The 57,671-nt window shown below is 36.0% G+C and carries 54 protein-coding genes (1 of these 54 running past the window's edge); 20 read left to right on the top strand and 34 right to left on the bottom strand.

Going from position 1 to position 57,671, the window contains the following annotated elements; all coding sequences use genetic code 11:
- Positions 1-58, top strand: the final stretch of a protein-coding gene (gene nadD, locus HMPREF2660_RS02855) for a nicotinate (nicotinamide) nucleotide adenylyltransferase (RefSeq protein ID WP_013598023.1). The gene continues 509 nt to the left of window position 1, outside the view; only the last 58 of its 567 coding nucleotides appear in the window; its start codon lies off the left edge, out of view; it ends in the stop codon at positions 56-58.
- 3 nt (positions 59-61) lie between these two features.
- Here nadD and HMPREF2660_RS02850 read toward each other — a convergent pair whose 3' ends face one another.
- Genes HMPREF2660_RS02850 through pth form a run of 3 tightly spaced genes read right to left on the bottom strand, consistent with a single transcriptional unit; the run spans position 62 to position 1,343 of the window.
- Positions 62-364, bottom strand: a complete 303-nt coding sequence (locus HMPREF2660_RS02850; protein ID WP_317039357.1) for a DUF3820 family protein — start codon at positions 362-364, stop codon at positions 62-64.
- A gap of 12 nt (positions 365-376) precedes the next feature.
- Positions 377-775 carry a rhodanese-like domain-containing protein gene (locus HMPREF2660_RS02845; RefSeq protein WP_070485568.1) on the bottom strand — a complete coding sequence of 133 codons (399 nt, stop codon included), beginning with the start codon at positions 773-775 and terminating at the stop codon, positions 377-379.
- A 1-nt stretch (position 776) separates the two neighbouring features.
- Complete coding sequence (gene pth / locus HMPREF2660_RS02840) at positions 777-1,343, bottom strand: aminoacyl-tRNA hydrolase (RefSeq protein WP_070485567.1); 567 nt, start codon at positions 1,341-1,343, stop codon at positions 777-779.
- 88 nt (positions 1,344-1,431) lie between these two features.
- Between pth and HMPREF2660_RS02835 the strand changes: the two genes are divergently transcribed.
- The 3 genes from HMPREF2660_RS02835 to HMPREF2660_RS02825 all read left to right on the top strand — a co-directional run bounded on the left by HMPREF2660_RS02835 (position 1,432) and on the right by HMPREF2660_RS02825 (position 5,205).
- The gene (locus HMPREF2660_RS02835) at positions 1,432-1,947 is read left to right on the top strand and encodes a TlpA family protein disulfide reductase (protein ID WP_070485566.1); all 516 of its coding nucleotides are present in this window, start codon (positions 1,432-1,434) and stop codon (positions 1,945-1,947) included.
- Positions 1,948-2,221: 274 nt separating this feature from the next.
- Positions 2,222-3,205 carry an ATP-grasp domain-containing protein gene (locus tag HMPREF2660_RS02830; protein WP_041942277.1) on the top strand — a complete coding sequence of 328 codons (984 nt, stop codon included), beginning with the start codon at positions 2,222-2,224 and terminating at the stop codon, positions 3,203-3,205.
- The gene (locus HMPREF2660_RS02825; RefSeq protein WP_070485565.1) at positions 3,202-5,205 is read left to right on the top strand and encodes a flavohemoglobin expression-modulating QEGLA motif protein; all 2,004 of its coding nucleotides are present in this window, start codon (positions 3,202-3,204) and stop codon (positions 5,203-5,205) included. The genes HMPREF2660_RS02830 and HMPREF2660_RS02825 overlap by 4 nt, the downstream gene beginning before the upstream one ends.
- A gap of 58 nt (positions 5,206-5,263) precedes the next feature.
- On the opposite strand, the gene HMPREF2660_RS02820 is transcribed toward HMPREF2660_RS02825, so the two are convergent.
- From HMPREF2660_RS02820 to HMPREF2660_RS02810, 3 genes are read right to left on the bottom strand one after another with little or no spacing between them, the layout of a single operon-like run.
- Positions 5,264-6,745, bottom strand: coding sequence for a T9SS type A sorting domain-containing protein (locus tag HMPREF2660_RS02820; protein ID WP_070485564.1), 1,482 nt, complete (start codon positions 6,743-6,745; stop codon positions 5,264-5,266).
- Between the two features lie 26 nt (positions 6,746-6,771).
- A complete protein-coding gene (locus tag HMPREF2660_RS02815; RefSeq protein WP_070485563.1) occupies positions 6,772-7,287 on the bottom strand; it encodes an acyl-CoA thioesterase in 516 nt (171 codons plus the stop codon).
- Between the two features lie 59 nt (positions 7,288-7,346).
- A complete protein-coding gene (locus HMPREF2660_RS02810) occupies positions 7,347-8,294 on the bottom strand; it encodes an HU domain-containing protein (RefSeq protein WP_070485562.1) in 948 nt (315 codons plus the stop codon).
- A gap of 81 nt (positions 8,295-8,375) precedes the next feature.
- Here HMPREF2660_RS02810 and dprA point away from each other — a divergent pair, with 81 nt between their 5' ends.
- From dprA to recO, 3 genes are read left to right on the top strand one after another with little or no spacing between them, the layout of a single operon-like run.
- Positions 8,376-9,470, top strand: a complete 1,095-nt coding sequence (gene dprA / locus HMPREF2660_RS02805) for a DNA-processing protein DprA (RefSeq protein ID WP_013598013.1) — start codon at positions 8,376-8,378, stop codon at positions 9,468-9,470.
- Between the two features lie 51 nt (positions 9,471-9,521).
- The gene (locus HMPREF2660_RS02800; RefSeq protein ID WP_083299045.1) at positions 9,522-11,822 is read left to right on the top strand and encodes a type IX secretion system anionic LPS delivery protein PorZ; all 2,301 of its coding nucleotides are present in this window, start codon (positions 9,522-9,524) and stop codon (positions 11,820-11,822) included.
- Between the two features lie 18 nt (positions 11,823-11,840).
- The gene (recO, locus tag HMPREF2660_RS02795; protein WP_070485560.1) at positions 11,841-12,554 is read left to right on the top strand and encodes a DNA repair protein RecO; all 714 of its coding nucleotides are present in this window, start codon (positions 11,841-11,843) and stop codon (positions 12,552-12,554) included.
- Positions 12,555-12,556: 2 nt separating this feature from the next.
- Here recO and HMPREF2660_RS02790 read toward each other — a convergent pair whose 3' ends face one another.
- The 3 genes from HMPREF2660_RS02790 to HMPREF2660_RS02780 all read right to left on the bottom strand — a co-directional run bounded on the left by HMPREF2660_RS02790 (position 12,557) and on the right by HMPREF2660_RS02780 (position 14,720).
- Positions 12,557-13,150 (bottom strand): hypothetical protein, encoded by a 594-nt coding sequence (locus HMPREF2660_RS02790; protein ID WP_141743535.1) that lies wholly within the window; start codon positions 13,148-13,150, stop codon positions 12,557-12,559.
- Positions 13,151-13,316: 166 nt separating this feature from the next.
- Positions 13,317-13,538: a hypothetical protein gene (locus HMPREF2660_RS02785; RefSeq protein ID WP_070485558.1), complete on the bottom strand. Its 222-nt coding sequence runs from the start codon at positions 13,536-13,538 to the stop codon at positions 13,317-13,319.
- Between the two features lie 408 nt (positions 13,539-13,946).
- Positions 13,947-14,720, bottom strand: coding sequence for a TrmH family RNA methyltransferase (locus HMPREF2660_RS02780; RefSeq protein WP_013598007.1), 774 nt, complete (start codon positions 14,718-14,720; stop codon positions 13,947-13,949).
- A 239-nt stretch (positions 14,721-14,959) separates the two neighbouring features.
- Between HMPREF2660_RS02780 and HMPREF2660_RS02775 the strand changes: the two genes are divergently transcribed.
- The 3 genes from HMPREF2660_RS02775 (at position 14,960) to HMPREF2660_RS02760 (ending at position 17,437) form a co-directional block, all read left to right on the top strand.
- A complete protein-coding gene (locus HMPREF2660_RS02775; protein WP_013598006.1) occupies positions 14,960-16,252 on the top strand; it encodes a peptidase U32 family protein in 1,293 nt (430 codons plus the stop codon).
- Positions 16,253-16,269: 17 nt separating this feature from the next.
- Complete coding sequence (locus HMPREF2660_RS02770) at positions 16,270-16,500, top strand: ferredoxin (protein WP_013598005.1); 231 nt, start codon at positions 16,270-16,272, stop codon at positions 16,498-16,500.
- Positions 16,501-16,846: 346 nt separating this feature from the next.
- A complete protein-coding gene (locus HMPREF2660_RS02760; protein ID WP_013598004.1) occupies positions 16,847-17,437 on the top strand; it encodes a 5-formyltetrahydrofolate cyclo-ligase in 591 nt (196 codons plus the stop codon).
- Here HMPREF2660_RS02760 and HMPREF2660_RS02755 read toward each other — a convergent pair.
- The 17 genes from HMPREF2660_RS02755 to HMPREF2660_RS02670 form a co-directional block, all read right to left on the bottom strand.
- A complete protein-coding gene (locus HMPREF2660_RS02755; RefSeq protein WP_070485556.1) occupies positions 17,350-17,979 on the bottom strand; it encodes a hypothetical protein in 630 nt (209 codons plus the stop codon). The genes HMPREF2660_RS02760 and HMPREF2660_RS02755 overlap by 88 nt on opposite strands.
- Positions 17,960-19,060: a hypothetical protein gene (locus HMPREF2660_RS02750; RefSeq protein WP_070485555.1), complete on the bottom strand. Its 1,101-nt coding sequence runs from the start codon at positions 19,058-19,060 to the stop codon at positions 17,960-17,962. Before HMPREF2660_RS02750 ends, HMPREF2660_RS02755 begins: the two co-directional genes overlap by 20 nt.
- Positions 19,061-19,674: 614 nt before the next feature.
- Positions 19,675-20,796 (bottom strand): GNAT family N-acetyltransferase, encoded by a 1,122-nt coding sequence (locus HMPREF2660_RS02740; RefSeq protein WP_070485554.1) that lies wholly within the window; start codon positions 20,794-20,796, stop codon positions 19,675-19,677.
- A gap of 46 nt (positions 20,797-20,842) precedes the next feature.
- Positions 20,843-21,493, bottom strand: coding sequence for a VTT domain-containing protein (locus HMPREF2660_RS02735; protein ID WP_013598000.1), 651 nt, complete (start codon positions 21,491-21,493; stop codon positions 20,843-20,845).
- Positions 21,494-21,556: 63 nt separating this feature from the next.
- The gene (locus HMPREF2660_RS02730; protein WP_013597999.1) at positions 21,557-22,210 is read right to left on the bottom strand and encodes a DedA family protein; all 654 of its coding nucleotides are present in this window, start codon (positions 22,208-22,210) and stop codon (positions 21,557-21,559) included.
- A 9-nt stretch (positions 22,211-22,219) separates the two neighbouring features.
- The gene (locus HMPREF2660_RS02725) at positions 22,220-22,585 is read right to left on the bottom strand and encodes a YraN family protein (RefSeq protein ID WP_013597998.1); all 366 of its coding nucleotides are present in this window, start codon (positions 22,583-22,585) and stop codon (positions 22,220-22,222) included.
- Entirely contained in the window at positions 22,585-23,220 is a 636-nt protein-coding gene (gene upp / locus HMPREF2660_RS02720) for a uracil phosphoribosyltransferase (RefSeq protein WP_070485553.1), read from the bottom strand. The genes HMPREF2660_RS02725 and upp overlap by 1 nt, the downstream gene beginning before the upstream one ends.
- Before the next feature lie 8 nt (positions 23,221-23,228).
- The gene (locus HMPREF2660_RS02715) at positions 23,229-24,161 is read right to left on the bottom strand and encodes a S66 peptidase family protein (RefSeq protein ID WP_070485552.1); all 933 of its coding nucleotides are present in this window, start codon (positions 24,159-24,161) and stop codon (positions 23,229-23,231) included.
- A 78-nt stretch (positions 24,162-24,239) separates the two neighbouring features.
- Positions 24,240-26,699, bottom strand: a complete 2,460-nt coding sequence (locus tag HMPREF2660_RS02710; RefSeq protein ID WP_255356405.1) for a TonB-dependent receptor — start codon at positions 26,697-26,699, stop codon at positions 24,240-24,242.
- A 225-nt stretch (positions 26,700-26,924) separates the two neighbouring features.
- Complete coding sequence (gene nadC / locus HMPREF2660_RS02705; RefSeq protein WP_070485550.1) at positions 26,925-27,791, bottom strand: carboxylating nicotinate-nucleotide diphosphorylase; 867 nt, start codon at positions 27,789-27,791, stop codon at positions 26,925-26,927.
- Positions 27,788-28,651 carry a hypothetical protein gene (locus HMPREF2660_RS02700; RefSeq protein WP_070485549.1) on the bottom strand — a complete coding sequence of 288 codons (864 nt, stop codon included), beginning with the start codon at positions 28,649-28,651 and terminating at the stop codon, positions 27,788-27,790. Before HMPREF2660_RS02700 ends, nadC begins: the two co-directional genes overlap by 4 nt.
- Positions 28,648-30,093 (bottom strand): L-aspartate oxidase, encoded by a 1,446-nt coding sequence (gene nadB, locus HMPREF2660_RS02695; RefSeq protein ID WP_317039361.1) that lies wholly within the window; start codon positions 30,091-30,093, stop codon positions 28,648-28,650. Before nadB ends, HMPREF2660_RS02700 begins: the two co-directional genes overlap by 4 nt.
- A gap of 91 nt (positions 30,094-30,184) precedes the next feature.
- A complete protein-coding gene (gene nadA / locus HMPREF2660_RS02690) occupies positions 30,185-31,189 on the bottom strand; it encodes a quinolinate synthase NadA (RefSeq protein ID WP_070485548.1) in 1,005 nt (334 codons plus the stop codon).
- A gap of 100 nt (positions 31,190-31,289) precedes the next feature.
- Positions 31,290-33,653, bottom strand: a complete 2,364-nt coding sequence (locus tag HMPREF2660_RS02685; RefSeq protein ID WP_070485547.1) for a transglycosylase domain-containing protein — start codon at positions 33,651-33,653, stop codon at positions 31,290-31,292.
- Entirely contained in the window at positions 33,653-34,129 is a 477-nt protein-coding gene (locus tag HMPREF2660_RS02680) for a gliding motility lipoprotein GldH (protein ID WP_070485546.1), read from the bottom strand. The genes HMPREF2660_RS02685 and HMPREF2660_RS02680 overlap by 1 nt, the downstream gene beginning before the upstream one ends.
- Positions 34,101-35,564, bottom strand: a complete 1,464-nt coding sequence (locus HMPREF2660_RS02675) for a PSP1 domain-containing protein (RefSeq protein WP_070485545.1) — start codon at positions 35,562-35,564, stop codon at positions 34,101-34,103. Before HMPREF2660_RS02675 ends, HMPREF2660_RS02680 begins: the two co-directional genes overlap by 29 nt.
- 87 nt (positions 35,565-35,651) lie before the next feature.
- Positions 35,652-36,515 (bottom strand): MBL fold metallo-hydrolase, encoded by an 864-nt coding sequence (locus HMPREF2660_RS02670; protein WP_070485544.1) that lies wholly within the window; start codon positions 36,513-36,515, stop codon positions 35,652-35,654.
- 115 nt (positions 36,516-36,630) lie between these two features.
- Between HMPREF2660_RS02670 and gltX the strand changes: the two genes are divergently transcribed.
- The gene (gene gltX / locus HMPREF2660_RS02665; protein ID WP_013597986.1) at positions 36,631-38,139 is read left to right on the top strand and encodes a glutamate--tRNA ligase; all 1,509 of its coding nucleotides are present in this window, start codon (positions 36,631-36,633) and stop codon (positions 38,137-38,139) included.
- A gap of 138 nt (positions 38,140-38,277) precedes the next feature.
- Here gltX and HMPREF2660_RS02660 read toward each other — a convergent pair whose 3' ends face one another.
- Entirely contained in the window at positions 38,278-39,588 is a 1,311-nt protein-coding gene (locus HMPREF2660_RS02660) for an OmpA family protein (protein ID WP_070485543.1), read from the bottom strand.
- 215 nt (positions 39,589-39,803) lie between these two features.
- Here HMPREF2660_RS02660 and HMPREF2660_RS02655 point away from each other — a divergent pair, with 215 nt between their 5' ends.
- Positions 39,804-40,739, top strand: coding sequence for a ribose-phosphate pyrophosphokinase (locus tag HMPREF2660_RS02655; RefSeq protein ID WP_013597984.1), 936 nt, complete (start codon positions 39,804-39,806; stop codon positions 40,737-40,739).
- Between the two features lie 39 nt (positions 40,740-40,778).
- Positions 40,779-41,399 carry a 50S ribosomal protein L25/general stress protein Ctc gene (locus HMPREF2660_RS02650; RefSeq protein ID WP_013597983.1) on the top strand — a complete coding sequence of 207 codons (621 nt, stop codon included), beginning with the start codon at positions 40,779-40,781 and terminating at the stop codon, positions 41,397-41,399.
- 215 nt (positions 41,400-41,614) lie between these two features.
- On the opposite strand, the gene HMPREF2660_RS02645 is transcribed toward HMPREF2660_RS02650, so the two are convergent.
- Positions 41,615-41,908, bottom strand: a complete 294-nt coding sequence (locus HMPREF2660_RS02645; protein WP_013597982.1) for a F0F1 ATP synthase subunit delta/epsilon — start codon at positions 41,906-41,908, stop codon at positions 41,615-41,617.
- Between the two features lie 78 nt (positions 41,909-41,986).
- Positions 41,987-43,495 (bottom strand): F0F1 ATP synthase subunit beta, encoded by a 1,509-nt coding sequence (atpD, locus tag HMPREF2660_RS02640; RefSeq protein ID WP_013597981.1) that lies wholly within the window; start codon positions 43,493-43,495, stop codon positions 41,987-41,989.
- Between the two features lie 506 nt (positions 43,496-44,001).
- Here atpD and HMPREF2660_RS02635 point away from each other — a divergent pair.
- Positions 44,002-44,928, top strand: a complete 927-nt coding sequence (locus HMPREF2660_RS02635) for a bifunctional riboflavin kinase/FAD synthetase (RefSeq protein WP_013597980.1) — start codon at positions 44,002-44,004, stop codon at positions 44,926-44,928.
- Between the two features lie 64 nt (positions 44,929-44,992).
- On the opposite strand, the gene HMPREF2660_RS02630 is transcribed toward HMPREF2660_RS02635, so the two are convergent.
- The gene (locus HMPREF2660_RS02630) at positions 44,993-45,367 is read right to left on the bottom strand and encodes a hypothetical protein (protein WP_070485542.1); all 375 of its coding nucleotides are present in this window, start codon (positions 45,365-45,367) and stop codon (positions 44,993-44,995) included.
- 11 nt (positions 45,368-45,378) lie between these two features.
- Positions 45,379-45,591 (bottom strand): hypothetical protein, encoded by a 213-nt coding sequence (locus tag HMPREF2660_RS02625; RefSeq protein WP_013597978.1) that lies wholly within the window; start codon positions 45,589-45,591, stop codon positions 45,379-45,381.
- Between the two features lie 771 nt (positions 45,592-46,362).
- On the opposite strand from HMPREF2660_RS02625, the gene HMPREF2660_RS02615 reads away from it, so the two are divergent.
- The gene (locus tag HMPREF2660_RS02615) at positions 46,363-47,370 is read left to right on the top strand and encodes a TQO small subunit DoxD (RefSeq protein ID WP_013597976.1); all 1,008 of its coding nucleotides are present in this window, start codon (positions 46,363-46,365) and stop codon (positions 47,368-47,370) included.
- A gap of 107 nt (positions 47,371-47,477) precedes the next feature.
- On the opposite strand, the gene HMPREF2660_RS02610 is transcribed toward HMPREF2660_RS02615, so the two are convergent.
- On the bottom strand, positions 47,478-48,950 hold the full coding sequence (locus tag HMPREF2660_RS02610; protein WP_070485541.1) for a potassium/proton antiporter: 1,473 nt from the start codon (positions 48,948-48,950) through the stop codon (positions 47,478-47,480).
- 136 nt (positions 48,951-49,086) lie between these two features.
- Here HMPREF2660_RS02610 and HMPREF2660_RS02605 point away from each other — a divergent pair, with 136 nt between their 5' ends.
- Positions 49,087-49,293 carry a hypothetical protein gene (locus HMPREF2660_RS02605; RefSeq protein WP_126414869.1) on the top strand — a complete coding sequence of 69 codons (207 nt, stop codon included), beginning with the start codon at positions 49,087-49,089 and terminating at the stop codon, positions 49,291-49,293.
- Between the two features lie 67 nt (positions 49,294-49,360).
- Here the strand turns inward: HMPREF2660_RS02605 and HMPREF2660_RS02600 are convergent, their stop codons facing one another.
- Positions 49,361-49,915: a hypothetical protein gene (locus HMPREF2660_RS02600; protein WP_013597974.1), complete on the bottom strand. Its 555-nt coding sequence runs from the start codon at positions 49,913-49,915 to the stop codon at positions 49,361-49,363.
- 89 nt (positions 49,916-50,004) lie between these two features.
- Positions 50,005-50,277, bottom strand: a complete 273-nt coding sequence (locus HMPREF2660_RS02595) for a hypothetical protein (RefSeq protein WP_070485540.1) — start codon at positions 50,275-50,277, stop codon at positions 50,005-50,007.
- 405 nt (positions 50,278-50,682) lie between these two features.
- Between HMPREF2660_RS02595 and HMPREF2660_RS02590 the strand changes: the two genes are divergently transcribed.
- The 4 genes from HMPREF2660_RS02590 to HMPREF2660_RS02575 form a co-directional block, all read left to right on the top strand.
- Positions 50,683-51,591: a PQQ-binding-like beta-propeller repeat protein gene (locus HMPREF2660_RS02590; protein WP_070485539.1), complete on the top strand. Its 909-nt coding sequence runs from the start codon at positions 50,683-50,685 to the stop codon at positions 51,589-51,591.
- On the top strand, positions 51,527-52,219 hold the full coding sequence (locus HMPREF2660_RS02585) for a T9SS type A sorting domain-containing protein (protein WP_070485538.1): 693 nt from the start codon (positions 51,527-51,529) through the stop codon (positions 52,217-52,219). Before HMPREF2660_RS02590 ends, HMPREF2660_RS02585 begins: the two co-directional genes overlap by 65 nt.
- Before the next feature lie 3 nt (positions 52,220-52,222).
- Positions 52,223-55,486 (top strand): hypothetical protein, encoded by a 3,264-nt coding sequence (locus HMPREF2660_RS02580; RefSeq protein WP_070485537.1) that lies wholly within the window; start codon positions 52,223-52,225, stop codon positions 55,484-55,486.
- Between the two features lie 12 nt (positions 55,487-55,498).
- Positions 55,499-57,671, top strand: a 2,173-nt coding sequence (locus HMPREF2660_RS02575) for a DUF6443 domain-containing protein (RefSeq protein ID WP_168160782.1), incomplete at its 3' end; no start/stop codon positions are given.

Here is a 57,671-nt window from a genome sequence, read left to right as displayed (position 1 = left end):
ACCAATGCTTCCTCCTAAAGTATGGGAATACCTAGACGGAAGTAATCTCTATAAATAAACTTTATTTTTTAGGATACATTTGTTTCAATTGTTGTATTATTTGTTCTAATCCATTAACTTTTATTTCATAAACTGTCGCCAAGATTTCACCCAGTTTTCCTTTGGGGAATCCGCCATGGCTAGCAAACCATTCGAGATAAGAAATGGGTAAATCGCATAATAACCTTCCTTGGTATCGACCAAAAGGCATTGTCTGTGAGACCATTGCTTGTAATATTTCGGGCCGAAAACCACTTTCCATCAGCTTATTATTATTTTTTCTTACGTTTTTGAAATAAAGTTTCTTTTTTTGCCTGATTTTCATCCAAACCTCCTTTCAGCAATTGCCCTTCGTAATCGGTAATTCCGTTACGGAAAGGATATGATTTTTTATATTTGCTACATCCATGGCGTCTTTTGCAATCCGAGCTCTAGCACCAGATCGGCAATAAATATAATAGGTTTTCTTGGGGTCTAATCGTACAATATCTTGTGCAAAATCTTCTGCTTGCAAATCGATATTGATCGCACCTTTTATATGACCCTGTGCAAACTCTTCGGGAGTACGAACATCGAGAAGAATAATATCTGGGTGATCAAAGTTTATCTTATCTGTAGTATTAATGTCTTTCGTATAAAGAGTTGCTTCTATATGGTCTAATTTTTTTAGGGTTTGTTGATGACCACAACTTCCTAAGGTGAAAACCAATAAGATAAGTCCGAAAAAAAAGTTCATTTTATTTACCATTGTATAGATTCATTGCGTTTGCTAATCCATGAAAGACAAAAGCCAAAGCAGCTTCGGCTGCCATATCGAGTCGGTCTTGTAAGATTTTGTTTTCTTCTATTGTCCAATCTCCCAAAACATAATCGACTTGTTGTCCTTTTAAAAAATCATTTCCGACCCCAAAGCGTAAACGTGGATAATTGGTGTTTTGTAATTTATTTTGTATGTCTTTCAACCCATTATGTCCGCCGTCGCTTCCTTTTCCACGCATGCGCAAGGTCCCGAAATCCAAATTCAGATCATCGGTAACGATGAGTAGTTGAGGTAGATCGATATTTTCTTTCTGCATCCAAAAGCGTACAGCATCTCCACTAAGATTCATATAGGTGTTGGGTTTGAGTAAAGTTACAGGACGTCCTTTGTATTTAAATTGTGCAATCTCACCAAAATTAGACGAGGAAAATTTAGTATCGTTACGTTTGGCAATTTCCTCTACTACCTTGAAACCTATATTATGACGAGTATTCTCGTATTTGTCGCCTATATTCCCAAGGCCCACAATTAAAAATTTCTGCATACCACAAAAATAATGTATTCTATTTATTTTCTAGTCGAACGAAAGTTAATTTTGATAAATTGGTGTAGTTTTTGACAATTTACATATCATGAATAAACTAATTTCTTTTTACTTTTTCATGCTCTTTATTTGGAGCGGAATTATGTTTGGACAGAAAATACCGCAGACCGATAAAAAGATTTTTACCGAAGATGTTCTTCACCAAACCGTGAAAAATAGAGCCTTAGATGATGTCTCTTTGCAATCTATTCTCCAAGAACAGCGAGGCGAAGTTGTGGTTTTGTATTTTTGGGCAAGTTGGTGCAAGGATTGTTTGGTCGGATTTCCGAAACTCAAAACCTTACAACAAAAAAATCCGAAAGTGAAATTTATTTTCTTTTCCTTGGATAAAACCCAAAAAGCTTGGGAAAAAGCAATAGATAAATATGCTTTGCAAGGAGATCATTATTGGTTTAGCAGTGGTTGGGAAAATCCGTTCAATAACTATATCGACCTCAACTGGGTGCCACGTTATTTGTTGCTCAATCGAGAAGGAAATATTGCAAAATATTACACCATTCAGGCCGACGATCAAGAATTGCAACAGGCAATGAACCAATTGTAACGCAGATAAGATGGTACGTAAGAAAAGGATTAGATTTCCTTTATACTTATTCTATCATTGTATTTCTAGCTTAAAAATTATTTCTAGAAATAAGATTTTGCGTTAATTGTCGATATAAAAGCACACTCCGTTTCTTGTTTATAGATCTTGCATTATCTACTTGATGAGGATAGATTTAGGGATAGAATTTGTAATTTTTTTTCTTAATAAAAATAGATTTTTTTATCGAATTGTTTTCTATAAATTGCAAGCACTTAAAACTATTAATGGATATATGAAAATTTGCTTCGTGATGTATCCTTGGGATAAAATTGTTCCAGGAAAAGATACCACAATTCGACTGATAAAAGAGTGCATAGAGTGCGGTTATGAAGTGTCCTTGGTTACCAAATCGGGAGTGACTTTACAAAAAGGAAAAGTATTGGGGCAATGCCAAAAACTTATACCGCAAGTAGTAGGTGAAGATTGTGTTGCATTCTACGATCAGATGCAGTTTGAGTATTCTACACAAGAGCTCAAAACATTTGATATCATCTTCATGCGTGCCGATCCGCCTGTAGACAATATGTTGCTCAATATCTTAGAACTAATAGAAGACGAGGTTTTTTTTGTTAATCGAATTTCTGGTTTACGCAAAGCTAATAACAAAATCTATGCTGCATTTTTCGACGACGGAACAGATGAAATTGTGCCGCAAACCTTGATTACATCAGAAGTTCCCCTGATAAAAAAATTCATAGAAGAGAACGATTTTCAGAAATTTATCATCAAACCATTAGATGGAATGGGCGGTAAGGGTGTGATACTTCTAGAGCGCAGTCAACTGAACAATGTGTCGGCAATTGCAGATTTCTACATCAATGCAGAAGGCAAAAAGAAACCAATTATTGTTCAAAATTATATCGAAGGAGCAGAAAAAGGCGATATTCGTGCTATCGTGGTCAATGGTGAACCTATTGGTGCGATAAAAAGAATTCCGGCCGAAGGAGATCACCGCTCTAATATCAGTGCAGGAGGAGATTCCGTGAAACATGAGTTGACCGAAACCGAGCTAAAACTTTGCCGTAAACTCGGGAAACAATTAGTGAAAGATGGCTTGTATATTTGCGGTATTGATATTATCAATAATAAAATGGTCGAACTCAATGTAATGAGTCCGGGAGGCGTTTATCCGCACAATAAAGCCAATAACAATACCGAAATACAGAAACAAATCATCGGGATGATTGTTGATAAATATGAAGAGTTGAAGAGATGAAAAAATTAAGTGTCGATAAAATAATCGAAAAAATTCGGGCGGAAGAAGTTTTCGACGTCATGGCCGAAGATGATTCTTTTCGTTTGAAGATAGACGAATATATACCGTATGTCTGTGCGGCAATCCATAACGGACATTTGATGCGTCTCGAGTTACTTGAGAAAACATCGCTAAGTGATTACGAGCGTTGGTACGAAGAAGATCCCCATACAGCAGAGTTTATTGCCCAATTCCCGATTGTGATTCAAGGAAATGACTCGCGTTTCGAATATGATTTGAACCGCGATCCCAATACAGCAGTGTATGAAGAAGCTTGGGGTAAACAATGCTGGAAAGTTCCTTTAACCGAAGAAGAAAAACAAAGAAGCCTAGACAAGCATCATAATTTTTACCGCGTTGTTCATGCCTTGATCGAAAAGTTAGAAAAGAAATTCAATGCGTGTTTGGTGTACGATATTCATTCGTACAATTGGAAAAGATGGAATCGAAAAGTTCCGGTTTTTAACATTGGATCAGAATTGATAAACCATCAAAAATATGATGTTTATGTTGATTCTTGGGCCAGAGAGTTGAGTGAAATTCAATTGGGAGAAATCGAAAATGATACGGCTATAAATGATGTATTTTATGGTCGTGGCTATCTATTAAAATATCTTACAGAAAACTTCGACAACACGTTGGTCTTAGCCACCGAAGTTTCTAAAATATATTGCGACGAATTGACAGGAGAATCCTTTCCAGAAATTATATTCTTAATTAGAGAAGGCTTCAAAAATGCAATTGTAAACCATGCATTTTCTTTCGTTAAAAAAGAAACTACCTATAAAATTTCTAAACAATTCAATATTCTACATAATGAATTAGAATCGGATTTGATAAAAGTAGATAAAAAACTATTCAGTTTGGTGAATAATTTCGAGTTGCTTTCAGTAATCAATCCAATGAATTTAGAGTTCGAAAAAATGAAATTTTTTGCTTCTAAATATAATTATGAGCCCCAGTTCAAATACCATCCAATCAATCTGAATCCTTTAGAATTTAAACGTAAATTAACCTCGATTAATGTAGAGCGAATAGACGATAGTAGCATCCAAAAAATGTATATCGATACCATTAGTGCATATATGGATAAGGTAGATATGTTAGCCAACATCGGATCAGAAAAGTTTCTATACAATTCTTTACGCTATTTCGGTGAACCCAATCAGAAAGATATAGACAATGCGAATTTCATACTGTATTGTCCAGATTTCAGGCCCGATAAAGTAGACGATTATACAGAAAAAGAAGTGGTTCAGTTATTTGAGAATGCTACCAAAGAATATGGTTTCGATTTCACAATAGAAGTGTCCGATCACATTGCATCGAAAGCTTTAGTTATCAATAGCCAGAAAAAAGTAATCATCAAAAAAGGAGTCCGATTCAATAAACGCTTCACCAAAGGCTTGATCGAACATGAAATTGGTGTACACATGGTAACAACGATGAATGCAGCCGATCAACCACTGAAAATTTTCAGTATTGGATTACCTGTCAATACATTAACTCAGGAAGGATTGGCTATTTTATCCGAGTATTATTCGAACAGTATGAATATCGATCGTTTGCGAGAGTTGGGTTTACGCGTTTTGGCTGTGAAATATATGACCTCTGGAAATACATTCTCAGAGACCTTTCAGTTAATGGTAGAAAAATATAAAATGGAGCCTCATAATGCCTATTATCTTACGGCACGTGTCTATCGCGGAGGAGGTTTTACCAAAGATGCTTTATATCTAAAAGGTCTTAAAACAATTTTAAGTTTTATGGACTCGGGTCGTCCTATCAATAATCTATTAATCGGGAAAACATCGGTAGAATATATCGATACGATTGATGAGTTGATTGCGCGAAACATGATAAATCCTCCGAAATATTATACCAAAATCTTCAAGCATCACGAAGAAAATCCTTCCATTAATCCATTGTTACAATATATTTTTAAAGGATTGAAAGATTAAACAAAAAAACGCTTTATCAAATAAAGCGTTTTTTTGTTTTATGCAGTAAACAATTACTTTACTTTTTGATTATTTTCTTACGGGTAATTTCTCCATTTTGGGTTGTGAATTGAACGATATAAACACCCTTGCTTAAGTGTTTCATATAAATTGCAGTTTTTTGGGGTGAAAGCTGCATTTGCTTTTCTCCATTTATCGAAAAGACTTCTACTTTTTGGATCAGGTGATTCGATTGCCAAAAAAGGAAATCCTCTACTGGGTTCGGATAAATAGAAACTATCGCTTGTTCTTGATCATTTACACTCATCGTACATGCAGGGTTGCTATAATCTACAAGCCCCAAAGATGGATTATCTACTCGATGAAAAATTACGTTTTCTATCGCCGACAAATCGGTTGTCGAAGGAGCTATCCAGCAATTTCCTTGTGCAATAACTTCGTTGGGAGAATTGTTGTACAAAGCAAAAGTTTCTCCGTTGTTTCCGTTTTCGTAGAAAAAATTATTTCCAGGAGTGGTAGCATCGCCCATAAAAATATTCGTAGCTTCACCGATAAGCGTAATGCCCCATAAATTATTCTCGATATGGTTATCGAGTATTCTGATTTTATCCCCCAAAACATTACCAGGTTGTGTGATAGAGATACCACTTCCGCCTTGCATAGGTAAGTTTTCTGAGTTGTTGTTGATGAGTTGATTATTCAGAATATCACCACCCGACTTTGGACCAACTAGTGTGATTCCGTATCGGTTATCTTTCACAATATTCCCATCGATAATTGCAAAGCTATCGAGCCCAACCAAACTTGCTACAGCAATTCCGCCAACTCTGGTATTGTCTCGGTTACCAATTATTGTGTTGTTTTTAATAATAATTTGTTGATTTTCTCCACTCGGACCCATATTTATTTGTGGACGGTTGGTATTTTTGGTATTGTTGTTTTCTAGATAATTATTCTCGAAAATCAAGCCGACTTTTGAGTTAGCAGCAGAGCCAACAGCAGGTGTTTCGTTATGAAGAAATTGACTGTTGATAACTTTCGGGGTACCGCGCGAGAAAGATATTGCTCCTCCTGTAGAAATACCTTTGTCGTGCATATAAGAAAATGAACAATTTTCGGCCAAAAAATGTCCGCTTAGTGCACGAATACCACCACCATAACTGAATGAAATGTTTTTGAATGTTGCGGTGGAAAATTCATCCAACCGTATACCTTGATAGGATTCTGTTTCAGGATTTTGTACTGTGAAATTTGCACGGTTGGGGGCAATGGCTTCTATTGTTCCTTCGATGTTGAGTAAAACTTCGTCTGAGATATACACCCAATAATCCTTATCGATCACCAACTTATCGTTGGCAGAAATCGTAATGTTTTTATGAATATAATAGGTGTTTGGGTTATCATTATCTACAGAAATTGTCGTATTATCCGCATTGGCAATGTCTTGTAGGTGCAAAACAACTCCAGAATTTGGTGAAGTATATTGTGCAAAAACAATAAAAGGAGATGCGAATAGAGCAAGTTGTAAAAGTATTTTCATTTTAATGTGTTTTTCCTTACAAAAGTTTATGAGAAAAGAGCTTTTAGCTCATGAGCCTCTTCTGGTTTCATTCTTCCGCCCAATACCAAACTCAATTGTTTCCTACGCAAAGCAGCTTCGTAACGTTCGATTTCTTGTTCGGTTTCTGGAATTAATTCGGGTACACGTGTCGGTTTGTTGTTTTCGTCTACCGCAACGAAAGTGTAAATTCCGTTATTGGTTTTCTCATAACAAGAGTTTTTATAATCGTACAAATACACATCGACATAGACCTCCATAGAAGTAGAAAAAGAACGTGTAACTTTTGCTTCTAAACGAACCGTGCTCCCGAGCGGAATTGGTCTATCGAAAGAAACGTGGTTCACACTAGCGGTTACTACTTGGTAGCTGCCTGCATGTGTTCTTGCAGCGATAGAAGAAATCCTATCCATACGCGCGAGTAGTTCGCCTCCAAACATATTGTTGAGAGCGTTAATTTCACTTGGAAGAACCAAATTAGTCATGATTGCTAATGATTCTTTGGCTGTTTTAGATTTTAACATAAAAAAAGACCTTTGTTATAGGTTAACAAAGGTCTTAAATTTTTATGAAAAATGAAGGTTTAGTTTTTTCTAATCCATGCATCTTTATTCTGTTCATGAATCCAGTTAAGGTATGCTCTTGCTCCTTGTTCGGTTTCGAAAGTCATGTAGTTTACATAAAAGAAACTACCTTTTTTGTACACCATGCCAGCTTTGTCGAATCCTTTTTTATGCAGTTTCTCAATTGCTTCTTGTGCTTCATCTAGCCTTTTATAAGAGCCAGCGACTACTTGGTATTTCCCGGTTGTTTCTTTGGTTTTCACCACAACTGTTTCGTTGTTTTTTGTCGTATTACTTGCCACAAGGGTCGTTTCTTCTGCCATGATATTTGGCAAATGATGAATGCTTTTTTCGGTAGGATGAATTACTTTGTGGTTAACTTTTTCTTTACCGAACATTGGCAAAACAATTCCACTCCATTGTTCATCCACAAATGCTTTGACAGGCTGAGGCGTATTGAAGTATAAAAAACCTCCTATCAGAATAGGTAGAAAAGAAGCAGCAGCCAACAAACCAGCATAACGATTCGGTTTTTCTTTTTCTATTTCGGTTTGTAGAACATACGGAGCATGAACGGCAGGTAACCCAAAACTACTTAATAAGAAATTAGTGTCTTCGGGGGTGAAAACCAAATTACCTTCGACATTTTGTTGTAGTTTTCCCAAACGAATAAGCGAAAGCTCTTTACCTGCTTGCAAATGTTCTTGCCAAAAACGCACCTGATTCTGAATTGTTTCTAGAGCTTTTTCTTGCGACATGCTTTGTTCTCTCATCAAGGCGTTGATAAGTAACCCATCTTGCTTTTGTAGAGAAGCATTAAATGAAACTGTCTTACTTGGCGGGAGAAAGTTTTGGGCTTCCTTATCTTTCTTTGCCGAATAAGTCTGTGTAATAAAAGCCCCGAAATCAGGAACAATTACACAATTGTGTTCGTATAATAATTCATGTATAAGTTGTTCTATTTTCATATGATGATCATCTTAATGACGCATTTTTTAGTATAAAAAAATATTCACAAAAATAAGAAGATTTTCCTTATCTTTAAAATTATGATAAATGATTTGAAATACCAAATTGCGCTAAGTTTTTGTAAAGGCTTAGGACCCAAGTACACCAAGCAATTGCTGCACAGCTTTGGGCTTGCAAAAATGGTATGGCAAGAAAAGTTATCTACTCTACAAGAGAAAACCAAAATACCTCTAACCAATCTGATGGATATTGGGCGCGATGAAATCTTAACGATGGCCGAAAACGAGATACTTTTTTGCGAACAAAATCAAATCAAAATCCTTTCTTTTTTTGATGATGCTTATCCCTTTTATCTGAAACAATGTATCGATGCTCCCTTAATTCTGTATTATAAGGGTAATATAAACTTCAAAAGTGAGCTGAATATTTCTATCGTTGGATCAAGGAAAATGACTGCATATGGTGCCAAGTTTATACAAGAACTCGTCGCAGATTTACGCGATTATCCGATTTGTATTGTGAGTGGTTTGGCCTACGGCTGCGATATTCAGGCGCATCGTGCTGCACTGAGTTTGGGTCTACCGACGTGGGGTGTTTTGGCGCATCATCTGAACAAAGTATATCCAGCAAAACATAAAAAAGAAGCACAAGAAATGCTAGAAAATGGTGGGTTGATTAGCGAATATTCTTCTCAGCATGCATTGATTCCTGAATGTTTTTTGCAGAGAAATCGGATCATTGCTGGACTTTCTCCGACGACAATTATCGTAGAATCTAGCTATTCTGGCGGAGCATTGGTAACAGCAAAGTTTGCCAATGAATATAATCGAGATGTTTTTGCTTTGCCCGGACGAAATTCGGATAAAATGAGTCGAGGGAACAACCATTTGATCAAAACACATCAGGCGTATCTCATAGAAAATACACAAGATTTACTGTATCATTTGAATATCCAATCCAAAGATAATAAAACAAAGCAAGTCGAAATGTTTGTGGATTTAACCGAAAATGAACAAAAAATCGTTCAATTATTACAGAAAAATCAAAAACTACATATCGATCAGTTGGCCGATTTATCCAACCAATATACTTATCAATTATTACCAATACTGCTCGACTTAGAACTGAAACAGCTCGTGAAACCTTTACCTGGTAAATTTTTCGAACTTATTTAATAATTCTTTTCCAATTCTTTCGTTATCGAGAATAACAAGTACATTTGTTATATGATGATGAAAATTTTCAGTTTTTTACTATTAACTCCATTTTGTTTATCCGCTCAAACAATGCAAACGCGTTGGATAGATTTATTTTCATACAGAAAAGTTGTCGATATCAAACAAATAGATAATTTGTTGTATTGCGCTTCAGAGAACGGCATTTTTGTTGTCGATCCTGAAGATACATCGAAAGTAGAGAAGTTTAGCAAAGCCAATCTACTGAGTGATGTGGGGATATCGAGTATAGAATATGATCAAGTTTCTCATGTACTTTTGATTGGATATGAATCGGGTTCACTCGATATATTACGAGAAGGAAAGCCGAAGTTTATTCTCGATATTCCTTGGAATTCTTTTCAGGGTTCTAAGGCGGTAAAAGATATTTTTATTTACGACGATAAAGCAATGATAACCGGAGATTTCGGTATAGCTAGCTTTTCATTGAACCGCGAAGAGTTTATAGAAACTACATTCTTCAATAAGTTGAACGTTAATGAGTTTGCTCGTAGCTCGGCGGTGTTGGGCGAAGATTTGTATGTAGCGACTTCCGAGGGGCTTTATCACTCAAAACTGGTTAATGGAGTAAATTATCCGAATGTGTTGGATGCACGTTGGAAAAAAATTGTAAGCGGACCAAATTTTCATAAAATGGTGGTGTACCAAAATGAGGTGTATGTGAGCGATGATAAATATCTAAAAAAAATAGAAGGAAATCAATTAACAGCAGCAATTGATACAATGAAAGGAACAATCCTCGATTTCGAAAGTAACCAAGATGTTTTATCGATTACGCATAAGGATGGAGTAGAATTTTATCAGGATGGAGCCTTTACAAGCACTTTTTCGCTAGAAAATGACACCTACTTGTCGGGTATTTTTCATAATGATAAATATTATGGGGGCTCTCATAAAAATGGTTTGATTGATTTTAGTTCTAATCAGAAGGTTCCTGAAGATGAAAAGATCGGAATTTATCCCGATGGACCCTACACCAATCGCTCTTGGTCTGTAACAGCACTCAATACCAAAGTATGGGTTTCGCCCGGCGGAATGGAATCCTACAATACGCCCTTGAAAAATCAAGAAGGGATGTCGTATTTTAATGGTGAAAACTGGATTCATTTTGATGCGAGTAAGGATTTGTATGGAGCCATGGATATTGTTCATGTGGCAGTAAACCCAGAAAATGATCAAAACTTCTTTATTTCTTCTTGGCACGATGTATCCAACGATTTTGTTACGCCATTAGGAGGTCTAGAAGTAGAAATTGTTGATAGTAAGAATAATATTGTAGATCTTACAAACAACTTCGAGTCACTCACTAGAATAGGTGGTGCTACCTACGATGAAGAAGAGAATTTGTATGTTACAAGCTCGTTTGTGGGTAAAAAAGACAATGAAATATATCTCTATAAAAGAGAAGGAAAAAAAGGTCCATGGAAAAAAGGTCGAATAGTAAATCAGGCAGAAACAGAAAAAATATCATCTGGTAAACCAACGCTAGATGAAGACAATGTTTACATACCAGGTGCACGTTTAGGGGGGCTTATCATTGTGCCCAAGAAAGAACTCAAAAACAATGGTGATAATGAGCTGAAATGGACAAGATTGGGCATAAACGAAGGTTTGCCTTCTAGCAATGTTTTGGCGCTTGGCTTAGATAATTTTGGCACTTTATGGATTGGTACCGATCGAGGTTTACGAACGCTCATCAAGCATAACAATAATGAAGTCTATTCTGCAGAACCAATTGTCATTGAACAAAACGGTATTTATGAAGCTTTATTAACCGATGTCGGTATCAATACAATCAAAGTAGATCAGTCGAATAGAAAATGGGTTGGTACCCTTTCATCGGGTGCATTTTACTTTTCGGATACCGGTGAGGAAACCATTCTACAATTCAACAAAAAAAACTCAGCTCTTCCGTCGGATATTATTTACGATATAGATGTTGATCCTGCAACGGGATACGTTTATTTTGCTACCGAAAAAGGAGTTGTTGCGTATCGTGGAGATGTGGGTACAGCGAGTGGAAAATTCGAAAATTCGTATGCGTATCCCAACCCGGTTCGACCAGGATTTAGAGGGAGAGTTACGATCAAAGGTTTGCCAAATCGAGCTTCTGTAAAAATCACCGATGTTGCCGGGAATCTTATTTATCAGACAAAAGCATCGGGAGGTATCGCCGAATGGGATACCAAAAACATGAAAGGTAAAGAAGTGGCTTCGGGTGTATATTTGGTTTTGATGTCGAACCAAGACGGAACCGAAACGAAAACCCTCAAAATCGCTGTTATCAGATAATTGTAGCTCTTTCTTCAGATGGATATTACAACACGTGGTTTTGTACTTTCGGCTGTGAAATATGGTGACACAAGACTTATTTTGCGCATTTATACACAAGAATTTGGGTTGCGTTCTTTTATCGTAGGCAATGCTTTTGCCAAGAACAAATCAGCCGCTTTGTATTTTCCTTTGGCTTCGGTAGAAGTTTTTTTTAGACTAAAAAACAACTCTACTTTGGTGAATGCCAAACAATTATCTGCTGCCAATTATTTTCATACGATACACGTAAATCCTGTTAAATCGGCAATGGTTATGTTTCTAGCAGAGGTGATGCAAATGGTTCTCAAAGAAGAAGAAAGCAATACTTTATTGTACCGATATTTAGAAGAAAATTTAATTCGGTTTGATGAACGAGAAAAAAATTACGCAGATTTTCATCTTTGGTTTTTGATGCAACTGACTAAGTTTCTTGGCTTTTTTCCGAATATTGATGCAATGGAGCAAGATTATTTCGATTTAGAAAACGGTGTTTTCACTTCAGAATCTGTTCATGTAGAGCATCTTACTCAGACTCAGACTCAGCTCTGGAAAGCCTTGTTGCAATTGGATTTTAGAGAAAAACAATCGTCAGCCTTTAATCAATCACAAAGAAGAGAATTGCTGCATTTGTTGATGAAGTATTATCAAATTCATCTGCCCAATTTTTTCCAACCTAAATCTTTAGAGGTTTTACAAGAAATTTTTAGTTGAAGTTATTTAGCTGTTATAAATGCTTTGTCTATATTGATTAAATATAAATTGATAGAATCTTGTTTGTTAAACTTATTCAAATTCTGGGTAACAGTGTTTATAGCTTCGTTTGATTGTTTTTCTAACATCAAGGTCCAAAGAATAAGTACTTTATATTTTTTGTCGGAATTTAATTTTGGTATTTTTTTAGAATAATGATTCCATTCGATTTCAAAATTAGCAGGATTTATAGCAGATTGTGGAATAAAAGTGTCAAATCTATTGTTTGTATTCCAATCTAAAAACCCATTCAACTTTGCTTTTGCATAACAATTTGCATGAAAGGATGATAATTTATTTTCTTCAAAATATAAAATTTGTATTGGTTGAGTAAGGTCGTTCGTTCTCAGTTCATTTGTTTCTATTTTCGATAATTCATAGAAATCTATAGAATCAAGAATGAGATTGATGGTTGGATGTTCTATTTTTTGATGAAATGCCTCAACTTCCGATTCATCAAACACGTTAATTTCTCTAACGCCATACAAATCAGAAAGCATTTTATTGCATGAGAAAATTGTCAGCGTAACTATTAAAAAAAGGATTATTTTTTTCATATAAAAAAGAAACGATAATTCTAAAAAGAATTGTCGTTTTTAAATTAAATTATTCTGTATCTACAATAATAGTATATTGATCATTAATTTCATCATAAAATGCCTTGTAAATCCCAGCTTTAATTGTTAAACTATCATTAACATATACATCTGAATAGATTGGTAATTAATTATCACTTGTCAATCCATTATCTATCGTTTCTGGTACTATAGCCAATTTGTCATCCACTTTGTAAATTGAAGCGTTGGAATCTAACATGGAAATTTCTGATTGTTCAACACCGATTGTTACACATTTTCCCAATGGAAATTCACAACCAGCATTTCCTCCTAATCCAGACCATCTAAATCTAATTCGAATTTTTTCTTGGACATCTTGTCTATTCAATAGTTCAGAGTTTTTTAAAACTAAATCAGAATAATCTAAAGTTTTAGTGTTTTTTAAAAAGAACTTTTCAGAATCACTTTTTTCATAATCTGAAAATCTTTTAAACTTAATTTTTTATTACTCTCAAGGTTTTCTAATTCAAACTCATCATTTGAGCAAGAGTTTAATAATAAAGATGTTGCAATAAACATCATAAATAATAAAAATGTTTTTCTTATGGTTTAATGATTTTTAATATACTCAAAAAAACTAATAACTTTTTTCGTTCCTGGTATTTTTTTTACTGAATGCAAGTAAAATATTACTAATTATGGTTTAAACAATGTTTGATAGGAGCTAACTTAAAAATAAAAGATGAAAAGGATAAAACAATAGCCTAATTGGATGAGAAGACAAATAATTATAGTACTAAAGTCTTTGTCTCACCGCTTCATAAACACAAATCGCAGCTGCATTGCTCACATTGAGCGAATCGACCTTGCCCAGCATCGGGATTTTGATCAACACATCCGATTCATCAGCCCAAAAATCAGACAACCCAGTGGCTTCGGTTCCCAAAACAATCGCCGAAGAAGAGCTGAAATCCATCTCATACAAACTTTTGGTATTGTCTCGCAAAAAGGTAGAAACGATCTGTATGTTATTGTTTTTCAGGAAATTTAAAACTTCTTCTTTGCTGCCCGAAGCGATTTGGTTGGTAAACAAAGTTCCGACCGAAGAACGTATCACATTCGGATTGTAGAAATCAACCGTTTCGTCGCAAACAATCACTGCATCCACTTTTGCGCCATCGGCTGTACGTAAAATTGCACCTAAATTCCCGGGTTTTTCGACTGCTTCTAGAACCAAAATCAAGGCATTTTCTGGTAGTTCTACCCCCGATAAATTGTTTTCTTTTGTCGCATAAACGCCTACAATTCCGCCCGTTGTTTTTCTGTATGCAATTTTTTCAAAGACGGGTTTATTCACTTTGTAGATCTTTCCGTTTTCTAACGGAAGATTATCATCAAAAATATCCTCGCAAATATAAAATTCCAACGCCCGAAAACCACCTTCTATCGCCAAGCGATTTTCTTGTAATCCTTCTACTACAAAGGTATTCTGTTTTTTTCTTTCCCTGGATTTTTCTTGTAGTTTGAGAAGATTTTTTATTTTCGGATTTTGTAAACTTTCTATATGCATACTACAAAAATACAGTAAAATATCATCAAAAATAGCTTCTTCTGTTCGATTCTTGTTGGGTGAAAAACAAAGTCTAAATCTATAGTTTGATTGTAATTAGAAGGCAAATATTCATAAAGACAACATAGTCAAGTGAATGCAAAGAATGCTAAACCTTCGCAAAAGCATTAAACCTAAAAAATAGTAAGAAAAACTCCTGTGATTTTTTTGTACCTTTGCAACTTAAATAATATTAGAATATGACCAAAGATGGAAAAATGGAGTTGATGGCTCCTGCTGGTAATTTCGAGTCTTTACAAGCAGCCCTTGATAATGGTGCAGATTCTGTATATTTTGGTGTAGACCAATTGAATATGCGTGCACGTGCCTCGATTAATTTCACAATAGATGATTTACCCGAAATTGTGAAACGTTGCGAATCATTTGGTGTACGTTCTTACCTTACCCTCAATACGATTATCTACGATCACGATTTGTCATTGATCAAGGTATTGCTAGACAAAGCCAAAGAAGCCAATATTACGGCGGTAATTGCTATGGATCAATCGGTGATTGCCTACGCACGTCAGATTGGGATGGAAGTGCATATTTCTACACAAATTAATGTAACCAATATAGAAACAGTAAAGTTCTATGCAATGTTTGCCGATACAATGGTATTGTCGCGAGAATTGAGCTTGAAACAAGTGAAAAAAATTACCGAACAAATAGAAAAAGAACAGGTCAAAGGCCCAAACGGAAATTTAGTAGAAATAGAAATTTTCGGTCATGGTGCTTTATGTATGGCTGTTTCTGGAAAATGCTATTTGAGCTTACATTCGCATAACTCTTCTGCAAATAGAGGTGCTTGCAAACAAAACTGTCGTAAGAAATATACGGTAATCGATCAGGAATCTGGATTCGAAATCGAGTTGGATAACGAGTACATGATGTCGCCGAAAGATTTATGCACGATAGAATTCTTAGATGAGGTAGTCGACGCAGGAGTAAAAGTCCTGAAAATTGAAGGTCGCGGCCGTGCGCCAGAATACGTAGCAACCGTTATTCGTTGTTACCGAGAAGCAATCGATTCGATAGCCGATGGGACATATTCTCAAGAAAAAGTAGACTATTGGATGGGCTTATTACAAACTGTTTACAATCGTGGTTTTTGGTCAGGATATTATTTGGGACAAAAATTAGGAGAATGGTCTGCAACACCAGGTTCTATGGCTACTCAGAAGAAAGTATATATCGGCAAAGGAAAACACTTTTTCCCGAAAGCCAATATCGGTGAATTTGCAATCGAAGCATACGACCTAAAAGTCGGAGATCTAATCTTGGTAACAGGCCCAACAACCGGTGCCAAAGAAATGATTGTAGAATCGATGTATGTAGATGATCAGCCGAATGAAATTGCAAGCAAAGGAGCGAGCATTACCATTCCATTGAATTTCCGAATCAGACCGTCTGATAAGCTATATAAATTGGTCAAGGTAGAAGAGCCAGGAACCCAACAGAATAATGTAGAAGAAGGTGCTTACTCGCACTAAAACAATAATATAAAAATATGGTGATTATTACCCTTCAGCGCAACAAGTGCATTGGTTGTAATTATTGTTATGAGTTAGCCCCAGAACGCTTTCGGATGTCGAAAAAAGACGGAAAATCTGTTTTATTGAAGTCAGTAGAAAAGAAAGGTTTTTTTACACTGAAAGATCCAGATCATACTATTTTCGATAGCTGTGAACGTGCAGCCAAAGCTTGCCCAGTGAATATTATTTCAGTCAAAGAAATATAAAAAATAAAATAAAAATTATTAGAAACCATTCTATTTAGGATGGTTTTTTTTGTTTTGTTATTCACTTATTTTTGGATAGAACTTTATAAATTATCTTGCTGATAATCCCAACAAAAAACAGCTTTTTGTAGAAAACAAATTTTAGAACAAAAGAAAAAAGTAACTTTGACCATAAAGATTTCTTTTGAATAGCTGTTGTTCTGTGCACTTTTCTTTACTTTGTATAGTACAAATGATTTAGATACTTTGTAAATTGGATACACTATTGCGAGAAGAAAAGTCAGGAGAACTCTATATCAAAATGTTTTTGAATTATTATATTATTGAATAATTTTTGGGGTAGAATATGAAATTGACGAAAAAAGAAGCAAGAGATTATTTCAGAACCAAGCGTAAACAAATGTCAGCAACTGAAGTTGAAGAATTGAGTGAGCAGATTTTTCATCAATTGCAGCGTATAGACTTTTCTGATGTCGATGTTTTTCATATTTTCTTACCGATAAAAAGCAACAATGAAATCAATACTTGGCCCATTATCGAATGGCTTTTTTCTTTAGGGAAACGAGTGGTCGTACCGATTGTAGAAGGAAATGAAATGATAAGTGCCGAGGTGCAATCATCTTTTCCGATACGGATTGGGAAATTTTCTATTCCCGAACCCGAAGTATTCTCGGTGATTGATTCAACACAAATCGAGGTAATTTTTCTGCCAATGTTTGTGGCAGATTTGCAAGGTAATCGAGTTGGGTATGGTGGCGGTTTTTATGATCGTTTTCTACAATCAACCGCTGAAAATGTGCAGAAAATTGGGTTGAGTTTTTTTTCGCCTGTAGAGCAAATAACCGATATTCATCGAGGTGATGTACCTCTAGATGCGATGGTGTCGTCTACAGAAATACTGTCTTTCGGTGGAAAATCATTCAACGTTTTGAAGTAGAATTTGAATTCTTTCACAAATTTTTGTGGATCTTTTTTCAAAACCAAAATACTAATTCTCTCATTCGATTCTATTAATTTTTTATCGGCAGCAAAATAATTTACGGTATAATGAATACGTTTCAAAGTGTCAGAATAAATCGAATCTAGAGGATTAGAATGTAAACTATTTATCGAAGTAAATTTAACGTTCTTGCTCCGTAAATCTTTCAAAACATGCATAATTTCTACCGTATCTTTTGGTGAAAAATATGATTTCAATTGACTCCATAACATATGCGATAAAACAGAGTCTTGCGTATTCACGGCTAAGGTAGATAGCTCGTAAAATTCACGTAATTTTTGTTTACTGATAAAGTCTATTGCCTGGGTAGAGTCCATTTTCGTACCCAAAGAAGTGTGGTCGTTTTTGTACGATTTTATCTCATCTGGATTATAATCTCCATGATAAGTAGAACCCTTTTTACAAGTCACTAACCAAAAAAAACTAAAGAAAAACAGCCCAAACAAGAGCCAGTTTTTTTTACGGTAATTCTGTTTCATCTTGTTGAATTTTGAATTTTAGTTTAACAATTTTTCCTTGTTTGTTTCGTTCAGATTCAATCAAGGTATAGTTTTTTAGGGTAGAGGTGGGTAGGGTCATTAGGTTGATATACTGCTGTTTAGAAAGTATTTCTACGCCAAAAACATCATTGTCATAAACCTGATAAATCAACGCATTATCGTCGATCATCTGGTTAAGTTTTTTGATTCTTTCTTTCAGATTCTTTGCCGAGTGAGAATAGTAATGCAGCATAACTTTATAGTCATCTGGGTTGAGGACAATTCGTTCTGTTTCTCGGTAATTATTTAGGTTAATACGCAAAGTGTCTACCTTGTGGTAGGGTGAACTAACCGCCATTTTTAGAGTGTCTCTTGGGCTCTCAAACATCACACAACCCGATGTTGTATTCAATACCAGTGGAGTAAATCCTTCTCGGAAAATTGTAACTTCTATTGGCGTTTTTATCGGTGCAACACGGTCAGAATCGATGAAACAAAATTCATAAGTCTTGTCAGTAAAAAAAGCTTTATACATGCCAAAAATTACGCTACCCAGTAAAAGGACCAAACCTGCCCCAATGGCAATCCATTTTTTTTGTTTTTTCTTCTCTTCTTTTTGTTCGTTAACCTTTTCTGTATCGGGGACCAAAATTTCTTCTTTCTTTGGTTTATTCTCTATCAATGGCAGACCAATATTTTCTTTTTTTTCGGTCGGAGAAATTTTCTGAGGAAGAGTATCAGCGAGTATGATTTCTGCTTTGGGTTTTTCGGGTTTATTAAAAAACTCAACTTCCTTTTTGTGTACAAATTGTGCCCAATTTCGGTAACCGCAATATTGTGCCAAAAGATTGAGCATGTCGATTCGTGGAAGTTTTTTGAATTCGGTTTTGAAGTACGTATAAAACCATTTTTCACTTACCGACGACTTGGTCTTCTGCAACAAATCTTCCTGAAAGTTGCTAATGTCCAAGCCTCGCCAATCACTAATATTGGGTGATTGAGCAGAATTCTCTTGCAAAAATTTTCTTGCAATCGAATCTTTTAGTAAATCAAATATTTCTTTATCGGTGAATTTGCTCAATGTGATTAGGCTTTTTCAATGTTACAAAAATAAGAAATTATTTATCATCCTTTTCATCTCCTCTCAACACCATAAAATCTTTTTTGGTAGGATGAACTACACTGCATTTATAATAAAATAATAAATAAAACAAAACGTAGAATCTTGTTTAGACAAAGATTTATTGCACGATACAGATAATTGCCAAAACCACAATACTAAATCTCTTTGGCAGTATATTTTTATCGATAAGTTTTTATTTAGGGTTTTGTAGACAGGATAGATTAAATGGCGGTTTGTTCGGATTCCAAGAAAAATACAGATTAAATTTAATAATCTATTCTAATTTGATCAATATGAAGATTTTCTCTAGATTTATTTTTTCTATTATCAACTCTCTTTCTACCAAAGATTTTAATAAAGGTGAATATGCTCCAACGATAAACAATCCAACAAATGGGAAATGTTTATTTTTCTAAAAGATAAGAACCAATACTGACGGCTCCTGACAATATGAAAGAAGAAGATATTGGCTTGCTGTTGTATTATAAACCTGCTGCTGGACATAGGTTGAATAATAATGTATGGAAAATGAAATAAGAAGCCGAAAAATCTACCCGAACGAGTAGATTCTTTTAGTTAATATCTTTCCTGAAAGTACTTCTTTTTTTATGGATTTTGGGTGAAAAATCTTTCCAAAGCTGCTGAACTTTAATATTCTCTTCGAGTAAGGGATTGGTTTCCATAGTTTCGATTCCTCTTGCTCGGAAATTTCTATACAAATCTCTAAAAATCAAAGCATGTAAACCCTTGTTTTGGTAGGCAGGATCGATCCCGATAAGATAAAACTCTGCATGGTTGTTTTTCCTTAGCGCTTGCAATAAGTGCCACCACCCGAAAGGGAAAAGTCGACCCTTTGTTTTCTGGTAGGCTTTGGAGAAAGAAGGCATCGTAATGGCAAAAGCAACCATTTTCTTCTCTTCATTTTCGATACATACCACAAAATCTGGATGGATAAACTTCAGATATTTCTTTTTATAATGCTCTACCTGATCAGCCGAAATCGGCACGAAACTTTGTAGGTCAGCGTAGGTCTTATTCAATAGATTGAATAATTCGTCGGCGTGTTGTACCAAATCTTTCGAGTTTTTGAATTTCATAACCCGAACATTGAATCTTTTCTCGATGATCTTTCCTATGCGCGATATCTCATTCACCTTGCCTAAATTATCAATATCCATCAGGTATTCTACCCAAGAAGCTTCAGGTCGATAACCTAAACTGATCATATGTTTCGGATAATACTCATAATTATAGAGACCAATCATGGTGGGCAAATAATCAAAACCTTCGGTAAGCATTCCAGCCTTGTCCATATTAGAGAAGCCCATTGGTCCCTCTACATAAGTCAGTTGATGCTTTTTTGCCAAATCTTCTGCTTTTTGTAACAAAGCTTTAGCCACCTCAATATCATCAATAAAGTCAAACCAGCCGAAACGAACTTTTTTCTTTTTCAGATTATTCACTTCCTCCCAGTTGATGATGGTTGCTATCCTACCAACTATTTTATTATCGCGATATGCTAGGTAAAAATGAGCAGTTACTTCGTTGAAAATTTCGTTAGAAGGATGAAAAGATTGTTTTTCATTTCGGATGATAGACGGTACCCAATAAGGGTCGTTTTTGTACAAGGTGAAAGGAAATTTCACAAAGTTGTCCATATTTTTTTCGGTTTGTACTTCCTTTACTTCAAGCATCGATATGTAAGTTTTTATTCTTTTGTTCGGTAGTTTAAATTAGTTTTTATGATTCGCTTTTCGAGCAAAATTTCTCTCGGATCAATTCGTAAATCATAGGAAACAAAGATAAGCTGATTATTAGGATAATGACAATTTCGAAGTTTTCTTTTACGGTCTGATTTTTCCCAAGAAAATAACCAAGTAAAGTGATAAGGAGTACCCAAAGTACACCACCGATGATATTGAACCGTAAAAAGGTTGGGTAATGCATACGCGAAATTCCGGCTATAAAGGGAGCAATGGTTCTTACTAGCGGTACAAATCTGGCTATGATTATGGTTTTTTTTCCGTACTTATCGAAGAAGTGTTCTGTTTTTTGCAAAGCTTTATCTTGGATTATTTGCTTGCCAAATAGTTTCTTTTTGAGGAGTTTCAGTCCGACTTTCAATCCGATAAAATAGTTCAAGGTGTCGCCCAAAATAGCTGCAGCAATTAGCAAGGATAAAACTATGTAAATATGCAAATATTGAGGGTAGCTTGCTGTCAGCATTCCTGCAGCGAATAGCAAAGAATCTCCAGGTAAAAAGGGCATGAAAACCAAACCTGTTTCTATGAAAATTAATAAAAACAGAAAAAGGTATAACCAAGTCTGATACTGCATCAGAAAGCTTTCTAAATATTGGTCGATGTGTAAAAGATAATCTATGACTTCCATCTAAGCAAGGTACAAAAAAACTCAGTTCGAGAACTGAGTTTTATACCATATAAAAATAATATTTTATGCTTTTTTCTTCATTTTTTCCTTGGCCACTTCGAAGATGATTGGCAATAAAGAAATCACGATGATAATGAGTACTACTTTCGAGAAGTTATTTTTGATAAACGGTATGTCTCCCAAGAGATAACCTGCCAAAGTAATACCGAAAATCCAAATAAAACCTCCCAGTACATTATATAATAGGAAAGTCGTATAACGCATGTGACCGATGCCTGCTACGAAAGGGGCCAAGGTTCTTACGATAGGTACGAAGCGAGCGATAACAATGGTTTTAGAACCATACTTTTCGTAGAATTGATGTGTTTTGTCAAGATGTTCTTGTTGGACAAATTGTTTACCAAAGATGCGTGTTTTTACTGCTTTCATTCCCAGCTCTCGACCAATGGTATAGTTGAGTGTGTCGCCCAATACAGCGGCAACAAAGAGAATGAGCATCATCACAACTACGTTGAGGTCATTGGGCTGAGCAGCTAACATACCGGCAGCAAACAGCAAAGAGTCGCCAGGCAAAAAAGGCATTACAACCACACCTGTTTCTACAAAAATTATGAGAAATAATATACCATAGAGCCACAAACCATACTCGTTTGCGAAGTAGGTTAGGTGTTGGTCGATATGCATGATAAAATCGAATGCTTGTTGAATAATTTCCATAGTTGAGTATTAATTTTCTAAAGCATTGAAGGCGTTTTCTATGTGCTTAATGCTCCAAATGTTGTTTGTTTTTGTGAGTGCTAAAATATCAAAACGAACCGAAAGATGATAATTATTTTTCTGGATATATGCATCTGCTGCCAAAATTAGTCTTTTTTGCTTGGCTTTGGTAACGGCAAGTTCTGGTTCTGTAAAAAAAGTATTGGATCTTGCTTTCACCTCACAAATCACAATTTCTTGCTCATGTTGAGCGATAATATCTATCTCGGCTTTTTGATAATAGAAGTTACGGTCAAGAATTTTGTAATTCTTTTCTATAAGAAACTGACAGGCTTTTACTTCGGCTTCTCGACCAAAATCAAAATGCTGTGCCATTATTTTGTGCCGTATAAACGATCCCCTGCATCACCCAGGCCTGGTACGATATAGCCGTTTTCGTCTAGTCGTTCATCGAGTGCAGCTAAATAAATAGGCACTTCTGGATAGGCATCGTGTACAGCTTTTACCCCCTCGGGACATCCTACCAAAGAGGCTAATCTAATTTTTTTTGCCCCGTTTTTTTTAAGGATTTCTATAGCTTTTACAGAGGAACCACCTGTAGCTAACATAGGGTCAACTAAGATGACATCTCGAGATGCTAAATCAGAGGGCAGTTTGCATAAATATTCTACTGGTAATAGAGTTTCGTGATCACGGTAGATCCCAATATGCCCAATTTTTGCAGTCGGAATAAGTTGATGGATTCCTTCTACCATTCCCAGTCCAGCACGGAGAATCGGGATAATTGCCATGTCGTTTCCTTTGATTTTATATCCTTTTGTTTTGGTAATTGGTGTTTCGATTTCGATTTCTTCTGTTTCTAAATCACGTGTGATTTCGTAACACATTAGACCCGAAATTTCATCGACCAATTCACCAAACATTTTGGTTGTGGTATTGCGGTCGCGCATTTGGGTAATTTTGGCTTTTACCAACGGATGATCGATAACGGTTAAGTTATTTGTTTGCATAAGGTATCTTAAATATAGGTCAAATTTACGGAATTTGATTGAATCTTCAGTTCTACTTTTGCACCAAAACGCATCGCCATATTATGACCCGTATGCCCGGCAGGTACATGAAAAGCAACCGGAATCTGTAAATCTTTTACGTATTGATGAATGATCTGAAGGCTCATCGGGTCGAAAGCTTTTTCGAAATCGGTAGTGTTTTCTTCTTCTACATCCATACGTGTAAAATTTCCGACCAGAATCCCTCTCAGTTTTTGTAAGATTCCGGCTCGTTGCAAGCTCATCATCATTCGATCTACATGGTACCAGTTTTCGTACCAGTCTTCTATCAATAGTATTTTATTTTCGGGGTTTATCGAAGTTTCTGATCCGAGGAGACTATAGAGAATAGAGAGGTTACCACCGAGCAAGATTCCGGTTGTTTCACCAGTGATATTGGTAGGATGAGCCAAAAGCGGATAGGTAGGATTTTCGCCAATGAGTAGTTGTCGAACACTCTCGTACGTGGATGGGTGATAGAGTGTATGGGCTAATTTTTTCACGACCATTCCGTGGATAGATTGGTAACCGAGTTGTTGTAATTTGGTATGAAAAACGGTGATATCCGAGTAGCCGATAATCCATTTTGGAGATTGAGCAAAGCGTGAAAAATCTAAGGAATCGATGAGTTGTATAGCGCCATATCCGCCACGAGCGCACCAAATTGCTTGGATGTTTGGGTTGTCTAATGCTTCCTGAAAATCGTGTAAACGCTGTTGGGTTGTTCCGGCGTAGGCGTAACCAAATTGGTGTTGCGCATAGATATTTTTTCCTACCAAAACCTTGAAACCCCAAGCTTTTATCATTTTGATTTCTTGGTCTAGTTCGTTGGGTAGTATTCTTTTAGAAGGAGCAACGATGGCGATGGTATCTCCTTGTTGTAAAAATTTGGGTTGTATCATAGTGCGAATGTAAAAGAAAAAGGCGAACCGAAGTCCGCCTTTTAAATATTTGATATGATAAAATATCGTTTTCTGAAATTAGAAGCTGTATGACACAGAAGCGTTCCAAGTTCTTCCTAGTCCGTAACCGTATCCATTTCTGTTTTCACGGATAATATATTGGTCGTTGAACAAGTTTTTGATATTACCTCTTAAGCGTAATTTTTGAGTTCCGAATTTCAATTCGTACGAAGCTCCTAAATCTACTTTTGCATATGGAGATAATTCGTTTGGCTTGTATGGTTTCCCGTTATGTAAATTGGTTACCAATTGTTTAGCATCAACTTGCGAATAAATATTAGCGTAGTAGTTGAAGTCCATATCTACAGAGAAAGAACGAGTTACGTCTAATTTAGTACCTAAACCGAAAGTGAATTGTGCAGCATCACCAACTTTTACACCTGTAAGGTCTACATCATCATATTGTGTTACGATTGTGCCAGCATCGTTGTTTCTACGTTGCATTGGCGTAGAACCATCGTATTGCCAATCACCGTAAGAAGCATATCCTCTTACTGTCCAGATGCGTTCGATTCTTGCATCAAAGTCAACTTCGATTCCTTTGTGAATTTGTGTTACGTCGTTTGCGTATTCTGAGAAATTGTAGGTTTCTAAGATGTTTCCTGCAGGATCCTTGATGATTTCTTCACCATAATCCATCAATAAGAAACGGTTACCCCACTTGGTGTAGTAAGCATTTACGTTTACGCGTAAGTTGCGTGTTTTGTAACGGTAACCTGCTTCTAGACCGGTGATTTCTTCATTGTCAACAGAAGGTTCTTGTAAGTCTACTGTATTGAAAACAAAGATGTTATCTAAGAAAGGTTGGCGAGAATAGCGACCTGCATTCACAAAAATTGCATTGTTGTCTAAGAAAGTATACGACATACCTCCTTTGATATTCCATCCAGTTTTCTTTACTTTTTCTGATTTGTGTTCAACTCCACCATAGTTCCAACGATCGAACTTTTGGTAAGATTGGTTTGATAATGCTCCTTGAGCAAATACTGTAAATCCTCCGATTTCGTATTCTGCTTGACCGAATACACCTTGGTAGTTGATGTTTTCGTTATAGTCGCGGTTAATTCTTTGATCTTTACCAGCAGTCTTGAAAAGTGCTTGCCAAGGATTTGTTGTGAAAGTTTCTGTAACAACCACTTGTTCACCTGTTACTTTATTTTTATCTGACCAACCTTTCAATCCGAACAAGTCAATCATTTGTTGATGGTGTTGCCCTTTGTAAAAACGTACATCACCACCGATGTTTAAGGTAAGACCTGCTTGTGTATCAAATGTAAAGTTAGATACAGCTCCGTACCAAGAGTGGTTGTTGACAGATGCACGTATTGCTGCATTGCTGATTGGGTTTCCGTTGCTATCTACTCCACCATTGTTTCCGATTCCGTCTTGGTCTAATAAGTTATTCGCTTCGATTTTGTCGAAATCGATATATCCTCTACCCTTTAATCCTCCTATTGTAGTGCTTGATGCTCTACCAACTCCCGAGGTTCCACCACCTGTACCAACAGATGCGTAAGCAACGGTAGATAAGTTCATTTTATCGTTGATTGTCCAGTCCCAGTTAAGGTTTGCTACTGGTTTGTGGTAATAGTTACGACGTAAGTTTTTTCCTTCACCTTTGTAGTATCCGTAGGTTGAGTTGTATTTTTTATCTCCACCCATTTCTTCCCATTGACTTTCACTTTTTGTAGAGTAGTTTTGGTCGTGCCATTGTGGTGCACCAAAAACCATGAAGTTGATGTTATGGTCTTCATTTGGTTTGTATCCTATCGAGATGAAGTACGCTTGACCTTGTCCGCCAGTTCCGTAAGCATACTTACGATGAGCTTGCCAATGGTTTAATAAAATAGAGAATCCCCATTTTCCTTTCAAACCAGTGTCGTACGACAATGTTCCTCCGAAGTAACTATCGTTTCCTGCTACAAAACGAGCAAAACCACCTTCTCTTCTTTCGGTTGCTTTAGTAACGATGTTTACAGTACCTCCTACAGAAGAAATTGCTAATTTAGAAGAACCTAAACCACGTTGTACCTCTATAGCATTCGCTACCTCGTTCATAGCCGACCAGTTCGACCAATAGATATTACCATCTTCCATACCATTAATTGGTTGCCCGTTTAATAAGAAAGCGGTATTTTGTTCTGTGAATCCACGTAAATACATATGAGAATCTCCAAATCCTGATGCTTGGTCAGAAACGTAAACAGAAGGTGTGTTTGCCATAACTTCTGGGAACTCTACGTTACCCACTACTTTGTCCTGGATTTCTTGTCGAGAAATGGTAGAAACAGCCACAGGTGTTTTACGGTTCTCTTGCAAGTCGATTACCCCTTTACCGATAATCAATGTTTCTGCTAAGTTTACGGTCTCATTATCCATAATTGTATCATTTTGGATATGAGTTGATTCTGTTGGCTCAACTTGAGCGTAAGAAAGTTGTGCTGTTAAAGCGAAAGCTCCTATTAAGAATAGCTTCATTGAGTTTAACCTCATCGTAAAAAATAGTTTAATGTTTACGGTGCAAATGTCGAAACTATTTTAAGGTTTAATGTTAACTTAATGTTAATTGTAGAAAAAGAAAATATGATAAATTTCGCTTTTCTATTTGAAAATGAAAATGTTGTTAGGGGATATGCAAAAATAACCAAATATTTTTAATGTTAAAATTTTATAACTCAACACTGAGAAAAATCATAAAAAATGTTAAAAAACAATCTTCGCTTTCAAGCTCAAATCAAAATTTCTTGCCGAGTGTATGATTGCACCAGATGAGATAAAATCAACTCCTGTTTCAGCAATTGCCCGAACACTTTCTTTTGTAATACCACCAGATGCTTCTGTTGTTACTCGATTGTCTATTAATTGTACTGCTTTTCTCAGATCAGGCAATGAAAAATTGTCCAACATAATACAATCTACTTTGGCTTCTAGAGCTTCTTGCACTTCTTCTAAATTACGGGTTTCTACTTCGATTTTCAAATCGAGTTGATTTTCTTGTAAATATTTTTTTGTCTGATGAACAGCTTGCATTATCGAACCACAAAAATCGATATGATTATCTTTTAGCATCACCATATCATACAACCCAAACCGATGATTTTCTGCACCGCCAATTTTCACAGCCCATTTTTCTAACATTCGGAAATTTGGTGTCGTTTTGCGCGTATCGAGAATTTTGGTTGTGGTATGAGCAATAAGTTGCATCATTTCGTGGGCATAGGTTGCAATGCCCGACATGCGTTGCATACAGTTTAGTACTAAACGTTCTGTGGTAAGAATTTTTTGTGCATTGCCTTTTATTTCCAAGGCGATTTCTCCTTTTTCTACCCAATCTCCATCTTTTTTGTAGGCAATGAGTTCTGCGTTGGGGATGGTCTTAGAAAAAATATATTTAGCCAATTCTATCCCGGCTAAAACGCCATTATCTTTTACCAAAAGTTCGGCTGTCTGTATAGCATCTTTTGGGATGCATGCCAAGCTAGAGTGATCTCCATCACCAACATCTTCATGGAGAGCTGCTTCTATAAAAGTATCTATTTTTTCTAAGGTAATATACGAGGGTAAATTCATTTTCTGTATGTTAGGGAAACAAAGGGTGATTGATTAAATTCTTCTTTAGATTTGTATTGATAATATTCTTTCGATTCGTTGTTTTCTTCATTGAAAACCTCGATGAATACTTGGGTTGATGGATCATTGTTGAAAAAGTTCTTTAACTGTATGGTGTATTCTTTATCGTTCAGCAAGCCTTTCGTTACCAGGGTTTTGCCCGAATTAAAATTGTTTTCTATATTCTTTGCATACGGCTCTACCATGGCTAATTCTACCAAAGAATTAAACTTCCCTAAATAAATTTGTCGGTCGTCTCGGATTGCATACGTTCGTAATATATAATCGGTATCCATCCTTACTTCGATGTTTTCTTTGTCCTGTTCATTGAAAAATGTAAACAAAACTCGGTTTTCGGTATTGAAGTTCGGATAGTCTTTTTGGTTTTTTGTTAATTGAAAATTAATCGGAATTTGATATGTTACCGAAATCGGATTTTTCTGCTTATCCAAGGCTGGTCGAATGGCTAAATTTGCTTTCTTGAGTTTTGTATTCATTAAATAAAATGTAGAAAAAATAAATCCATTAAAGGTTTCGTTTTTTCCATCAACTATCACATCGCTAAATTGACCATTTTGGTTGATGGAAAACGAAATTTTTGCATTCGCTTCGGGTAATTCTATGTAGTCGGCAACAATCGTGAAATAATCCAACTCATAACGCAAAGCGTCTTGTATCTGCTTATTGAGGCAATGCGCGATAGATTCTTTCGTTTTATTATTTTCGCAACCCGGAAAAATAGGTGGCGTATTCATTTTCTGTGCCCAAACATAAGAGAAAAGCAAAAAAGTAAAAATCAAAAAGGTCGATTTTTTGTTCATACAGCAAGATCTTTATTATAATAAGTACCTTTATTTTCTTTCTGTTCCAAACTTTGCGAGATAACAAGTTCGGCAACATCTAGCATATTTCGAATCTCTAAAACTTCTCTTCCAAGGTCTATTTCTTCCCATAGAGAATCAAAAGTAGTTTTCATTTCGTTCAATTCTTCCATTGCAATGCGTAAATCCTGAAAGTTTCTAACAATTCCTACCCGTTTACTCATCATTCTTTGCAAATTAGTTCGTAGTTGCAACAAGTTAGTTCTTTCTGTTTTGTTGGACAAATTCTTTTTCGATTTGGTTTCTAGGAAAGGTTTTTCGGTAGGATGACTTACAGAGCTCGATAAAAGTTTGAATGTTTTTTCTGCAGCTCGATGTCCGAAAACCATAGCTTCTAAAAGTGAATTCGAAGCCAATCGGTTCGCTCCATGCAAGCCGGTATTGCTACATTCACCAACAGCGAAAAGATTTTCTAACGATGTTTTTCCGTCCAAATCAACAGCAATTCCACCGCACAAATAATGCGCAGCCGGAGCAACCGGGATCAAATCGGTCGAAAGATCAAAACCATTTTCCAAACAATGCCGATAGATATTCGGGAAATGGTCGATCAATGATTTTTTATCCAGATGTCGACAATCTAACCAAACATACTCTTGCTGAGTTTTTTTTATTTCTTCATCGATTGCCCTTGCGACAATGTCACGTGATGCTAATTCTGCTCGCTCATCATACCGAGCCATAAAAGCTTCTTTTTTTGCGTTGAGTAACTTAGCACCAAATCCTCTTACCGCTTCTGAAATCAGAAAAAGTTGCCCTTCTTGTTTACGATAGAAAGCTGTCGGATGAAACTGAATAAATTGCATTGCTTTTATTTCGGCATTTGCTCTTTTAGCCAGTGCAATTCCGTCGCCCGTAGCAATGGTTGGGTTGGTAGAATTCTGATAAATTTGCCCACAACCACCAGTTGCCAATAGGGTATAACGGGCAAAAATATTTTCTTTTTTTTGGTTGAGCAGATTAAATACTTTTGCCCCGAAGCACACTTTCCCGTTCATCAGTAAATCAACAGCAAACATGTGTTGTTGTATTTCTATGTTCGGGAATTTCTGTATGTTCGCTAACAAGCTTCGTTCTATTTCGGCACCTGTAGAGTCTTTGTAATGTACTATTCTGTTTTCGGTATGGCCGCCTTCTCGCCCCAAATCGAGTGTGCCTTCTTGAGAAGTATCAAACTGTGTACCCCATGCTTGTAATTCTATAAATCTTGCCGGACCTTCTGTAATTACGGTTTGTACAGCCTGCTGATTGCAAATTCCGTCGCCAGCTTGTAAAGTATCATGAATATGTTTCTTGAAACTATCATTCACGAAATCTGTGACCACCGCAACCCCTCCTTGTGCATATTTGGTGTTGGATTCATCTTTATTTGCTTTGGTGATGATTTTTACTTTTATGTCTTTTTTTGCTGTGCAATTTTCAGAGCGTATGATAAACCCGAAATTCCAGACCCGATGACTAGAACATCGTACATTAGGCTATTGTTTTTGATAATTCTAACATACGGTTGAGAGAATCAAGTGCTTTTAGACGTAGATTTTCTTCTATTACGATTTCTGGAAGTTCATATTTCATGCATAAGTATAACTTTTCGAGGGTGTTGAGCTTCATGAAAAAACATTCACTACAATGGCAAGATTCGTCTTGTACCAAAGCGGGTATCAATTTTTTATTAGGTGCAATTTTCTCCATTTCATGTAAAATTCCTTCTTCGGTTGCTACAATAAATTCGTTAGCCTTGTCTTTTTCTACATATTCTAACAAGCGCGAAGTTGATCCAATAAAATGTGCCATGCGTAGCAAATCTTCTTGTGCCTCTGGATGTGCAATAAGTTTAGCGTTAGGATTTTCGGCCATTTGTTGGGCAATTCTTTCGAGCGAAAAAGCTTCGTGTACAATACAAGAGCCATCCCAAAGAATCATTTCTCGTTGGCAAACTTGGTTGAGATAACGACCCAGATTTCGATCGGGGGCGAAAATAATTTTTTGTTCTTTTGGTATAGAATTGATGATATGCTCGGCATTGGAAGAGGTAACGATGATATCTGATTCTGCTTTTACACTAGCATCGCAATTGATATAACTGACAACTATAGCATCTGGATATTGCTTTCTAAAATCTCTCAATGCTTCACCCGAACAGGCATCTGCAAGTGAACAACCAGCTTGGGTGTCTGGTAAAATAACTTTCTTGGTAGGATTGATAATTTTAGCAGTTTCTGCCATAAAATGAACGCCGCAAAAAACAATTAAGTCGGCATTGGTTTTGGCAGCTGCACGTGCCAACTGTAGAGAATCCCCCAAATAATCGGCTAAATCTTGGATTTCTCCCGATTGGTAGTAATGTGCCAAAATTACTGCTTTTTTTTCTTTACGCATTCGATTGATTTCGGCTACAAGATCAATTCCTTCAGGGATTTTCATATCCATATAACCTTTGGTCATAAGTTGTTTTGTTGCTTGTTCTACTGTGTTCATGCTTCGAATAAATTTTATCAAAAATACATTATACTTTCGATTCTAAAAAAAAGCCCCTATTGTCTGATAATAGAGGCAAAGATTTTATTTATGATTTTTGTTATTGATTGAAATCGATTTCATCATCTTCGTCAAGATCAGGTGAACGATCTACTTTTTTCGATGGTCTGTAATTAGGGTCATCACCACCTCCTTCGATTACTTCGTCGTCATCAAAACTACCTGCACTTAGGTTGCTATACGAATGGAAGTTTTCGCATCCATTGTCATACCCTTCTGGTTTTTCGAATTTATCGGCAGAAGTAATGCCAAGTTTATTTCCCTCTTTGTAAACGCTTTGCATATAATACGACCAAATCGGTAAACTTGTATTGGCTCCTTGTCCTAGTGCAGTGCTACCAAAGTGAGCGAATCGGTCTTCTGCACCAACCCAAACGCCGGTAACCAAATTAGGGGTAAGTCCCATAAACCAACCGTCTGAGTTGTCATTTGAAGTTCCGGTTTTTCCGGCTACCTCTGCGGTAATGCCGTATTTTCTTCTAACCCAACTACCAGTTCCTCGGTCTACAACTCCTTTCATTATGTCGATCATGGTATATGCAACTTGTTCATTTACAACTTCTCTTGTTGTTGGAGAAAAGTCTTTTAATACTTTTCCTTGTCGATCTTCTATTCGTAAAATAAGTTCAGGTTTGATATAAATTCCTCCATTTGCAAAAGCACTCATTGCGCCAACCATTTCGTATACAGAGAGATCTGTCGACCCTAATGCAATTGTATTATCTTTGATGATCGGAGAAACAACTCCTAAATCTCGACACATTTGGATTACTGGGTCGATTCCGGTCTGGAGAATTAATCGTACCGAAACCATGTTGGTAGAATAGGCGAGTGCTGTACGTAAATCTTGTGAACCACCATATCGGCCATTTGCATTTCTTGGTGACCAACCGCCAATTGTGATCCGGTCATTGGATATTACAGTACATGGAGTGTATCCCATTTGGTTGATTGCGGTTGCATATACAAATGGTTTGAAGGTAGATCCTACTTGGCGTCGCGCTTGTTTCACGTGGTCGAATTTGAAGTATTCCCAGTCTATTCCGCCAACCCAAGCTTTGATTGTACCATCTTTAGGATCCATCGACATTAGACCAGCTTGCAAGATATGCTTGTGATAGATGATGGAGTCCATTAAGGTTTTCCCTTTTTCGTATTTTATTCCATCCCATGTAAAGAATTTAATCGAATCTTTTTTGGTGTTGAATCGTTTGATAATTTCTTCCTCAGTGCTTCCGTTCTCTTTCATTAATCTGTATAAATCTGTACGGCGCATGGCTTGCAAGAAGATATTATTGCGTTTTTGTTCATTTACTCCGTAGAAGGGTGCGAGTTTCCGTCCGCGTTGTTCTGCAAAAAACTGTTGTTGTAAATGTGTAAGATGTTTTTTTACTGCTGCCTCTGCCATTTTTTGCATTCTCGAGTCTAAGGTTACATAAATCTTGAGACCGTCTTTGTCTAAGTTATATCGCTTTCCGGTTTCTTTCTCGTATTGTTCTAGCCAAGCTTCGATTTCTTTTCGTAAAGCAGTTTTGAAGTATGCAGAATACGTTTCGTCTCGTTGGGTAATGAATTGGCGATCGGTTTTTACTGGAGAAGCTTTTACTGTTTCACCTTCTTCTTTCGATATTTTATTGTATTTTACCATCTGATCAATTACCAAATTGCGCTTGTCTTTTGATACGTCGGGGTATTTCAGTGGGTTGAATGCTACAGGGTTCTGAAACATTGAAACCAAGGTTGCTGATTCTGCTAAATCGAGGTCTTTGGTTTTTTTATTGAAGTAAACTTTCGATGCAGACTCGATTCCTTTTGCACCATAAATAAAATCAAATTTATTAAAGTACATAGCAATGATTTCTTCTTTGGTGTAAAGTTTTTCTAGTTGTACAGATGTTACCCATTCTTTTAATTTCTGGAAAACACGTTTCACAAAGTTTGTCGAAGGGCTTACGGTGTATAATTGTTTTGCAAGTTGTTGAGTGATTGTAGATCCTCCTCCTGAATCGCCAGCTGAAGTTACTGCACGCATTGCAGCCCGAACATCAATCCCAGAGTGCTCGAAAAACCGAATGTCTTCTTTTGCTAAAAGTGCATCGACCAAGTGAGGGGGTAAATCTTTATAGTAGATCGGGGTTCGGCTTTCTGTCTCGAAACGATCGAGTAGTACACCATCAGAAGAAATTATATCCGATGAAATATAAATATCAGGATTTTCTAGATCACGTACATTGGGTATCTCACCAAACCAACCATTCGAGGTTGCCCAAAAAATAGCAATAACTCCAAGAACTATGGCAAAAAATCCGAGCCATAAAAATTTGATAACACGGCCTACTATTCGTCCATTGTTTTCCGACTTCTTGTTTGTGGTAGATGTTTTTGTCGTTGATTTTTGTTCCATCAATTATTCGTTTTATCAACAATTAAGCTAATATCTTTAAGACCTTTTAAAACATTGGTACGCATACCTTGTTTTACCTGTATTTTATAAACTCCTGTATCTTTCAGAGGTAAGTTTTCACGTAAAATAAGTAATTGCTCTTTTGCTTGTATGCCTTTCCCAATCCAACTTCCATCGGGATTGGCAATATAATATTGCAAAGTGTCTGTCATTTCATGCCCTTTTGGATCTTTTATCGTCGTAAAAAGATACAAATTACTATATGCATAATCGGTCTTGTTTCTCAAGAGAAATGCCAAATTAGCATGTATGTCTACAGAATCTTTTACATGAAAAGAAAATTCCTTTATACTATCTTTTGCCCAACCAGCACTTAGGTCTTGGTTTTCTTGGTAGTAATGTTTCGATTCGCAACTAAAGAAAATCAAAACTAACAAAAAAGTAAAACTAATCTTTTTTACGGTTTTGTGGTCCACGATTGTATCTTTTTTTAGGTTTTGATTTTTGCTCTTGTTTCCCGTGTTGTACAGTGTTCTGCCCTTGATGTGTGTTTTTCTTGGTAGGCTGTACGTCTTGTTTTTTGATGGGATTGGCTCTTTGTTCTGTTTTGTTTTTTACAGGAACTGGCTTGCGTCTTCGTTGTTTGTGCAACGTTTTGTTTTCTTCTTCCGGTTTAGACGGTGTAGAAGGTACTTGCTGTTTGCCTGATGTCGCAGTACGGTTCTGAGGTTTTCTCTGGCGTGTTGATTGCGTCGACTGTTTTGGGTTCGATTCTTTGCTGTTTCTTTGCCTATTTTGGCGATTTCGTTTGTTCTGACTTTTGTTCTTACGATCAAAACGTTCCAATGAGTCTTCCTCTATCACATCTGTAAATACCGGTTTAGTTTCCATGATGTTTTTAGACAATTCCTCCAAAGAATCTATTTTCTGATTTTCTTTATTTAATCGAATAAATTCTTTTACATCTTCTACTGGGAATCGGTACCACAAAACACTTCCTGTATCGTACGAAAACCACATTACTCGTTTGAAAACATCTACTTTTACACAGTTTGCTAAACCATTTACAGTAAGCAGTTTAGTGTCTATGGTAGGAATATCGGTTAGTGCATCTAGATAAGTGTCGAGCTCAAAATTTAAACAGCATTTTAGTTTCCCACATTGTCCAGCTAGTTTTTGTGAGTTGATGGATAGTTGCTGGTATCGAGCAGCAGCTGTGCTAACAGATCGGAAGTCTGTCAACCATGTAGAACAGCATAATTCTCGTCCGCAAGAGCCAATACCACCAATTTTAGCTGCTTCTTGTCGGTATCCAATTTGTTTCATTTCTATTCGTACACCGAATCTGCTTGCATATTCTTTGATCAGTTGACGAAAGTCGACTCTGCCTTCTGCGGTGTAATAGAAGGTTACTTTGCTGCCATCTCCTTGGTATTCTACATCGCAAATCTTCATTTCTAGACCAAGATTATTTGCTATTATACGCGAATCTATCATGGTCTGAGTTTCTTTTTCGCGGTATAAATGCCAAGTCTCTAAATCTTTTTGGTTGGCTTTTCTGTATATTTTTTTCGCATCTTCTGTTTCTACAGATAGGTGCTTTTTTTTCATTTGTATTCGAACCAGCTCTCCGGTTAGTGTAACAACCCCGATATCGTGACCAGGATTACCTTCTACTGCAACGACATCGCCGATGCTAAGAGATAAGTTGTTTTCGTTCTTATAATATAATTTTCGATCGTTTTTGAATCGAATTTCAACAAATTCAAACGGCTTCTGACCATTTGGTAATTGCATATTGCTCAACCAATCAAAAACGGTTAGTTTTCCACAACCGTCTACGCCACAAGCTCCATTATTGTTACACCCTTTCGGGAGGCCATTTTTGGTTCCGCATGATCCACATCCCATATGACCTTTCTTTTTTTGTTATAATGACATACAAAGGTAAGCATTTTTTGTACGCCGTGATGAGTAAGTTTTTATGGTATCGTATTTTTATCCGAATATTTCATCAAATCCAAAGGTATCTTTCAGTCGAACTCCTTTTTCTGTTTGTTGAAGAGTAGCTAGCTCGTGATAGGGATCGTGTTCGAAAAATAGATAATATTCTTGTTCGACGGCTTCGTTCAGAAACTTTCCTTTTTCTTCTACTGTTAATAATGGTCGTGTATCAAAACCAATAACGTAGATCAGAGGAATGTGTCCTACGGTCGGGATAAGATCGGCAACATATACGATTTTTTTACCTTTATAGGTAATGATCGGTAGCATTTGTTTTTCGGTATGTCCATCGACAAAAAGAATATCAAAACCTAATGGAGAATTATGTATTCGGTTGGTGTTCTGAGGTAGATCGATAAAATTTAATTGTCCACTTTCTTGTATTGGTAGAATGTTTTCTTTGAGGAACGATGCTTTTTCTCTCGGATTTGGGTTTACTGCCCAATCCCAATGACTGTCATTTGACCAAAATTTTGCATTTTTAAAAGATGGTTCTAATAGGGTTTTGGTTTTGTTCCATTGTATTGCGCCACCACAATGATCGAAATGGAGGTGTGTAAGGAAAACGTCGGTGATGTCATCTCTATGAAATCCATTTTTTGCAAGGGAAGTGTCTAGGTTTTGTTCACCGTACAAATAATAATAATCAAAAAATTTATCGTCTTGTTTGTTTCCAATTCCGGTGTCAATCAAAATCAGCCGATCGCCATCTTCAATCAGAAGACATCGCATGGCTAATTCTATCATGTTTCGTTCGTCGGCAGGATTGGTTTTATTCCAGATAGATTTTGGTACGATACCAAACATCGCACCGCCATCTAATTTAAAATTTCCGGTTTCTATGCTATAAAGTTTCATTTCTTCTTGGTTTTAGACTAGAAAAGTACAATATTTTTTTTGGCTGTTCAAAATAAACTTCAAATCTGGTCAAAATCTGCTGATAAGTTTTAATTTTGTGAAAATTTAGTAAATTATGACAAAAGAAGTTCGTGTTCGTTTTGCACCAAGTCCGACCGGGCCTTTGCATATCGGAGGGGTAAGAACCGCCTTATTTAATTATTTATTTGCCAAGCATCATCAAGGTAAATTTATTTTACGAATAGAAGATACTGATCAAGCACGATTTGTAGAAGGTGCAGAAGAATACATAATCGAATCCTTGAAATGGTTGAATTTATTACCGGATGAAGGTGTTGGTTTTGGGGGTGAATATGGTCCTTATATTCAATCCGAACGAAAAGAAATTTATACCCAATATATCCATGAACTTTTGGCAAATGGAAAAGCCTATTATGCATTCGATACGGCCGAAGAATTAGATGCTTTGCGTGCAAAAGGAGAAGAATCAAAGTCACCTTTTATATACAATTGGTCTACCCGAGATAAATTGAATAACTCTCTTGGATTGAGCGAAGAGGAATTGAAAGAAAAATTAGCGACAGGTGAACCGTACACCGTTCGATTCAAGATAGAGCCTCATGAGAATATTCTATTGGATGATATGATCCGTGGTAAAATCCATATCGCCTCATCGACACTTGATGACAAGGTTTTGTACAAATCTGATGGAATGCCAACATACCATTTAGCCAATATAGTAGATGATCATCTGATGAAAATTACACACGTAATACGTGGTGAGGAATGGTTGCCATCGATGGCTTTGCACCAATTGCTGTACAAAGCTTTTGGTTGGGAAACACCTCGTTTTGCACATTTACCCTTGATTTTGAAGCCAGAAGGTAAAGGAAAGTTGAGCAAGCGCGATGGAGATAAACATGGATTTCCGGTTTTTCCGCTAGAGTGGAAAACAACCGAGGGTGTTGCAAAAGGCTATCGAGAAGAAGGTTATTTGCCCGAGGCTGTTGTTAATATGTTGGCTTTGTTGGGTTGGAATCCTGGGACTGATCAAGAGATTTTTTCTCTTGAAGAATTAGTAAGTCTTTTTACGCTAGAAAAAGTATCAAAATCAGGAGCAAGATTTTCGCCAGATAAAACGGTTTGGTTTAATCATCAATACATTCAGCAAAAATCTGCTGAAGAGTTATTGCCAATGTTCGATGCTGTATTAGCAAAACATTCTTTTTCGGTTACCGATGAGTTGAAAATAAAAGTAATTAATTTGCTGAAAAACCGTGCAAATTTTGTTCATGAAATTGTAGAGCAAGGATTGTTCTTTTTCAAAACCCCTACTAGTTATGATGAAAAAGCATTGAAAAAAGCTTGGAAAGAGGATTCGAAATCGATTTTAGAAAGTTTTAAAAATGTTTTACAAAGCACCAATTTTGATGAAACTTCTTTGCATGCGGCGATGCAGGATTTTGTGAGTACTCAAGAAATAGGTTTTGGTAAAATTGGAATGCCATTGCGTTTGGCATTGGTTGGTGCACTACAAGGGCCTGATGTGCCGGTGATTATGGAAGTGCTAGGTAAGGACGAAACTCTAGCTAGAATAGAGAATCTTCTTCGGTTCACGGCATAATAGTCTGTCGATAGCAGAAAGAAATATAATAGAAAGAGTGCTTGTAAAAAGGCACTCTTTTTTATTTGATAAGTAAGTAGAACAAAAAAAACCACATCAATTTGATGCGGTTTTTTTTATTGAGGTTATTCTAAAAAATTACTTTTTAATTTTAAAGATTACGCGTCTTGCTAATTGATGAGCAGAAACAGTTGAGTTTTGGAAAGATTTATCTTCACCCATTGCTACAACGTTTAAGTTATTTGCATTGGCACCTTGTTGTACCAAGATACGTTTAACGTTTTCTGCACGTCTTTGCGATAAGTTTTTATTGAATCCGTCAGATCCTACAGGGTCTGCATATCCGATTACGTCCATTTGTACGTTTGGATTGCGTTTCAAATATTCTGATACGAATTTGATTCCTCCTACAGAAGCTTCGTATGGCTGATCTACGTTATAGTCAAAATAAACATTGATAATACCAGAATTGATCAATTGTTCTAACAAATCAGAGTCTGCCAATACGGTTGTTGTATTGCTACCTTGGTTATTTTTGATGTATTCTTCGATGTCATCTGGAATACCGTTACCGTTATGGTCAATTGTGCGTCCTCTTGTATCTACTACAGCACCTGGTGCAGAGTTTGGTTCTAGATCTAAGTAATCTGCAACACCATCCCCATCGCTATCTTTCAACATTTCTTCGATTGCAGAAACGCGGTTAGCTAATAAAGAAGTATCGTCGGCTACCCAGTCAGCGTGGATATCATTTTTACCTAAGTAGAATGTAAGACCTAAGGTCGCATTCCATAGTGTTCCATCAAAACCTCTTCTTGCGTGTGCATCAGATGATTGACCATCCCATGCAGTGTTTTGACGAATAGTTTTGGTATAAGATAAATCTCCTGTAAGCACAACACGGTTAGATAATTTCATTTGAGGAGTTAACCCAAAAGATACAAGACCCATTTCGTCTTGATCATCTAATAAACCAGAAGTGTCTCCTTTTGTAGCATCGTTGTTCATGAAACCGTAACCAACACCTGCATGACCCAATAGTCCGAAAGTATTTGTCCAAGTCTCAAAATTCATTATTCTACCTAAGTTTGCAACACCAGATAAGTCTACACGATAAAAATTAGAACGGAAGCGTTTTGAGTCTTTACCTTCTTTTAGACGGTCGTATCCACCAGATAATTTCAAACCAAACTTAGGGTTGAACATATAGCGAATACCAAAGTTTGCATTGTAAAAACTTGGGGTTTCATTAAAATAGCCATCAGTAAAAGGCGTTGTTGCTTTGTTAGCCCCTCCTTGGAACTCGATAGACCATTTGTTATAATTCAATGGGTTGTTAAAATTATTTACTCCTTCCTCAACAACATAAACAGAGTTATTATCCTCTTGAGCATATGAAGTTGTAAACAATCCAAAGAGTAGTGTTAATGATAAAACTACTTTTTTCATAGATTTCGTATTTATATTATTAATTAATTATTTATTTATGCAAATTTACTAATGTATTTTGAAGCATTAAAATTGAGAGTGTTAAAAAAAACAACATTTTTCTTAATGCTTTTGTAAACACCGCAAAGGTTGTGCCAAAATAATTATCAAAATAAATTGGTAAGGAAAAATCCTTTAAAGTAAATTTGCATAGAAAAAAAACAAACGAAACAAAAATGGAACAATCAGCATTTCTTTTTACCACTCGTGGATCGCAACATTTAGCCGTGCGCATTGCAGAATATTATGGTCAAGAATTAGGAAAACTAAAAGTTGTTGAATTTAGTGACGGTGAATATCAACCAGCATTCGAACAATCGATTCGTGGAGCTCGCGTATTCTTAATTGGTTCAACTTTTCAGCCGAGTGATAATTTGATGGAGTTATTATTAATGTGTGATGCTGCAAAAAGAGCTTCGGCCAAAAACATTACTGTAGTAATACCCTATTACGGATATGCGCGACAAGATAGAAAAGATGCACCTCGTGTACCTATTGGAGCAAAATTAGTGGCGAAAATGTTACAGGCTGCCGGTGCGACACGTGTGATGACGATGGATTTGCACGCAGATCAAATTCAAGGTTTTTTCGAGATACCCGTAGATCACTTATATGCATCAACCTTATTTGTAGATTACATAAGTGGGCTGAATTTGGATAATCTCACGATCGCATCTCCGGATATGGGAGGAGCAAAAAGAGCGCAGAATTATGCAAAACACTTCAATGCAGATATTGTAATTTGCCACAAAGAGCGTAAAGTTGCTAACCAAGTAGAAAATATGATGCTGATAGGAGATGTAGTAGGGAAGAATGTAGTTTTAGTGGATGATATGATAGACACAGCAGGAACACTCTGCAAAGCTGCTGATTTAATAATGGAAAAAGGAGCCCTATCTGTCCGAGCGATTGCAACGCATCCTGTTTTATCTGGGCAAGCGTATGAGCGTCTGAATAACTCTCAATTGGCAGAAATTGCCGTAACCGATTCGATTCCATTAAAAAATAATTCTGTATCTAAAATAAAAGTGTTATCTTGCGCACCGCTTTTTGCCGATGTGATGCACATGGTACATAGCAATAAATCAATTAGTTCTAAATTTATAATCTAATTGATTCGATAAAGAAACTTTAATTATTTATTATATATTATGAAATCAATTACAATCCAAGGTGTAAAAAGAGAAAGCGTAGGTAAAGTTGCTACTCGTGCCTTACGTAATGCTGAACAAGTACCTTGTGTTGTTTATGGAGGTCAGGAAACAATTCACTTTGCTGCTGATGAAAAAGCATTCAAAGGCTTGGTTTATACCCCAGAAGCACACACTGTAAATGTTGAGCTCAATGACGGAACTAAAGTACATGCCATTTTGCAAGACATTCAGTTTCATCCAGTAACTGACCGTATCTTGCATGCTGATTTTTACCAATTAAAAGACGACAAAGAAATTACTATCGAAGTTCCTGTGCGTTTGGTAGGTCGTGCGCGTGGTGTTGTTGCGGGTGGTGTTTTACGCTTCAATATGCGTAAACTGAAAGTAAGAGCTATCCCAGCAAATTTACCAGACGAAGTTGTTATTGATATTACATCAATGCGAATCGGTGCTAAGAAATATGTAGAATCATTGAAAAACGATAAATACACATTTGCACACCCAGATAATTCAGTAGTTGTAGCAATCAGAACTTCTCGTAATGCAGTTGCAGATGACGATGAAGATGAGGAAGAAGGGGCTACTGATGCACCTAAAGAAGAAGGAGCAGAAGGATAAGATTTTTCGTTTCTATTATCATAAAACCACTTTACTTTTGTTAAAGTGGTTTTTTTGTATAGATGAGGATTCTGAGTATTTTAGGTGTATACATTTGCGAAACTAAAAGCATATCCAATCGATTATATTTTTATGTAAGAGGCGTGGGTGGATAAAAAAACACCGACTAAATATCTTTTAGTCGGTGTTTTTTGTTAGATAAATTAACAAGGGTTTTAGCTTGCTAATACAGAGATAAAGTTGTTATTCATCTCTAGGATTCCTCCTTTGATATCGAACAAATACGTATGTTGATCTGCAGGAGAATTGTATACTTTCCCCGAAGCATTGTCAAAATCTTTAAACGTATCCGAATGTACTTTTATTTTTATAGTTCCTTCACCTAGAGTAGCAACAATAGGAGCGTGGTCTTTCATGATCTGGAATTCACCATCTTTCCCTGGTACAGTAACCACATCTACTTCAGCATCAAAAACCACATATTCTGGAGTGACTATTTGTAAACGCATATATTCTTTTTTTTATAAAGAGTACTTAGTCTTGAACAACGTAAGTACTCTTCATTCTATTTGTTCGTGTTATCTTAGTTATTTAGCTTCTGCTAACATTTTCTCACCTGCTTCGATTGCTTCTTCGATTGTACCGCGTAGGTTGAAGGCAGCTTCTGGATATTGGTCAACTTCACCATCCAAAATCATGTTGAATCCTTTAATGGTATCTTTGATATCTACCAACACACCAGGGATACCAGTAAATTGCTCAGCCACGTGGAACGGTTGAGATAAGAAACGTTGGATACGACGTGCACGGTGAACTACCAACTTATCTTCTTCTGATAATTCTTCCATCCCCAAGATCGCGATAATGTCTTGCAGAGCATTGTATCGTTGTAAGATTTCTTTTACACGTTGTGCAGTATCGTAATGTTCTTTTCCTACGATTTCTGGTGTAAGAATACGTGAGGTAGAATTTAGTGGATCTACAGCAGGGTAAATACCTAATGAAGCAATCTTACGGTCTAATACTGTGGTTGCGTCTAAGTGTGCGAATGTGGTAGCTGGAGCTGGGTCAGTTAAGTCATCCGCAGGTACATACACAGCTTGTACAGAGGTAATAGATCCGTTTTTGGTCGATGTAATTCGTTCTTGCATAGCACCCATTTCTGTTGCCAGGGTAGGTTGGTATCCTACTGCAGAAGGCATACGTCCTAATAGAGCTGAAACTTCTGATCCTGCTTGGGTAAAACGGAAAATGTTATCTACGAAGAACAATACGTCTCGTCCTGGTCCTTTACCATCACCATCACGGAAATATTCTGCCAAGGTTAACCCTGTTAAAGCTACACGAGCACGTGCTCCAGGAGGTTCGTTCATCTGCCCGAAAACGAAAGTTGCTTTCGAGTCCTTCATTACTTCTTTGTCTACTTTGTCTAAATCCCATCCGCCTTCTTCCATAGAATGCATAAAATCATCACCATAGCGAATAATTCCTGACTCTAACATCTCGCGCAATAAGTCATTCCCTTCACGGGTACGCTCACCTACACCCGCAAATACAGATAAACCACCATGTCCTTTTGCGATATTGTTAATCAACTCTTGAATCAAAACGGTTTTCCCTACACCTGCACCACCGAATAAACCAATTTTACCACCTTTTGCATAAGGTTCGATAAGGTCTATTACTTTGATTCCCGTAAATAATACTTCGGTAGAAGTAGAGAGGTCTTCGAATTTTGGAGCCGGACGGTGAATAGGCAATCCGTTGTCTTTGTCAAGATTTCCTAAACCATCGATAGCATCACCCACTACATTAAACACTCGACCATTGATTGATTCACCAATCGGTACCATGATGGGTTTACCTAAAGCGACAACTTCTTGTCCGCGTTGTAATCCGTCTGAACTGTCCATTGCGATACAACGTACGGTATCTTCACCAATGTGTTGCTCAACTTCTAAGATAAGCGCTTCTTTTCCATCACGAGGAACTTCTAACGCATCGAAAATTTTTGGAAGGTCTTCTGCGTTATCAAAAATAACGTCGATAACAGGTCCAATCACCTGTGAAATTTTACCTTTTTGTTGATTTGCCATTATCTCGAATGATTTAGTTTTAACTATTTGGGTGCAAAGGTAATGTATATCAATCGATTTTACAGCACGCTTTACAAGATTTTTCTCATAAATAAGCTAGAGTGCTCTACTAAACTTCTTTTTTTGCTCTTTTTCGACTCTGTTACTCATCATTGACTGAAGTTTTTTCTGATAATTGGCATAGTTTTCTTCAATTTTTCTTGGTTATTTGTTTGAATCACATCAATCGTTAGGAGTATACTTCCTAAGAGTTTTCCTCTAAAAGTTCTATATCGATCAGGTGAAGCGTTTTTTGTACTCTATTTCTGTATGCTTGTGCGTTAATGAAATCTCCCTAATAAGTGTAGAAGTGAAATTATACCCAACATCTTTTAATCTCACTCTTTAAAATATTTCAGACTTTTTTTGTTGTATTTAAATTATCAATAATATGCACCATATATATCCAAATTATTTTTCATTTTGCCAAAAAGGTTTAAACAGCTTACATTTGTAAAAACAATAAATTGAAAGTTTTCTCTTCCATAGAAGCCTGCCAAAACATCCAAAATCCCGTGCTCACTTTGGGCATGTACGATGGGGTACATAAGGGGCATCAAAAAATTATACAGCAGTTGAACACCATTGCAAAAGAAGTAAACGGTGAAAGTGTGTTGATGTCTTTTGATCCACATCCTCGGTTGGTTTTACAACCCGATTTTGATTTGGAACTAATTTCCACTCTCAGCGAGAAAAAAGAAATATTAGCTCAGAACGATTTGCATAACTTTGTTATACAGTCTTTTACACGTGAGTTTTCGCAAGTAAGTGCGAGAGATTTTGTGGTGGATTACCTCATTGGTAAAATAAATGTTCACACCTTGGTGATAGGATATGATCATCATTTTGGCAAAAACCGTGAAGGAAATTTTGAGCAATTGACAGAACTTTCTAAAGAATACGGTTTTAATGTGGTTCGGATTAACGAGATTTGTGAAGGCGAAACTCCTATCAGTTCAACCAAAATTAGAAAGGCTCTAAAAACGGGAGATATCGAATACGCTAATAACGCTTTGGGGTATAACTTTACCCTTACTGGCGAGGTTATCCATGGTGATAAATTGGGGCGAACTCTCGGTTTTCCTACGGCCAACCTGAAGTTGCCGGCTTATAAGTTGGTTCCCAAGACGGGCGTCTACGTTGTGCATGTGCAGATAGAAGGGAAATTGCATTTGGGCTTGCTCAGCATCGGTTACCGTGAGACAGTAACGGATAATAGTGAATTGCGTGTTGAAGTAAATATTCTTGATTTTGAAGGCGATTTGTACGGCAAGATTTTAAGTGTAGAAATAATGGGTTTTATTCGTAACGAAAAGAAGTTCAATTCCTTAGAAGAGCTTACAGAGGCCATGAATCACGATAAAGAGTATGCGATAAATAATTTTTCGGTCTAATTTGTATTCTACCAAAAACTACGTCTAATAGTAAGCAATCTGTTACTTTTTTTGATACAATTTGTTAGTTTGTAATTTTGGTGGGATGATTGAAAAATTTTAGAAATATAAGAGATCCAATAAGGTATAATACTATATCGATAGGGTCTTTTGTGAAGCCTTTATTCCAAATCGGAAAAATAAATTCAGTCAAAATACTGACGATTATCCAAACTAAAATTATATATTTTTTTGGTAGGATATGTTGATCATCAAACCCAAAAAGCAAACGTCTTTCCCATAAAAGAGCATGAAGAAGCATCGGCATTAGTAATATTGGGTCGAGATAATTATCAAGAAAAGGAAGCTTTATTTGCAACAGTTTTTGACTGATTTGATGAACAGTAAAAACCAAAATGGTGGTAATAAACCATGGTCGAAAAATCTGTCGCCACCTCATTTTCTAAGAAATCAGAAAGTAATCAGGAAAATAAGCGAAAAAATCAAGAAAAAAACCGGTGATAGAATAATCGCTAGGATCGCTAGAGGCACACGCCATAGGAGTTGGAGGAGTTCGTAATCTTCGTTTTCTTTGTTTTTGGTCGCCCATCTATAAATATCGATGTAATAATCTTTGAATACTTGCTTCAGTTGTTTGAAATAGCTTTGGTTTTGTTTTTTCATCCTTCTTTTATCGCGTATTGTACAAAGATACAGTAAAGTAAATAAATGGTTCTTTGGTGGGAGCATGAAAGATGACGTTCTTTTTATTAAGTTAAAGGGTAGCAATAGAGGAGGTAGTGAAGACCAGGTCTAATGGTTTACGATCTATGTATTAGACGCTCGTTTGAACATTAGCCCGCAGACAGAACAAGTACTCCAACCTCGTTTTTTCTACAATCACTAGACAGTAGCTGTATCATTTCTTGATTATTATTTCTTGGTTTTATTTAATAAGGATACAGAAAAAACTGTTTTAAGGTAAGTTTAACATAGGGCCAATTAAAAAACTGTATCTTTGTAGCGATGTTGAAAAAAGAGAACCATAGCAAGAACTTCAGACTCATTCTGTTAATGTGGTTTGTTTTGTTTTCGTTAAGTCCCTGTATCGTTAAGGGGGCGTTGTTCCATTCAGTAAATACCGACTATACCAAACCCCTCAACAAGTCCAAGGCAACTACTTCAGTAGGCAGTTGTTCGTATTCGCAAAATGAATATCAACAAATTTTAGTTGTAAAAGAGACGAAGATCTACAAACTAATCGAGCCGATTGATATCGTAGATAAACCATTTTTCACGATACTTCCTACCAAGGTTTACAGTTATCATTCAGATACATCTTCTGGCAAGAGTCCGCCAAAATATATCTTATATAAACGATTGAAAATTGATTTAGCGTAAATTTTCTCACGCTATCACCATTATTTTTCACGTTTAGTTAAAATATAAAATTCAATGAAACATCACATTGGCAGTGTATTTAGCAATGCCGGACTTTTTACGTTGCCGCTACGTTGGGTAATCGGCTGGACATATTTTTCTGCTTTTTGGCGAAGATTAATTCTAGACAATAAGCTTATTCCGGAAGAGGCGGGCTATATAGGCGAAAAATTCAATCACTTTCTTCCCAATGCTTTGTTTATCAAACCACTTATAGAATATTTGGTTTCAAACCCTGATGCATTACAAATTTCGATGATTACTTTTACAATCGTCGAAGCCGTTGTCGGTTTATTTATTATTCTCGGTTTATTTACAAGGCTTATGAGTATTGGTATATTCTTTTTGGCAATGGGAATTCTTTTGGGTTCGGGCTGGATAGGTACTACATGTTTAGATGAGTGGCAAATCGGTGTGTTGGGGGTGGCAAGTGGATTTGTCTTGTTCCTCACAGGCAGCAGCACTTATTCTTTAGACAATTACCTGAAGAATAAACCCTATCCGTTTACCGAAAAAAAATGGTTTGCTTTTTTAGGTTCGGGCGAACTTCCGATCAAAAATCTAGCTCCAAAAGTTCTGGTAATGTCGCTCATCATTTTGGGATTAACTTTGTTTACCAACCAATATTTTCATGGAGGGGTTTTGGGTACACTTCATAACAAATCCGTAAAACCTAAAGTAGAAATTTCAAATATTCAGCATAACGGCTCGCAACTTACTTTTCAATTATTCAGGGTAGAGGGTGCAGATGTTTACGGTTCGTTTTTGATTGGTATACAGGTTTTAGACGAAAATAATCAGGTTGTTAAATCCATTGGGCAAGAAGAATTGGCGAGTTTCCCGAAAGAAAAAATCAATAATCATTACGTAGCAAAAATCAAATCGGGAAAACATAGTCTAATTATACCGCTTGGTGCAAAAGCCGATATAACAATAGATTTGGAGGAGATTACACCCCAAAATAATTATACTTTGAAACTGATAGACATTAGCGGAATTGAGTGGATTGCCGAAATTAGATAACAGATTTGTAGGACAAAGAAAAAGCTATCGGCGTTGGCTGATAGCTTTTTGTTTTTGTTGTGTATGATTAATGAAAAATCTTCTTTTTTCGGAGTGTTGATGTTTTTTTATGTGGTGATTGGCATTTGCAGTTTTTTCTCGACATTTGTAAAATCTTCTTGGCTATCGGCAAGAACCATTAAAACATCATTTGCTTCTATTTCTGTTGAACCGACTGGTCGAATATACTTTCCATTTCTTTTTATCATTATTATGAATGCCGATTTAGGGAAGTGTAAATCAACTATTCTCTTATTTACTGCATGAAAATCAGGCGTAATTTCGAATTCTTGTAAAGAAGATTTAGGTAGCTCTAAGATGAGTTTATCTGTTTCGTTCATCGACTTATTCTCTTCTGGCAATGCAACGTTTAGCCATTTGGCAACTACAGATATGGTTGTGCCCTGAATAATTACAGAGGTAACTGAAATAAAAAACACGATATTGAAAATCATATTTGCTTTGTCTATCCCTGCCAAAAGTGGATAGGTAGCAAATACAATAGGAACTGCACCCCGCAAACCAACCCAAGAAATGTAAAGTCTTCTTCTTAGTTTCATCTTAAAGAACATCAGACTAAGAAAAACACTAAAAGGTCTTGAAACAACGATTAGGAATAGGGAAATAAGTAAACCAATGCCAAAATATGGTATTACTTGAGATGGAGTTACCAATAAACCTAAGGTCAAGAACAGAGCTATTTGCATAAGCCATGCTTGTCCATCAAAAAACTTTAGGATGGTTTTTTTGTGGATAAGGTCTTGATTGCCTAGGTAAACAGAACAAATATATATGGCAAGAAAGCCATTTCCGCCAACAAAGTCGGTTGCAGAAAAAGTAATGAACATAAGGGCGATAACTAAAACTGGATAAAGCCCTTCGAAGTCTAATTTTAAGTTGTTGATGATTAATTTACTCAATTTTCCAAAGCCAAAACCTGCAATACCGCCCAATATCATTTGCTGGAAAAAGAGTGGAATGATAGAATATATATTTTGGTCTTGATTGATAACTAACGTCAAAAATGCAATAGTCAAAACATAAGCCATTGGATCGTTACTACCACTCTCTAGCTCTAATGTCGGACGCAAGTTGGTTCTTAATGCAAGGCTTTTTGAGCGTAGAATAGAGAATACTGCTGCAGCATCGGTCGACGAAACAATAGAACCCAAGAGCATACTTTCATAAATAGTAAAGTCGGTAACATACCAAACAAATGTTCCAAGGGAGAGGGCTGTTAACAAAACACCAAAAGTTGACAAAACAAGTCCTTCTTTTAGGACAGGTTTCACCGAATCCCAGTTTGTGTCTAGACCACCAGAAAACAAAATGAAATTTAATGAAATTACACCAATAAATTGAGCTATTTGTGGGTTGTCGAAGTAAATGCCGCCAATACCGTCTGACCCCGCCAACATGCCTATTGCCAAAAAAAGTAATAAAGTCGGAACACCAAATTTGTAAGAAGTTTTACCTACTATGATACTTATGAAAAGCAATATAGAGCCAACTAATAGTATATTTTCGACTGTTAAATTCATTCTTTTTTCTAATATCAGTTTGCGCAAATATACTTTTTATGGTTGGATTATTCGTTCTGTAAAGCAAAAAAATTGCTCGTTTCTATGATTATTTTTTCGGGATTTGGTACGTTTTTCGGCTAAATATGTGAGTTTTTTGATAAAAAAAGAAGAAAAAAGAGTTATTGGAGAGGAAATTAGTATAGAACTTCAATTTGGTATTAAACCCAGTTTTTATAAAAAAAATTATTATTTTTTTCTTCTTGATAACGAACAAATATTCCCTAAAGCTGTAAATATTGCAGGTGCAAAAATAGCGAGTGCTTTTACCTCAGATCCATTATTCTATACGCTTAGTTTGTAATTCGTAATACAACTAATTTTTGTTTCTTCGAAACGATAAGGTTGGGCAAAAAAAGTTCGCTTGTAAATTATTCCCAATTAACTTTTAAGTCCCTAAATTCTAAATTACTTCTAAATTCTTTTCTAGATTCTTGAAGCGTACTAGTTACTTGAAATCGAAACAACTTTAAATAATCAGGTTCGTTTTCTATATCGTTAAAAGAAAAATTAAGTTTTAAAGGAATATTCACTGCAAGTTTTGGAAAAGGACTGCTTGATTTAAATAAATTAACTTTATATTCATTGCCCTCTAAATCAATTATCGAAAGATCATTAACGAAAAGCTGTTTGTTTGCATCTTTAGATTCAACAAGAAAAGTAATTTCAATAGTCTTTTTTGCTCTATTGCCTTTGACTTTAATTATTTTATAAAGATTATTAGCCTCATTTTGCTCGAGAATAGCTTTGTTTATAGCTAAAGTTTTTTTCAAAGAAATATTTTCAGTTCTAATAGCATCAATATCTTGCTGAATTGTTTTAATAGTAGATTTAATCTCTTGAATCTCCTTTTTTAATTCTTCATTTGTCTGTGCAAACGATTGATTGGTAATGAATAAGAAAAATAAAAGTAAAAAGTATTTCATGTTTTTTTAACAAAGATACTGTTTAGTGTCAGATTTAGAAAGTCTAAAATTTTAGGATACAGTCTCTGATTTAGTCCGAGTGTATTTTTTTAAATCATTGATGTTTCGTATATACTATAGAGAATACCAGACTCTAAACCTTGATGTAATTTTTCATCTTCTCCAAAGATTAGATATTTTAGTTGATTTTTCAAATATTCTAATTGATTAAAATTATGATTGTTTTCCATAATAATTATATATTGAATTATAGTTAATAAATTTTCAAGACCTATTCTAGTTATGGAATTAACGTCAATTTCGAAAGTTTGACGATCAACATCAAACTTCAAAGTTTCTTCAATGAAATCATCCTTTGCCATACAAGTCTTACTTCAAAATTCAAAAAATTACTTTGTAAAATCAATATAAGTGTTTGTTTATAAGCTAATTAAATTTAAAAAAGACTAAATAATACATTGATTGTTTTTTTAGAAAAGCAAACAACTCTGTGATAAAATGTCGGAACAGAATTTTAGCACTGTGTTGTGGTAAAGTGCGGATATCAAAATGAAAAGCCACAATCCAGCTGCAAGAAATTAAATGAATTGTGGCGATTGTGAAATGAATTTTTGAAATCGGCAAAGGAAATTTGAAAAATAATGGATGTATTGTCTAATACTATAAGCTACACAGTGTTAAATACAAGTAAATAAATAAGCTTACACCTTTTTATTTAAGAAAAACTTAATAAGTTTAACACAAATTAACACTATAATCTATCATTGATGAAAAGAATATTTCTACTTCTTTTCTCTGTTGGTACGTTTTTGCAAGCACAAGAGTATGCATATGATGCTGTTCTTTGGCAAAAAAGTATAGGCGGAGAACATGCTGAATATTTATACCACGCCCTTGCTACACCCGATTATGGCTTTTTGTTATTGGGCAGTTCAGTTTCGGATGCTACAGGTCAAAAAAACAAAGCCAATCAAGGGAAGTTAGATTATTTTGTATGGAAAATCGATGAAGCTGGCAAACAAGAGTGGCAACAATCTTTTGGTGGAGATGAAAATGACTTTTTGACCGCTGGCGCTCTTACAAAAGACGGTGGTTATATTTTGGGTGGATATTCAGAATCTTCCGAAAGTGGTGATAAAACAACCAAATCTTTTGGTTTAGCCGATTATTGGGTCTTGAAATTGGATGCTGCTGGTAACATTCAATGGCAGAAAACCATTGGTGGTTATGGGAATGATGAATTGATTTCGATTATTCAAACCCAAGACGGTGGATATCTGTTGGCAGGAAACTCTGATTCACCAAAATCAGACTTAAAATCCGAAAATAGTTTAGGCGGTAAAGATTATTGGATCGTAAAATTAGACCCAAAAGGGGAGATAATTTGGGATAAAACCCTTGGCGGAGAATACATCGAAGAGGTAAAAGCGATCTATGAAACCAAAGATGGATTTGTTTTGTTTGGACAGACCAATTCACCCGAAAATGAAAAATTCAACGATTTTGATTGGGAGGTTATACTGTTAAGCAAAACAGGTGAACTGCAAGCCGCGATGCGTTATGGCAATGAAAACGATGATATTTTGAATTCGGTTTATTTTGATAAGGAGAATGAAATTTTTTTTTCTAGCAGGTGTTTCACAAAATCAAAACCAACGAAAACTCAGCATCATTAGTTTAGATACCCATCTGAATCAGTTGAAAGAAACATCGACCGAAATCGATTCGCATCAGATTATCAACAGCTTACTGATGACCAAGCAAGGTGACTATTTGTTGGCAGGAAGTAATTTGGGTTATACCAAAACTAAAAATGGCGAGCAAAAACCAAGCAGTGCATACAACAGTTTTATATTGAACCAATACGGCGAAGAGAAATGGACAAAAACCTTGAAAAGTGATGGCTTTGATTATTTGCAAATTGCCATTGAAACCCGTGATGGTTCGGTGGTGTTGATTGGGAATTCCGATGCATCCAACGCAGCCGATAAAGAAATTGCCAGCAATGGACAACAAGACTTTTGGATGGTGAAATTGGGCAATAAGCAGACACAAGAACAAACTGATAGAACCTATATCGAAGCATATCCAAATCCAACACGCGATTATGTAAACATTTTAATCAACCAAGAATTTGAGAAAGCAAACGGAAAAGTCATCAATCTGAACGGTCAACAATTGCAAGAATTTACAATCCATTACCGCACCACACCTGTTGATTTACGTCACTATCCTTCAGGTGTTTACATCATTCAACTGCAAATCGATAATCAAACCGAATCTATTAAAATTATTAAAAAGTAACTTATGAAGAAGATTGTTTTATTAGTCGTAATATTTAGTTTACAAAGTGTTTTATTTGGGCAAGAAAATTCATACAATTATAATATTGATTTATATCCAAAATCACCTGAGGCATATGCATTTGCAAAGTTTGTGGATATACCAGCAGGGAGTTTTACTGGAGTGGCAAATTTTAGTATTCCAATATATTCAATAGAAGTAGATGGACTCAAAATACCAATTCAATTAGACTATGCAACAACAGGTGTCAAAGTTGATGAAATTGCTTCGCGAGTAGGTTTGGGTTGGAATTTAAATGCAGGACCATCTTTAAGTGTTCAAACGTTAGGTTCTAAAGATGGTAACACTAGAATTAAAATTGATCCTAATACTTTTTTCCTTAATGATGATAATACACATTCTCATGATAAAATTATAGCGGATGAAATAGCTAAAGGGGAGTATGATGCTAAACCTGATTTATTTTCTTACAGTTTACCTACAAGTAGCGGAAAGTTTATTATGGACGCGAGTGGCATAAATGCTATACCTATTCCTTATGAACCAATAGTTGTCAATAATGAAGGTGCCAAAATTATTATAAAAGATGATAATGGAAATACATATTATTTTCATTTATCAATGAACACCTTAAATTATAATTCATGTGCAACTAATGTACTCTCAGATAAATCAAATTATACTTACTATTTAGATAAAATTATTACAAAAAATGGAAAAGTTATTCAATACACATATGATCATTCTGTTAGTACATTCTATGCTACAGGATTTTCAGAACAAAAAGAAATTGATTATATGAGAGGCTATCCTGATGATATTCCTCCTCCAGTCAATCCATTTTGTTTATACTATAGTTATTCAAATGAACCTGTTTTGAAATCAGTAATTTTTGGTAATAATAACATTATTGAATTTAATTATAATATTCATAAAAGTAAACGAGTAAGAGAGGATTTACCAGGAGAAGTTTTTTTGGAACAAATAATTGTCAAAGAAAATAATAACATTATTAAAAATTACGCAATAAATAACACTTATTTCATAGGAGACACGTCGTATATAAAACCTTATCAATTTGAGAGATTATTTACAGTATATGGGGCTAATTTAAAAAATGGAATAGATAAAAGATTAAAATTATCTAATGTATTAGAAAGTCTTTCAGGATCAGAATATAAATTAGAATACTATGAAAATAAAAAGTTACCACCTAGATTTTCTTTTGCACAAGATTATTGGGGTGTCTTTAATGGAAAAAATAATCAAGCTTCATCATTAGCACAAACACTTATATTTAATTTTCAAGGACAACCTAAATTATATGGAAATGCAGATAAATCGCCAAATATTGAATATGGAATTATAGGTAATTTAAAAAAAATCACCTATCCTACAGATGGTTTTTTAGAAATTGAATATGAAGCAGATCAACATTGGCAAAAAGATAGCTATCAAATAACTTATGGAGAGGCTAGTTTTACATATAACACTAGAGATTCACAAACATATATAAATGTTGAAATTCCTAATCAAGACGTGTCTAACATTTATTATCAATTTACAGGTGATAATGACGATGGAACTAGTCATGAAACTGTCGGGAATTGTAAATTATTACTTATTGATCAATCAACAGGCAACAACATACTTACTAACCCATATGAATATACATCTGCATTTGGTAGTAACGGTATCCCGTTAAATTCAAATTTACTACTTGGCAAAAAATTAAGAATGTCTATTGAAAAAGGATATGATCATTGGAATGAATCTGAAGTAAATTGTTATGCTACATTAAATTGGATACAAGAGAATAGGAAAATGGTTCCAGCGCATAACGAAAGTATTGGAACTATTAGATTAAAAAAAACTAAATTGTTTGATGGTCAAGACTCATTAATAAGGAATTATAATTATAATCAATTTACTGATTCACATAAGTCGAGTGGAGTATTAAATGGAGAAAATAGATTTAGATCTCATTATACAGTAGCTATACCAAAAAGTAAGGCATATATGAATCCGAAAACAGCATATCAAATAATACACACTAATAATCCTGGGTGGCAAATAAACACAGTATTTGGTAAGTCTATAACATATAGTAACGTGACAGAGGTGTTTATTAATTCAAAAAATCAAGATCAAAATTTTTTAAAACAATCAACATTTAGTAATTCACCATGTCAAATACAATTTGATCCTAATAGTTATATAAATTTTAATTATCCAATTTGTCAAAATACTTCATTAAACAGTAAATTATTATCTGAAAAATTATTTGATAATCTAGGTAATCCTATTCTAAAAAAAGATTTTGATTATAATATCAATTTTGACTTAAATAAAAATTCGACGAATTATAGTGTTGATAATAGAACTAGTTTAGAATATGGGGTTGATTTAGTTTTAATATCAGAAGGAAATTCATCATTATTTGGAACTTCTAAATATGCCTACAGTTTATTCCCTATATCTAATTCATGGATCCAAAACAAAAAAACCACCACAACAGAATATTTCCCTACAGGAGAGGTAGTAACAACAGTAGAGAATAATTATTCACCAACATATAAACATTTATACCCAACCAATACAATCACCACCAACTCCAAAGGCGAAACCCTTATGACGGAATACCAATACCCACCAGACTTAGCTACAGGTGGTAACACGGTTTGGGACAAGATGGTAGAGCGTAATATGATTGGTATGCCTGTGAGAACCAAAACATCAAATGATGGAACAGTACTATCAGAACAACGGACGGTTTACAATAACTTTGGAGAGCTTATTTTACCCCAATTCGTATATGCCAAAAAAGGAGAAATGGGACAAACCGAAGCAGTAGCCGATCGCAAAATCACCTACAACAGTTACGATGCCCAAGGCAATCTCACACAATACACCATGGAGAACGGCATACCTGTATCCATCATTTGGGGTTATAACGGACAATACCCTATCGCTAAGATTGAAGGCAAAGCGTACTCTTCTATAAGCTCCCATGCAGAGGTGCTCATAGCAGCAAGCAATTCTATATCTGGATTGAATGTTAATTCGTTCAATGCTCTAAGAAGTTCATTTCCTGATGCTCTGATTACAGGGTATATATATCAGCCATTGGTCGGAGTAACCATGATAATACAGCCAAATGGACAATCAGAACATTACAAATATGATGCTGCTGGACGATTAGAAGAGGTAAGAAATCATCATGGAGAAATCATAAAATCTTTTGAGTACAATTATGCACAACCTTAAACCTAAAACAAGATGAAAAATAACACCAGACTTTTTTTATTTGTAGTAGGTTTAGGACTTAGTACAACCACCTATGCTCAAAGTACCACCGAAAACTTTGTGAAAAGCACCGAATGTTTAGACAAGAATTGCACCGCCAAAAAAGAAGCTGTCACTTATTATGACGGTTTGGGGCGCGAAAAACTGAGCATCGTAAAAGGTGCTGGTAGTAGTGCCACAGGAGGTTTAGCCACCAAAATTACCTACGATGGTTTTGGACGAGTGGACAAAGAATATTTACCCGGGACAATTGCTAACCTCAATTACGGTGAACCTAATCTATCCGTTTATGGAACAGAATCAAACAATGCCTATTCGCAAAAAGAATATGAAAACTCACCGCTGAATCGGGTATTGAAACAAGCTGCACCAGGTGGTACATGGCAATTGGGCAACGGCAAAGAAATCGAATTTGCTTACCAAACCAATACAGCGAGTGAGGTGCTGAAATTTGGTGTTAGCAATCCGACCACAACACCAACCCTTACCCTGAGTGGTAAATATGCTGCCAATCAACTTTATAAAACGGTGACCACCGATGAGAACGGGCAACCGATGGAGGAGTTCAAAGACAAAGAAGGAAAAGTACTGCTCAAACGCATCCATATTGTCAGTACAGGGAGCAATAATTCTAACGGAAATCACGATACTTATTATGTCTATGATGTGTATGGCAACCTGACCTTTGTATTGCCTCCTCAATTGATAAAAAATGCCAACAATAGCAGCACGGCATCTTCGTACATCAACCGATTGAATGAATTAGGTTATCAATACAAATACGACCATAAAAACCGTTTGGTCGAGAAAAAACTACCAGGTAAAGGATGGGAGTATATGGTCTATGACAACCAAGACCGATTGGTGGGCACACAAGATGCCAATCAAAGAACCGAAGGGGTTTGGCTGTTTACCAAATACGATAAGTTTGGTAGAATTGCCGTTACGGGTAAGGCATGGGATCCAGGCACACGAACTGATGTTCAAAATTACATCAACCAATTAGGCAGCAACAACGTCTCAAGGGGGTCTGGATATCAACAAGATAATATTCAAATTTATTACAATACAGACGGTTTTGGAGCAAATAATCATGTTCTAAGCGTTTATTATTACGACGATTATCCGAGCTATCCTTTGGGTGTAAACACCACTGCCAATGTACAAGGGCATGCGTTGGCAAAGGGTACAAAACTCAAAGGATTACCAACTCTTACCGTGACCCGCAGTTTAGATACCTGGGAAAACAACACATGGAATTTTGAATATGCCTATACCCTGTACGATGCCCAATACCTCTATGTCGTTAAAAGCCACAAGGTAAACTATTTGGGCGGTCATACCATTGTCGAAAACCAATTAGATTTCAGAGGTAAACCACTCCAAACCATTACCAAACACAAACGAAAAAGCACAGATACCGAAATCACGGTCAAAGAAACCTTTAGCTACGATCATTTCGAACGATTGAAAAATCAGACCCATCAAGTAAACAACAGTAAGGTCGAAGTCATTGCGCAAAACACCTACAATGCGATTGGACAACTCAGCCAGAAAAAAGTGGGCAACAGTACATCAACGCCTTACCAAACAGTGGATTACACCTATAACATCAGAGGTTGGTTGACCGATATCAACAATGTACATGCCACCCCTACTATGGAGACAGGTGGAAAACTCTTTGCTTTTCATATCAGCTATGACCAGCTCCGCTACAGCGCTGCACGTACTGAAACTGCACGCGCATTGTACAACGGTAACATTAGCCAAACTTTCTGGAAAACACCCGCTCAGTCTTTGCGAAGCTACGATTATCAGTACGATGGTCTTAACCGTTTGCTGAATGCAACTTTCTACAAAGGAACTTCCACTACCCAGAAAAACTATTACGATGAACAATTAAGTTATGACCACAACGGTAACATCACCCAACTGAGCAGAAACGGAACGACCGAAACAGGCACGCCTGTCCTTATCGACCAGCTGAGTTATCACTATCAGCAACAGTCGAATAAACTGCTAAAAGTAAGTGACCACAGCAACCACAGCGAGGGATTTGCCGATGGCACGAATGCCGGTGATGACTATGTGTACGATGAAAACGGAAATCTCATACAAGATTTGAACAAAGGAATTTCCGAAATCA

Origin of the sequence: Weeksella sp. HMSC059D05 (assembly GCF_001809725.1) — a bacterium.
GTDB lineage: Bacteria > Bacteroidota > Bacteroidia > Flavobacteriales > Weeksellaceae > Weeksella > Weeksella virosa.
The sequence above is the reverse complement of the archived record's forward strand: the minus strand, read 5'-3'. Positions and strand labels throughout refer to the sequence as shown.

Coding starts and splice junctions, on each gene's coding strand:
- HMPREF2660_RS02770 (WP_013598005.1), top strand. CDS start 16,270: ATGGTGATTATTACCCTTCAGCGCAACAAGTGCATTGGTTGTAATTAT.
- HMPREF2660_RS02755 (WP_070485556.1), bottom strand. CDS start 17,979: ATGAAACAGAATTACCGTAAAAAAAACTGGCTCTTGTTTGGGCTGTTT.
- HMPREF2660_RS02835 (WP_070485566.1), top strand. CDS start 1,432: ATGAATAAACTAATTTCTTTTTACTTTTTCATGCTCTTTATTTGGAGC.
- atpD (WP_013597981.1), bottom strand. CDS start 43,495: ATGGCAAATCAACAAAAAGGTAAAATTTCACAGGTGATTGGACCTGTT.
- HMPREF2660_RS02700 (WP_070485549.1), bottom strand. CDS start 28,651: ATGAACAAAAAATCGACCTTTTTGATTTTTACTTTTTTGCTTTTCTCT.
- nadC (WP_070485550.1), bottom strand. CDS start 27,791: ATGAATTTACCCTCGTATATTACCTTAGAAAAAATAGATACTTTTATA.
- HMPREF2660_RS02595 (WP_070485540.1), bottom strand. CDS start 50,277: ATGGCAAAGGATGATTTCATTGAAGAAACTTTGAAGTTTGATGTTGAT.
- HMPREF2660_RS02645 (WP_013597982.1), bottom strand. CDS start 41,908: ATGCGTTTACAAATAGTCACTCCAGAATATGTGGTTTTTGATGCTGAA.
- nadA (WP_070485548.1), bottom strand. CDS start 31,189: ATGAACACAGTAGAACAAGCAACAAAACAACTTATGACCAAAGGTTAT.
- upp (WP_070485553.1), bottom strand. CDS start 23,220: ATGCAAACAAATAACTTAACCGTTATCGATCATCCGTTGGTAAAAGCC.
- HMPREF2660_RS02625 (WP_013597978.1), bottom strand. CDS start 45,591: ATGAAAAAACAAAACCAAAGCTATTTCAAACAACTGAAGCAAGTATTC.
- HMPREF2660_RS02815 (WP_070485563.1), bottom strand. CDS start 7,287: ATGTTAAAATCTAAAACAGCCAAAGAATCATTAGCAATCATGACTAAT.
- HMPREF2660_RS02830 (WP_041942277.1), top strand. CDS start 2,222: ATGAAAATTTGCTTCGTGATGTATCCTTGGGATAAAATTGTTCCAGGA.
- HMPREF2660_RS02760 (WP_013598004.1), top strand. CDS start 16,847: ATGAAATTGACGAAAAAAGAAGCAAGAGATTATTTCAGAACCAAGCGT.
- HMPREF2660_RS02730 (WP_013597999.1), bottom strand. CDS start 22,210: ATGGAAATTATTCAACAAGCATTCGATTTTATCATGCATATCGACCAA.
- HMPREF2660_RS02850 (WP_317039357.1), bottom strand. CDS start 364: ATGAAAATCAGGCAAAAAAAGAAACTTTATTTCAAAAACGTAAGAAAA.
- HMPREF2660_RS02610 (WP_070485541.1), bottom strand. CDS start 48,950: ATGAATTTAACAGTCGAAAATATACTATTAGTTGGCTCTATATTGCTT.
- recO (WP_070485560.1), top strand. CDS start 11,841: ATGGATATTACAACACGTGGTTTTGTACTTTCGGCTGTGAAATATGGT.
- gltX (WP_013597986.1), top strand. CDS start 36,631: ATGACAAAAGAAGTTCGTGTTCGTTTTGCACCAAGTCCGACCGGGCCT.
- HMPREF2660_RS02685 (WP_070485547.1), bottom strand. CDS start 33,653: ATGGAACAAAAATCAACGACAAAAACATCTACCACAAACAAGAAGTCG.
- HMPREF2660_RS02600 (WP_013597974.1), bottom strand. CDS start 49,915: ATGAAATACTTTTTACTTTTATTTTTCTTATTCATTACCAATCAATCG.
- HMPREF2660_RS02660 (WP_070485543.1), bottom strand. CDS start 39,588: ATGAAAAAAGTAGTTTTATCATTAACACTACTCTTTGGATTGTTTACA.
- HMPREF2660_RS02670 (WP_070485544.1), bottom strand. CDS start 36,515: ATGAAACTTTATAGCATAGAAACCGGAAATTTTAAATTAGATGGCGGT.
- HMPREF2660_RS02715 (WP_070485552.1), bottom strand. CDS start 24,161: ATGATACAACCCAAATTTTTACAACAAGGAGATACCATCGCCATCGTT.
- HMPREF2660_RS02655 (WP_013597984.1), top strand. CDS start 39,804: ATGGAACAATCAGCATTTCTTTTTACCACTCGTGGATCGCAACATTTA.
- HMPREF2660_RS02740 (WP_070485554.1), bottom strand. CDS start 20,796: ATGCTTGAAGTAAAGGAAGTACAAACCGAAAAAAATATGGACAACTTT.
- HMPREF2660_RS02800 (WP_083299045.1), top strand. CDS start 9,522: ATGATGATGAAAATTTTCAGTTTTTTACTATTAACTCCATTTTGTTTA.
- HMPREF2660_RS02780 (WP_013598007.1), bottom strand. CDS start 14,720: ATGCATATAGAAAGTTTACAAAATCCGAAAATAAAAAATCTTCTCAAA.
- HMPREF2660_RS02650 (WP_013597983.1), top strand. CDS start 40,779: ATGAAATCAATTACAATCCAAGGTGTAAAAAGAGAAAGCGTAGGTAAA.
- HMPREF2660_RS02675 (WP_070485545.1), bottom strand. CDS start 35,564: ATGGGATGTGGATCATGCGGAACCAAAAATGGCCTCCCGAAAGGGTGT.
- HMPREF2660_RS02845 (WP_070485568.1), bottom strand. CDS start 775: ATGAACTTTTTTTTCGGACTTATCTTATTGGTTTTCACCTTAGGAAGT.
- dprA (WP_013598013.1), top strand. CDS start 8,376: ATGATAAATGATTTGAAATACCAAATTGCGCTAAGTTTTTGTAAAGGC.
- HMPREF2660_RS02580 (WP_070485537.1), top strand. CDS start 52,223: ATGAAGAAGATTGTTTTATTAGTCGTAATATTTAGTTTACAAAGTGTT.
- HMPREF2660_RS02735 (WP_013598000.1), bottom strand. CDS start 21,493: ATGGAAGTCATAGATTATCTTTTACACATCGACCAATATTTAGAAAGC.
- HMPREF2660_RS02590 (WP_070485539.1), top strand. CDS start 50,683: ATGAAAAGAATATTTCTACTTCTTTTCTCTGTTGGTACGTTTTTGCAA.
- pth (WP_070485567.1), bottom strand. CDS start 1,343: ATGCAGAAATTTTTAATTGTGGGCCTTGGGAATATAGGCGACAAATAC.
- HMPREF2660_RS02630 (WP_070485542.1), bottom strand. CDS start 45,367: ATGAGGTGGCGACAGATTTTTCGACCATGGTTTATTACCACCATTTTG.
- HMPREF2660_RS02775 (WP_013598006.1), top strand. CDS start 14,960: ATGACCAAAGATGGAAAAATGGAGTTGATGGCTCCTGCTGGTAATTTC.
- HMPREF2660_RS02585 (WP_070485538.1), top strand. CDS start 51,527: ATGAAATTTTTTTTTCTAGCAGGTGTTTCACAAAATCAAAACCAACGA.
- HMPREF2660_RS02710 (WP_255356405.1), bottom strand. CDS start 26,699: ATGAAGCTATTCTTAATAGGAGCTTTCGCTTTAACAGCACAACTTTCT.
- HMPREF2660_RS02825 (WP_070485565.1), top strand. CDS start 3,202: ATGAAAAAATTAAGTGTCGATAAAATAATCGAAAAAATTCGGGCGGAA.
- HMPREF2660_RS02615 (WP_013597976.1), top strand. CDS start 46,363: ATGAAACATCACATTGGCAGTGTATTTAGCAATGCCGGACTTTTTACG.
- HMPREF2660_RS02790 (WP_141743535.1), bottom strand. CDS start 13,150: ATGAAAAAAATAATCCTTTTTTTAATAGTTACGCTGACAATTTTCTCA.
- HMPREF2660_RS02725 (WP_013597998.1), bottom strand. CDS start 22,585: ATGGCACAGCATTTTGATTTTGGTCGAGAAGCCGAAGTAAAAGCCTGT.
- HMPREF2660_RS02820 (WP_070485564.1), bottom strand. CDS start 6,745: ATGAAAATACTTTTACAACTTGCTCTATTCGCATCTCCTTTTATTGTT.
- HMPREF2660_RS02810 (WP_070485562.1), bottom strand. CDS start 8,294: ATGAAAATAGAACAACTTATACATGAATTATTATACGAACACAATTGT.